The 55889-nt window shown below is 71.7% G+C and carries 57 protein-coding genes (1 of these 57 running past the window's edge); 26 read left to right on the forward strand and 31 right to left on the reverse strand.

Annotated elements, in window-relative coordinates:
• Nucleotides 1–25: 25 nt before the first annotated feature.
• The 3 genes from ABD287_RS05175 to ABD287_RS05185 all read right to left on the reverse strand — a co-directional run bounded on the left by ABD287_RS05175 (nt 26) and on the right by ABD287_RS05185 (nt 2797).
• On the reverse strand, nt 26–751 hold the full coding sequence (locus tag ABD287_RS05175) for a DUF4360 domain-containing protein (protein WP_344169035.1): 726 nt from the start codon (nt 749–751) through the stop codon (nt 26–28).
• Nucleotides 752–1053: 302 nt separating this feature from the next.
• Nucleotides 1054–1734: a DUF4360 domain-containing protein gene (locus tag ABD287_RS05180; RefSeq protein ID WP_344169038.1), complete on the reverse strand. Its 681-nt coding sequence runs from the start codon at nt 1732–1734 to the stop codon at nt 1054–1056.
• A 445-nt stretch (nt 1735–2179) separates the two neighbouring features.
• The gene (locus tag ABD287_RS05185) at nt 2180–2797 is read right to left on the reverse strand and encodes an HdeD family acid-resistance protein (protein ID WP_344169041.1); all 618 of its coding nucleotides are present in this window, start codon (nt 2795–2797) and stop codon (nt 2180–2182) included.
• Between the two features lie 187 nt (nt 2798–2984).
• Between ABD287_RS05185 and ABD287_RS05190 the strand changes: the two genes are divergently transcribed.
• Nucleotides 2985–6434: an SCO7613 C-terminal domain-containing membrane protein gene (locus tag ABD287_RS05190; RefSeq protein ID WP_344169044.1), complete on the forward strand. Its 3450-nt coding sequence runs from the start codon at nt 2985–2987 to the stop codon at nt 6432–6434.
• A gap of 114 nt (nt 6435–6548) precedes the next feature.
• On the forward strand, nt 6549–7676 hold the full coding sequence (locus ABD287_RS05195) for an FHA domain-containing protein (protein WP_344169047.1): 1128 nt from the start codon (nt 6549–6551) through the stop codon (nt 7674–7676).
• 69 nt (nt 7677–7745) lie between these two features.
• Here the strand turns inward: ABD287_RS05195 and rocD are convergent, their stop codons facing one another.
• Entirely contained in the window at nt 7746–8951 is a 1206-nt protein-coding gene (rocD, locus tag ABD287_RS05200) for an ornithine--oxo-acid transaminase (RefSeq protein ID WP_344169050.1), read from the reverse strand.
• Nucleotides 8948–9754, reverse strand: a complete 807-nt coding sequence (ddaH, locus tag ABD287_RS05205; protein ID WP_344169053.1) for a dimethylargininase — start codon at nt 9752–9754, stop codon at nt 8948–8950. Before ddaH ends, rocD begins: the two co-directional genes overlap by 4 nt.
• Before the next feature lie 290 nt (nt 9755–10044).
• On the opposite strand from ddaH, the gene ABD287_RS05210 reads away from it, so the two are divergent.
• Nucleotides 10045–10830, forward strand: a complete 786-nt coding sequence (locus tag ABD287_RS05210; RefSeq protein WP_344169056.1) for a hypothetical protein — start codon at nt 10045–10047, stop codon at nt 10828–10830.
• A gap of 33 nt (nt 10831–10863) precedes the next feature.
• Here the strand turns inward: ABD287_RS05210 and ABD287_RS05215 are convergent, their stop codons facing one another.
• Both ABD287_RS05215 and ABD287_RS05220 read right to left on the reverse strand, forming a co-directional pair.
• Nucleotides 10864–11313 (reverse strand): hypothetical protein, encoded by a 450-nt coding sequence (locus tag ABD287_RS05215; protein WP_344169059.1) that lies wholly within the window; start codon nt 11311–11313, stop codon nt 10864–10866.
• Nucleotides 11306–11659, reverse strand: coding sequence for a hypothetical protein (locus tag ABD287_RS05220; RefSeq protein ID WP_344169062.1), 354 nt, complete (start codon nt 11657–11659; stop codon nt 11306–11308). Before ABD287_RS05220 ends, ABD287_RS05215 begins: the two co-directional genes overlap by 8 nt.
• Before the next feature lie 94 nt (nt 11660–11753).
• Between ABD287_RS05220 and ABD287_RS05225 the strand changes: the two genes are divergently transcribed.
• From ABD287_RS05225 to ABD287_RS05240, 4 genes are read left to right on the forward strand one after another with little or no spacing between them, the layout of a single operon-like run.
• A complete protein-coding gene (locus ABD287_RS05225; RefSeq protein ID WP_344169065.1) occupies nt 11754–13103 on the forward strand; it encodes a hypothetical protein in 1350 nt (449 codons plus the stop codon).
• Between the two features lie 9 nt (nt 13104–13112).
• Nucleotides 13113–14393: a hypothetical protein gene (locus ABD287_RS05230; RefSeq protein ID WP_344169068.1), complete on the forward strand. Its 1281-nt coding sequence runs from the start codon at nt 13113–13115 to the stop codon at nt 14391–14393.
• Nucleotides 14390–15727 carry a CHAT domain-containing protein gene (locus ABD287_RS05235; protein ID WP_344169071.1) on the forward strand — a complete coding sequence of 446 codons (1338 nt, stop codon included), beginning with the start codon at nt 14390–14392 and terminating at the stop codon, nt 15725–15727. The genes ABD287_RS05230 and ABD287_RS05235 overlap by 4 nt, the downstream gene beginning before the upstream one ends.
• Nucleotides 15724–17100, forward strand: coding sequence for a hypothetical protein (locus tag ABD287_RS05240; protein WP_344169074.1), 1377 nt, complete (start codon nt 15724–15726; stop codon nt 17098–17100). The genes ABD287_RS05235 and ABD287_RS05240 overlap by 4 nt, the downstream gene beginning before the upstream one ends.
• 41 nt (nt 17101–17141) lie before the next feature.
• On the opposite strand, the gene ABD287_RS05245 is transcribed toward ABD287_RS05240, so the two are convergent.
• Complete coding sequence (locus ABD287_RS05245) at nt 17142–17792, reverse strand: GNAT family N-acetyltransferase (protein WP_344169077.1); 651 nt, start codon at nt 17790–17792, stop codon at nt 17142–17144.
• A gap of 75 nt (nt 17793–17867) precedes the next feature.
• Nucleotides 17868–18524 (reverse strand): response regulator transcription factor, encoded by a 657-nt coding sequence (locus tag ABD287_RS05250; protein WP_344169080.1) that lies wholly within the window; start codon nt 18522–18524, stop codon nt 17868–17870.
• Nucleotides 18525–18731: 207 nt separating this feature from the next.
• Here ABD287_RS05250 and ABD287_RS05255 point away from each other — a divergent pair, with 207 nt between their 5' ends.
• The 3 genes from ABD287_RS05255 (at nt 18732) to ABD287_RS05265 (ending at nt 21045) form a co-directional block, all read left to right on the forward strand.
• Nucleotides 18732–19427: a response regulator transcription factor gene (locus ABD287_RS05255; protein WP_344169083.1), complete on the forward strand. Its 696-nt coding sequence runs from the start codon at nt 18732–18734 to the stop codon at nt 19425–19427.
• Nucleotides 19428–19587: 160 nt separating this feature from the next.
• Nucleotides 19588–20115: an RICIN domain-containing protein gene (locus tag ABD287_RS05260; protein ID WP_344169087.1), complete on the forward strand. Its 528-nt coding sequence runs from the start codon at nt 19588–19590 to the stop codon at nt 20113–20115.
• Nucleotides 20116–20271: 156 nt separating this feature from the next.
• Nucleotides 20272–21045: a hydrolase gene (locus ABD287_RS05265; RefSeq protein ID WP_344169090.1), complete on the forward strand. Its 774-nt coding sequence runs from the start codon at nt 20272–20274 to the stop codon at nt 21043–21045.
• A 54-nt stretch (nt 21046–21099) separates the two neighbouring features.
• On the opposite strand, the gene ABD287_RS05270 is transcribed toward ABD287_RS05265, so the two are convergent.
• Entirely contained in the window at nt 21100–21846 is a 747-nt protein-coding gene (locus ABD287_RS05270; protein ID WP_344169092.1) for a S1 family peptidase, read from the reverse strand.
• Between the two features lie 195 nt (nt 21847–22041).
• On the opposite strand from ABD287_RS05270, the gene ABD287_RS05275 reads away from it, so the two are divergent.
• A complete protein-coding gene (locus ABD287_RS05275) occupies nt 22042–23532 on the forward strand; it encodes a S8 family serine peptidase (RefSeq protein ID WP_344169095.1) in 1491 nt (496 codons plus the stop codon).
• 65 nt (nt 23533–23597) lie between these two features.
• Here the strand turns inward: ABD287_RS05275 and ABD287_RS05280 are convergent, their stop codons facing one another.
• Entirely contained in the window at nt 23598–24164 is a 567-nt protein-coding gene (locus ABD287_RS05280; RefSeq protein ID WP_344169098.1) for a YceI family protein, read from the reverse strand.
• Nucleotides 24165–24277: 113 nt separating this feature from the next.
• Here ABD287_RS05280 and ABD287_RS05285 point away from each other — a divergent pair, with 113 nt between their 5' ends.
• Nucleotides 24278–24742 (forward strand): MarR family winged helix-turn-helix transcriptional regulator, encoded by a 465-nt coding sequence (locus ABD287_RS05285; protein ID WP_344169101.1) that lies wholly within the window; start codon nt 24278–24280, stop codon nt 24740–24742.
• A gap of 6 nt (nt 24743–24748) precedes the next feature.
• Here ABD287_RS05285 and ABD287_RS05290 read toward each other — a convergent pair whose 3' ends face one another.
• The 3 genes from ABD287_RS05290 to ABD287_RS05300 form a co-directional block, all read right to left on the reverse strand.
• Nucleotides 24749–26899 (reverse strand): ATP-binding protein, encoded by a 2151-nt coding sequence (locus ABD287_RS05290; RefSeq protein ID WP_344169104.1) that lies wholly within the window; start codon nt 26897–26899, stop codon nt 24749–24751.
• 118 nt (nt 26900–27017) lie between these two features.
• Nucleotides 27018–27677 carry an O-methyltransferase gene (locus ABD287_RS05295; RefSeq protein ID WP_344169107.1) on the reverse strand — a complete coding sequence of 220 codons (660 nt, stop codon included), beginning with the start codon at nt 27675–27677 and terminating at the stop codon, nt 27018–27020.
• A gap of 58 nt (nt 27678–27735) precedes the next feature.
• Nucleotides 27736–27975, reverse strand: a complete 240-nt coding sequence (locus tag ABD287_RS05300; protein ID WP_344169110.1) for a DUF7455 domain-containing protein — start codon at nt 27973–27975, stop codon at nt 27736–27738.
• Nucleotides 27976–28241: 266 nt separating this feature from the next.
• Here ABD287_RS05300 and ABD287_RS05305 point away from each other — a divergent pair, with 266 nt between their 5' ends.
• From ABD287_RS05305 to ABD287_RS05315, 3 genes are all read left to right on the forward strand, one after another.
• Nucleotides 28242–29933 carry a CBM96 family carbohydrate-binding protein gene (locus tag ABD287_RS05305; RefSeq protein WP_344169113.1) on the forward strand — a complete coding sequence of 564 codons (1692 nt, stop codon included), beginning with the start codon at nt 28242–28244 and terminating at the stop codon, nt 29931–29933.
• 201 nt (nt 29934–30134) lie between these two features.
• On the forward strand, nt 30135–32198 hold the full coding sequence (locus tag ABD287_RS05310) for a S8 family serine peptidase (RefSeq protein WP_344169116.1): 2064 nt from the start codon (nt 30135–30137) through the stop codon (nt 32196–32198).
• A 208-nt stretch (nt 32199–32406) separates the two neighbouring features.
• Entirely contained in the window at nt 32407–32820 is a 414-nt protein-coding gene (locus ABD287_RS05315; RefSeq protein ID WP_344169119.1) for a DUF1622 domain-containing protein, read from the forward strand.
• Nucleotides 32821–32845: 25 nt separating this feature from the next.
• Here the strand turns inward: ABD287_RS05315 and ABD287_RS05320 are convergent, their stop codons facing one another.
• The gene (locus tag ABD287_RS05320; protein WP_344169122.1) at nt 32846–33529 is read right to left on the reverse strand and encodes a hypothetical protein; all 684 of its coding nucleotides are present in this window, start codon (nt 33527–33529) and stop codon (nt 32846–32848) included.
• 363 nt (nt 33530–33892) lie between these two features.
• Here ABD287_RS05320 and ABD287_RS05325 point away from each other — a divergent pair, with 363 nt between their 5' ends.
• From ABD287_RS05325 to ABD287_RS05365, 9 genes are all read left to right on the forward strand, one after another.
• Nucleotides 33893–34282, forward strand: a complete 390-nt coding sequence (locus ABD287_RS05325) for a response regulator (protein WP_344169125.1) — start codon at nt 33893–33895, stop codon at nt 34280–34282.
• A gap of 99 nt (nt 34283–34381) precedes the next feature.
• On the forward strand, nt 34382–36775 hold the full coding sequence (locus tag ABD287_RS05330; protein WP_344169127.1) for a chemotaxis protein CheW: 2394 nt from the start codon (nt 34382–34384) through the stop codon (nt 36773–36775).
• On the forward strand, nt 36775–37215 hold the full coding sequence (locus tag ABD287_RS05335; RefSeq protein WP_344169129.1) for a chemotaxis protein CheW: 441 nt from the start codon (nt 36775–36777) through the stop codon (nt 37213–37215). The genes ABD287_RS05330 and ABD287_RS05335 overlap by 1 nt, the downstream gene beginning before the upstream one ends.
• Nucleotides 37216–37227: 12 nt before the next feature.
• Nucleotides 37228–38127: a hypothetical protein gene (locus tag ABD287_RS05340; RefSeq protein ID WP_344169131.1), complete on the forward strand. Its 900-nt coding sequence runs from the start codon at nt 37228–37230 to the stop codon at nt 38125–38127.
• A 91-nt stretch (nt 38128–38218) separates the two neighbouring features.
• Nucleotides 38219–39397, forward strand: a complete 1179-nt coding sequence (locus tag ABD287_RS05345) for a protein-glutamate methylesterase/protein-glutamine glutaminase (RefSeq protein ID WP_344169133.1) — start codon at nt 38219–38221, stop codon at nt 39395–39397.
• Nucleotides 39394–40242, forward strand: a complete 849-nt coding sequence (locus ABD287_RS05350; protein WP_344169136.1) for a CheR family methyltransferase — start codon at nt 39394–39396, stop codon at nt 40240–40242. Before ABD287_RS05345 ends, ABD287_RS05350 begins: the two co-directional genes overlap by 4 nt.
• Nucleotides 40243–40309: 67 nt before the next feature.
• The gene (locus ABD287_RS05355; RefSeq protein WP_344169139.1) at nt 40310–40789 is read left to right on the forward strand and encodes a chemotaxis protein CheX; all 480 of its coding nucleotides are present in this window, start codon (nt 40310–40312) and stop codon (nt 40787–40789) included.
• A gap of 8 nt (nt 40790–40797) precedes the next feature.
• The gene (locus tag ABD287_RS05360; RefSeq protein WP_344169142.1) at nt 40798–41160 is read left to right on the forward strand and encodes a response regulator; all 363 of its coding nucleotides are present in this window, start codon (nt 40798–40800) and stop codon (nt 41158–41160) included.
• A gap of 108 nt (nt 41161–41268) precedes the next feature.
• Complete coding sequence (locus ABD287_RS05365; protein WP_344169145.1) at nt 41269–41712, forward strand: hypothetical protein; 444 nt, start codon at nt 41269–41271, stop codon at nt 41710–41712.
• A 7-nt stretch (nt 41713–41719) separates the two neighbouring features.
• Here ABD287_RS05365 and ABD287_RS05370 read toward each other — a convergent pair whose 3' ends face one another.
• The 4 genes from ABD287_RS05370 to flhA form a co-directional block, all read right to left on the reverse strand.
• Complete coding sequence (locus ABD287_RS05370) at nt 41720–42553, reverse strand: phosphoribosylaminoimidazolesuccinocarboxamide synthase (protein ID WP_344169148.1); 834 nt, start codon at nt 42551–42553, stop codon at nt 41720–41722.
• 68 nt (nt 42554–42621) lie between these two features.
• Nucleotides 42622–42879, reverse strand: coding sequence for a hypothetical protein (locus ABD287_RS05375; RefSeq protein ID WP_344169151.1), 258 nt, complete (start codon nt 42877–42879; stop codon nt 42622–42624).
• Complete coding sequence (locus ABD287_RS05380; protein ID WP_344169154.1) at nt 42876–44366, reverse strand: hypothetical protein; 1491 nt, start codon at nt 44364–44366, stop codon at nt 42876–42878. The genes ABD287_RS05375 and ABD287_RS05380 overlap by 4 nt, the downstream gene beginning before the upstream one ends.
• The gene (gene flhA / locus ABD287_RS05385; protein WP_344169157.1) at nt 44344–46380 is read right to left on the reverse strand and encodes a flagellar biosynthesis protein FlhA; all 2037 of its coding nucleotides are present in this window, start codon (nt 46378–46380) and stop codon (nt 44344–44346) included. The genes ABD287_RS05380 and flhA overlap by 23 nt, the downstream gene beginning before the upstream one ends.
• A gap of 544 nt (nt 46381–46924) precedes the next feature.
• Between flhA and ABD287_RS05390 the strand changes: the two genes are divergently transcribed.
• A complete protein-coding gene (locus tag ABD287_RS05390; protein WP_344169160.1) occupies nt 46925–47449 on the forward strand; it encodes a pyridoxamine 5'-phosphate oxidase family protein in 525 nt (174 codons plus the stop codon).
• Here ABD287_RS05390 and ABD287_RS05395 read toward each other — a convergent pair.
• From ABD287_RS05395 to ABD287_RS05450, 12 genes are all read right to left on the reverse strand, one after another.
• Complete coding sequence (locus tag ABD287_RS05395; RefSeq protein ID WP_344169163.1) at nt 47430–47801, reverse strand: DUF2784 domain-containing protein; 372 nt, start codon at nt 47799–47801, stop codon at nt 47430–47432. The genes ABD287_RS05390 and ABD287_RS05395 overlap by 20 nt on opposite strands.
• Nucleotides 47802–47951: 150 nt before the next feature.
• Complete coding sequence (locus tag ABD287_RS05400) at nt 47952–49058, reverse strand: EscU/YscU/HrcU family type III secretion system export apparatus switch protein (protein WP_344169166.1); 1107 nt, start codon at nt 49056–49058, stop codon at nt 47952–47954.
• A 5-nt stretch (nt 49059–49063) separates the two neighbouring features.
• Entirely contained in the window at nt 49064–49828 is a 765-nt protein-coding gene (fliR, locus tag ABD287_RS05405; RefSeq protein ID WP_344169169.1) for a flagellar biosynthetic protein FliR, read from the reverse strand.
• 3 nt (nt 49829–49831) lie between these two features.
• Nucleotides 49832–50107 carry a flagellar biosynthesis protein FliQ gene (gene fliQ / locus ABD287_RS05410; RefSeq protein WP_344169172.1) on the reverse strand — a complete coding sequence of 92 codons (276 nt, stop codon included), beginning with the start codon at nt 50105–50107 and terminating at the stop codon, nt 49832–49834.
• Between the two features lie 20 nt (nt 50108–50127).
• Complete coding sequence (gene fliP, locus ABD287_RS05415) at nt 50128–50976, reverse strand: flagellar type III secretion system pore protein FliP (RefSeq protein WP_344169175.1); 849 nt, start codon at nt 50974–50976, stop codon at nt 50128–50130.
• Nucleotides 50976–51488 carry a FliO/MopB family protein gene (locus ABD287_RS05420; RefSeq protein WP_344169178.1) on the reverse strand — a complete coding sequence of 171 codons (513 nt, stop codon included), beginning with the start codon at nt 51486–51488 and terminating at the stop codon, nt 50976–50978. Before ABD287_RS05420 ends, fliP begins: the two co-directional genes overlap by 1 nt.
• Nucleotides 51489–51498: 10 nt before the next feature.
• On the reverse strand, nt 51499–52242 hold the full coding sequence (fliN, locus tag ABD287_RS05425) for a flagellar motor switch protein FliN (protein WP_344169181.1): 744 nt from the start codon (nt 52240–52242) through the stop codon (nt 51499–51501).
• Complete coding sequence (locus tag ABD287_RS05430) at nt 52239–53186, reverse strand: flagellar motor switch protein FliM (RefSeq protein WP_344169184.1); 948 nt, start codon at nt 53184–53186, stop codon at nt 52239–52241. Before ABD287_RS05430 ends, fliN begins: the two co-directional genes overlap by 4 nt.
• A 76-nt stretch (nt 53187–53262) precedes the next feature.
• Nucleotides 53263–53694, reverse strand: coding sequence for a flagellar basal body-associated FliL family protein (locus tag ABD287_RS05435; protein WP_344169187.1), 432 nt, complete (start codon nt 53692–53694; stop codon nt 53263–53265).
• Nucleotides 53695–53724: 30 nt separating this feature from the next.
• The gene (locus tag ABD287_RS05440; protein ID WP_344169189.1) at nt 53725–54639 is read right to left on the reverse strand and encodes a flagellar motor protein MotB; all 915 of its coding nucleotides are present in this window, start codon (nt 54637–54639) and stop codon (nt 53725–53727) included.
• Between the two features lie 4 nt (nt 54640–54643).
• Nucleotides 54644–55420, reverse strand: coding sequence for a flagellar motor protein (locus ABD287_RS05445; protein WP_344169192.1), 777 nt, complete (start codon nt 55418–55420; stop codon nt 54644–54646).
• Entirely contained in the window at nt 55420–55698 is a 279-nt protein-coding gene (locus tag ABD287_RS05450) for a flagellar FlbD family protein (protein ID WP_344169195.1), read from the reverse strand. The genes ABD287_RS05445 and ABD287_RS05450 overlap by 1 nt, the downstream gene beginning before the upstream one ends.
• A 180-nt stretch (nt 55699–55878) precedes the next feature.
• On the opposite strand from ABD287_RS05450, the gene ABD287_RS05455 reads away from it, so the two are divergent.
• Nucleotides 55879–55889 carry the beginning of an alpha/beta fold hydrolase gene (locus ABD287_RS05455; protein WP_344169198.1) on the forward strand. The gene runs 2869 nt beyond the window's last position, so the window shows 11 of its 2880 coding nt (coding positions 1–11); it begins with the start codon at nt 55879–55881; its stop codon lies beyond the right edge, outside the window.

A 55889-nucleotide genomic window follows, 5' to 3' on the forward strand; every position in this document is an offset into this window, starting at 1 on the left:
GATCAGCCTCTCCTCCAGCGACCGGTCAGCACTTCTTCCAGCGAATGTTGAAGCTGGTCGACTCGGTGACCTTGGAGGTGTCGATGGTGAGATAGCTGCGGGTGCGCTTGGCGGACGCGCCCTTGGCGATCCTCAGCCCGGACTTGATGTTGAGGTCCTGCTGCTCGCCACAGCGGGACCAGACCAGCTTGGCGTCCGCGATCGACCGCTTCGCCGTGAACTTGCTGCTACGCAACGTCACCCGGCTCTCGGTGCTCTGCCCGCCGCCTGTGCCGGCGAAGTACAGGGCCGACTGCAGATAGCCCTTGGTGTCGCTGGCGAGTTTGCCATGCCCGTAGTGGGTGACAGTGGTGACCGCGTAGCTGAAGCCCTGCGGCGCCTTGACCGCCACGACGAGCTGGCAGAAGCGCCGGATGTCGGCGCTCGGCGCCTTCGGTCCGACCTGGGCCGTGTACTTGCTGTACCGGAGGTAGATCGTGGTTTTGGCGGCGTTGACCCGGGCCTTCGTGGTGCCCCGGGGGCAGCCGGTCCCGCCGGCCGCCTTCAGCGCGATCGTCACGGCGCCCGGCGGCACGACGGCCGCCGTCGCGTTGGTTGTCGTGCTGGTCGCCGCGCCGTCGGCCGTCGCGGCAGAACCAGCGCCGGCTGCGACGTCGTTGACCGCGGCGTTGGCGCTCACGGTGAGCGCCGTCGCGGTGAGCGCGGTGGCGGCCGTGATGGCCATTATCGTGGTGGTTCGGGTGATTCGCATAGCTGTCTCCCCATTGCTGCGGCGTCGACAGGCGACGCCATTGGTGACCCAGCCTGGTTGGTGGTGACCGGGTGAGGGGCTGGGCCTCGATTGTTATGGGGCTCGGAAAATAATTCGCTTCTTGTAGTGGCGCTGTCGTCAGCGTCACTGGCATTCAAACACACAAATGTCAAATGCGCTGGGCGAGTCGGTCTTAGCGGCCGTCCGGCTGGTGGCTACCCAAAATGTGCGGGGGAGCAGCGCCGGCTTCCCGGCGCGGGCTCCCCCGCACGTCATGCTGTGCTGCTCCTAGCGAGAGGAGATCAGCAGGACCGCCACTGGAAGCTCCACTCGGTGGCGACGTCGACCTCCTGGGTGTCCAGCGTCATCAGGCTGGAGCTGTCCCGCGGAGCACGGCCCGAGTTGACAGCGACCATGGCGTTGTAGTTGAGCGCCCGGGTCGCGCCACACTCCGAGTAGCTCAGCGTGGGGCGCTTGTCGGTGAACGCGTACATGTCCGCGTAGGGGCCGGTGAGCTTGGTGCTGCCAACGGAGTTCTTCGACTCGCCGGCCCACTTGTAGGTGGTGGTCTGCGTGCCGTCAGCCTTACGGGCCAGGTCCGCGTAACCGCTGAAGATCGCCGTGACGACGGCGAACTGCCAGCCGCGCGGGAACGCGAGCTGCAGGGTGACGGCGCAGTTCTTGCGGACCAGGTTCTCCCAGACGGTGGTGCCGTTCGAGTTGTTGACCAGGCCGGCCTTGACCTCGAACTCATCGTGGATCATGGTCATGACCTTGCGGTCGTTGGACAGCGAGACTGTGGTGTTGTCACGGTTGCACCCGGTGCCACCGAACGCGACGTCCTTGATGTAGACCTGGGACGACGGCGGCCCGTCGAAGAAGGTCTCGGCGACCGGGGCGGCGGCGGCGGGAGCGGTCAGGCCGGAGACGGCCAGGCTGGCGGCGGCGACGAGCGCGCCGAAACCTACGAGCGAGCGCTTCATGAGTGTGTCCCCTCAATAGTAGTGCGCAATCGGCGAAGAAGAGCGGAGGCGCCGGTGAGGGCCGGCTGCGCTATTCCCGGGCGCCGATTCTGTTTGTTGGGATCCCGTGAGACGGGACCGTAGCAGACTTATCTACAAGCGTCAATAATACAATTCACGCTCCTTTGCATAAGAGCGTGTTATGGATCAGGAATGGCGTCGTGGTAGCGATGACGGCAGATCCGCAGGTCGGGTGCGGTGTGATGTGCGCCACGTCCGGTGTCGTTGGGCTCGGGTCGGGCGACCGAGAAGCTGAATGAATGGCTGGAAGGCGCCGTGCCGGTCAGCCATCCTGGCTAATCGGATGAGCCCCCGCAGGGGGCCCGGGGCGTCTGTGGGTGGCGTTCCGGTTACCTAAGGTATTGACAAACGTTGATCGAGCCCGGCTCGGCCACGGGCCAACGCGTCAGCAGGTCGGCGGACGGCCGGCGCGCGCGACCATCGCCGCCTGCACAGCGGCGATCCCGAGCAGGCTGGCGGCGCTCACCCAGGTGATCGCCGCCAGCGTCGCCTGCGGCCAGAAGGCCAGGGCGAGCCCGGCGGCGACGCCGACGGCGCCGGTGACCATCGCGCCCCGCAACGCCCAGCCGCCGCGGTGACCGGCGGCCGCGGACACGATGGCGCTGACGCCCCCGGCGAGCCAGGCGATCCCGATGACGACGGCGAGCAGCTCCACGGCGCCGACGAGGCCCCGGAGGCAGACCACTCCCACGACCAGGTGCAGCAGCCCTGACACGGCCGCGATGGCGCGCGCCGCCGCGCTGCCCTCGATGGGCAAGGTGGCCTCGACCAGATGAAGGACTCCGACCGTGACCAGCCAGACGCCAAGCAGCATTCCGAGGGTGGCCACGGTGCGCTCCGGCCACGCGGCGACAGAGGTCGCGACGGTCAGGGCGGCTGTCGCGGTGGCGGCTGACAACCGCTGGTGCTGGCGCAGGGTCTGAGCCTGGGCGCGGGTGGCGGCGTACGGGTCGGTCAGCGGCCACGCGTCCGGGAGGGTGACCATGGTTACTGAGCTGCGCATGCCCGCTCCCTCCGGCGTCAGCCGTGGCGTCGACGGCCCCTGCCTCCCGCGTCAATCTAGCTTGTGATATAAGCCATAAAGCAGGAAATCGGCGAAGATCGACAGCGCTATCTCGCGCCGCTCGACCAGGCCCACCTAAGTACAGATGCTCTGCCCCGGAGCCCGTTGACCAGGCGATGATCGGTGCGTGACGTACCCGTGTCCGTTCTGCGGCGCCCCCGCCAGCCTCGCCGCCGGCTGTCCCCGCTGCGGCCGGGGCCCCGATCCGGAGGCAGCCGAGGCGATCGCCATCGACGCCGCGCTCCCCGGCCTCCGCAACGCCCTGTCGACAGCGGCCGCCGCCCACGAGGCAGCCCAGATCCGGCTGGCGGAGGCCGAACAACGCCGCAGCGTGCTCGCCGCCGCCGTCGCGGCCAGGGAGTGGCAGGCGCGCTCCGCCGCCACGACCTCAGTGGCGCCGACAACCCCAGTGGCGATGCCCATGGACGGTGGGGTGACCCTGCCACCGGTCGACGTCGTCGGCGGGCCGGGCGCGGGCCGCCGGCAGGTCGCGGGTCGACCAGCGCCTGAGGTTTCCTCCGGCGCCGTCCAGACAGTCCTGTTCATCCTCGGCGGTCTGCTGCTGGGCGCCGCGGCCATCGTCTTCACCGCGGTCGCCTGGGCCCGGTATGGGGTGGGCGTCCGCGCGGCGATCCTGGCCATCGTCACCGCGCTGGTGCTCTCCATTCCGCCGTTGGCCCGCCGTCGGCGACTCACCGCCACCGCCGAGACGTTCGCCGCCGTCGGCCTCCTGCTGGTCGCGCTCGACGGGTACGCCGCCTGGCACGCCAACGTCGGCGGCGTCGCCGACCGGATCAGCGGGTCCTGGTACGCGGCCGGCGTCTGCGCTGTCACCGCCGGCGCCGGCGCCGGTTACGCGGCGCTCACCGGGCTCACCGGTCCCCGTATCGCGGCGCTCGTCGCCGCCCAACCGGTAGCCGTGTTGGTCGCCGCTGCCGTGGACCCCGGGCCGGCCGGTTGGGCTACCGCGTTCGCGCTCACCGCCCTCGGCGATGCGGCGGTGGCGACCTGGCGCCGGGGCGCGGTTGCTGTGGTCGCCCGCATCGGTCACGGTGTGGCCACTGTGCTGGGCCTGATGGCGGTCACCGGCGCCCTGGTCACCGTCTCGGGTCCCGGGTCTGCCGCTCGGACGGCCGGCGCCGCCTGGCTGGTCGCCGCCGCTGTGCTCGCTGGCGGTTACTGCGCCCGCACGCCCGCGCTTCGCACCGCCGCCGACGCGGCTGCGTTGATCATCGCGACGGTCGGGGCGGCGCGACTGGCCGACCGGTGCTGGCCCGGACACGGACTTGTGGTCGCCACCGGCGCCGCAGCGCTGGCCGCGGTCGTGGCGCTGGCCGCCCGGACGCTGCCGGCCCGGCCCCGGTTCGGTATCTGGCTGGGCGCTGCCGTCGGCGTCGGCGTGCTGACGGTGGTGGCGACATCCGGTGGGTTCGCCGCCGGCGTCTGGTCGATCGGGCAGACCTGGGCTGAAGCCACCCCCCGCGAACACTGGCGCTGGCAGCCGCTGGTCGCGGTGGCGCTGCTGACCGTGGCAGCCGTGCTGCTCGCCGCGCCGCCCGACCGGTCCCGGGCCCGAGCCCGGCGGCTACGTCTGGACGCGCTGGTGTGGCTCGCGGCAGTGGCCGTCCTCGTCGCAGGGTGGGCGGCGCCCCTGCCAGCCTGGGCGCTCCCGCTGCTCGACGCCGGGGCTGCCGTCGGAGCGCTGTTCGCCGCGGTCACCGCGGGAGCGGGCTACGCGGTCCTGGTCCGCACGGCTCCGGCCACCGCGCTCATCGTCTTCGCGCTGGCCGCCGGCTTCGGCCGTGCCTGGACCACATCAGTGGTTGCCGGGGCGCTCACCGTCGCCGGCATCGCGGTGGCGGCCACGGCCCGTGATCGCGGCCGGGCCGGCGCGGCGGTGGCTGGGCTGGCGCTGGCCGCCGGTCTGCTGGCGGCGCCGGGCGCGGTGGCGGCCGCCCTGGCCGCGGCCCGCGTCGAGCCGTGGTGGACCGGCCGGGCCGTCGTCGGCGCCGCGGTCCTGGCCATTGTCGGCGCCCGCGTGCTGTGTCGACACTGGACTGTCTACCAGCCACACCTGCGGACCGCCGCATTGATCATCGCCACGCTCCTGCCGCTGGCCGGCGTCGCCGAGACCGGACCGGACGCGCCTGCGGTCTACTCGGGGCTCGGCGTGCTGATGGTCGCCGCGGTTGTTGTCGCGTTCGCGGTGTGGCCGGTCCTGGCGGCGCCGTCGGCTGTGGTGAGCGCGTTGGCGTGGCTGGCCACTGTGGCCTCGGCGCTCGTCACCACGGTTCTCCTGCCGTACGGCTGGCTGACGGAGATCTGGGCTGGGCGGCCCACCGGGGTTGGCCTGTCGCCGTCGGCGACCGGGGCTGTCTGGGTCGGCCAGGCCGTTGCTGTGGCGCTTCTGGCCGCGGCGGTCGCCGTCGTCGTCGCTGGGGCGGGGCGTGGCCGTGCCGCGGCCGCCTGGGCCGCCGTCCCGATCGTCGTCGTGGCCGTGCCGATGGCGCTGGCCGCGGCCGGGGCGTGGTGGCCAGCGGTCCCCACGGCCTGCCTCGCGCTGGGGCTGGCGGCCATGCTCGCCGCGGTCCGGTGTCAGATCGGCGAGCGCGCTGTGCCGGCGGTTGCCGTCGGCATGGCCCTCACCGGCGCCGGCTTGGCCGGATCGCTGCCGGTGAAGGCCGCCACCATCGGCGCCCTTGCCCTGTTGCTGGTGGCCGCGGCGGTCGCCGCGACGTTCGGCCGCAGGCTGGGGGCCCGGGTGGCCGCGGCCCTGGTCGCCGGCGTCGCCGGTCTCCTGTTGGCTTTCACGGCGGCCCGGGCCGCCGACGCCGACTCCCGGGTGGCCGCGCTGGCGGTCCTGGGCGCCGCGGCGGTGGCGTTGGCCGTGGCCGCGGTGCTGCGCGGTCGGCGTCGGGCGGAGTCAGCGGCCGCCGAGGTGGTGGCCCACAGCGGCGCTGTGGTGGCGCTGCTGCTGACCGCCGGACACCCCCGGCACGCGGCTCTGGTCGCCACGCTGTGGGCGGCGGCGTTGGGGCTGCGGGGCCTCACGCCCGGCGAGACCCCGGTCCGGCGGCGCGGCTATGTCGCCGCCGGCCTGGGCGCTGCGCTGCTCGCCTGGTGGCTGCTGCTGGCCAGCCACAACGTCGCCGTCATGGAGGCGTACACCGTGCCGCTGGCCGCGGTGGCGCTGCTGCTCGGCTGGCTGGCCACCCGACGGGACCCGAGCCACCGGAGCTGGAGCGCCTACGGGCCCGGCCTGGCCGCCGGGCTGCTGCCCACCCTCGGGTCGGTGCTCGTCGGCGACGGGCAGCCGTGGCGTCGGCTCGCTCTCGGCGCCGCCGCGCTGGTGGCGGTGCTGCTGGGCAGCGTCTACCGACGGCAGGCCCCGGTCGTGCTGGGCGGGATCGTCCTGGCGCTGACCGCGCTGCACGAGCTGGTCCTGGTCTGGGACGACCTGCCACGGTGGATCCCGCTGGCCGTCGGCGGCCTGCTGCTCGTGGGCTTGGCGGTCACGCTGGAGCGGCGCCGCCGTGACCTGGCGGCGTTGCGCGCCGCCATCCGCCAGATGACCTGACCCGGTCCCGTTGACCGGCCGGGAGCGGGCGACCGACCCGGTCGGCAGGGCGATCCAGCGGACGGGGCCGGGTCACATTGGGGAAACCAGGGTCGAAGCGGGCATCATATGCGGGTGAGATTCGAAGTCAGCAAGGTGCTCGACGCCATCGAGAAGCGGCTGTCGACCGACCCGGCGCTCGCCCGCGGCGTGGTCGACCTGGCCGAGGTGGTCCGCTACGCCGACCTCGACGGCGGTCGTCCGGCCACGCTGCTGCGGCTGGGCCTGGTCGTCGACGCGCTCAGCCGGCGCCTGGCGGAGGAGAACGTGGTCGTCTACGTGGTCGTCGATCGGGCGTTGCTCTCCGACGCGGATCTGACCTCCAACGAACGGATGGTGATCCGGCGCTGGGCCGACGACGGCCTGGTCGAGGTGCTACCCGGCGCTGGCGACCGCACCCTGGAGGTGGCTGACCTCACCGGCCTGCCGGTGATCAGCCGACGCCCGTACGACGACCAGCGCGAGCGCCGCCCCTGGCTGGGCGAGCCCGGCCGGCTGCTGTGCCCCGGCTACGGTCCGGGCAACGCGACCATCGAACCGGCGGTGCCCGGCGGGCCGCAGCCACCGTCGCGGGCCACCGTCCGGGGCCAGGAGGTGCTGGCCCGCCTGTGGCGTTGCCCTGAGCCTGGGTGCGCGGCGTTCGGGCCGTCGCGGGCCGGGCGGCCCGGCGGCCAGCCGCCGCCCCGGTTGCGCGACGGCGTGCCGGTCTGTCCACGGCACGACGAGAAGCTGCTGGCGGCCGGTCCACGTCCGGCGGCTGAGGTGCTGGTGGCCAGGGTCGACGGGACGGTCCGGCAGCGGTTCGTCGTCTCCTCCGACCAGCCGGTGGTGGTCGGTCGCGCGCCCGACGGCCTGGACCAGGGGCCCGGGGTGCTCATGCTCGGTCCCTGGCTGGCGGAGGAGGCCCGGCGTTGGATCAGCCGCAGCCACGTCGTCCTGGAGATCCTCGGCGACGACCTGGTCGCCAGGGACGTCAGCACCAACGGCACCGTGGTGCGGGTCGGCGGCTCCAGGGCGGAGTCGGACCGGCTCATGCTGACCCGCGACCAGGTGCGGCTGCTCGGCGACGACGATGTCATCGAGCTGTATCCGGGGGTGCAGGTGGCCCGGGCCGGGCAGTGGTCCAGCGGTGGGGTCGCCAACCCTTCCTCGGTGATGGCTGACGCCCCGACCATGATGATCCAGCTGCCCGCGTCGGACTGAGCGGGACGGACAAGGCCCGTCGGGCGCCTCGCGGGCGTCGGACGGGCCCTGCCTGTCGCGGGTGGCGCGTCAGAGGATCGCGGCGAACTGCTCCAGCGTCCAGTCGATCTCGTCGGCGGTGATGACCAGCGGGGGGGCCAGGCGGATCGTCGAGCCGTGGGTGTCCTTGGCCAGCAGGCCGCGCTCCATGAGCTTCTTGCTGGCCTCGCGGCCGGTCATCCGGGCGGGGTCGATGTCCACGCCGGCCCACAGGCCCCGGCCGCGGATCTCGGTGACGCCGCTGCCGATGAGCTTGGCCAGGCCGGTGTGCAGGCGCTCGCCCAGCTCGGTGGCCCGGTTCTGGAACTCGCCGGTCTCCAGCAGCTTGATCACCTCGGTGGCGACGGCGCAGGCCAGCGGGTTGCCGCCGAAGGTGGAGCCGTGCTGGCCGGGCTTGAGCACCCCGAGGACGTCGGCGTTGGCGGCTACCGCCGACACCGGGATGATTCCGCCGCCGAGCGCCTTGCCGAGCAGGTACATGTCCGGGACGACGCCCTCGTGTTCGACCGCGAACGTCTTTCCGGTGCGGCCCAGTCCGGACTGGATCTCGTCGGAGATGTACAGCACCTTGTTGGTGGTGCACAGCTCGCGGACGCCCGGCAGGTAGTCGGCCGGCGGCACGAGCACGCCCGCCTCGCCCTGGATCGGCTCCAGCAGCACGGCGACGGTGTTCTCGGTGATCGCGTCGCGCAGCGCCGCAAGGTCGCCGTAGGGGACGATCGTGAAGCCCGGTGTGTACGGGCCGAAGTCGGCGCGGGCGTCCTCGTCGGTGGAGAACGAGATGATGGTGGTGGTGCGGCCGTGGAAGTTGTCGGCGGCCACGACGATGTTCGCCTGGTCCCTGGCGACGCCCTTGACCTGGTAGCCCCACTTGCGGGCGACCTTGATGCCGGTCTCGACGGCCTCCGCGCCGGTGTTCATCGGCAGGACGAGGTCCTTGCCGCACAGGTCGGCCAGCCGGTGGCAGAACTCGGCGAACTGGTCGTGGATGAACGCCCGCGAGGTGAGCGTGAGCCGGTCAAGTTGGGCGTGGGCGGCGGCGACGAGGGTCGGGTGCCGGTGGCCGAAGTTCAGCGACGAGTAACCGGCCAGGCAGTCCAGGTACCGCCTGCCGTCGATGTCGGTCACCCAGGCGCCCTCCGCGGACGCGATGACGACCGGAAGCGGGTGGTAGTTGTGCGCGGTCCAGCGCTCGGCGTCAGCGACCGCCTGCGGCGTCAGCGAGTGCTCAGTCATCCTCGAACCTCCAGCGTGCAGCACTTGGGGCCGCCTCCGGCCTTGGCCAGCTCGGAGACGTCGACGCCGATTGTGTCGTATCCGGCCGCGTCCAGTCTCGCCGCCAGCCCCACCGCGTGCTCCGGCAGCACGACGTGACGGCCGTCGCTGACCGCGTTGAGGCCGAGCACTGCCGCGTCGGCGGGGTCGGCGACGATGGCGTCGGGGAACATCCGACGCAGCACGGCGACGCTGCCGGGGGAGAACGCCTGCGGCAGGTACGCGACATTGTCGGGGCCGAGAACGCACAGCGCGGTGTCGAGGTGGTAGTAGCGGGGGTCGACCAGCCGTAGGGTCACCACCTGGCGTCCGAACGCCTCCTGCGCCTCGGCGTGCGCGGCGGGCTCGGTGCGGAATCCGGCGCCGGCCAGGATGACGTCCCCGGCCAGCAGCAGGTCGCCTTCGCCCTCGTTGACGGCGGCGGCGGGCAGCACCGGGAGGCCCGCCTGTTCGAGCCAGGCCGCGTAGGCTGCCGCCTCGTCGGCGCGTTCGGCGTCGCGGAACCGGGCGGCCAGCGCCAGGCCGTCGATGACGGTCGCGCCGTTGGCGGCGAAGACCATGTCCGGCAGGCCCTCGACCGGTTCGATCTCCTCGACCGTATGGCCCAGATCCAGAAGTGTCCCGCGCAGGCGCTCCCACTGCTTGAGGGCCAGTTTGGGGTCGCAACCGGCGGCCGGGTCCATCCACGGGTTGATCCGGTAGCTGACGTCGAAGAACGTCGGGCGACACATGAGGTAGCGGCGCGGGGTGGCGGTGAGGGGCATTCGGGCTCCGGTCGGTGACGGGGCTGGCGCGCGTTTCCGCAGCAGGGCCGGTGGGCCGGCAGGGGTTGGCTGCGGTGGCATCGATAAGGTTCGACGTTTGTCGCTCACCGTAGTCGTTCGGCGGTGTCGCGGCGAGGGCGCCGTCGGGTCATTTTCCCGCTGCGGCTCTCGTCACAACGGCCATTTCGGGGCCTACGGAGACATCGTCCGGTGGCTATTGTGGGCGCTCGTCCGGCCAGGTCGGCCGACGTGCGTTGAGGAGCGAGCTACCGATGATGAGATTGACGGCAATGTGGCGGACCGTGGCTGGCGCGGCGGCGGTGTCGACGCTGCTGCTGGGCGCCGGCGCGTGCGACAAGGCCGCGCCGCAGCCGGGCGCTGATCCGGCCGCCTCCGGCGCGGCCGGATCGGCGCAGTCGCCCAGGGACGCCCTCCTCGCCGCGGCGCCAAGCGCCACGGGCAAGTCCTACCGTTACGTGCAGAAGGACGTCAGCGGCGTCTTCGCCGGCGTGGTGGACCCGACTGCCGGGAGCGCGTCGATGGAGACCTCGGTTGCCGGCCCGGACGGCATCAAGATCACCTTGGCGTTCGCGTCGGCTGACGCGGCCTTCTGGACCAAGATCGGTTTCAGCAGGGACCTGCCGACCCTCAAGATCCCCAAGGGCTGGACGAAGGTCGACACCGCCAAGCTCAAGGACAAGACACTCGCCGTGAGCCTCAACGGCTCCGATCCCACCAACGCCAAGGCGATCTTCTCGCTCGCCGACGCCGTGACCGGCTCCGCGGGCGCCTACCAGGGCACCGCCGACCTGTCGAAGCTGCCAGCCGGGACCGTTCTGACCGCCGAGGAGCTCACCGCGTTGGGTGAGCTGGCCAAGACCGTGCCGTTCTCCGCCACCGTGGACGTCGAGGGCCGGCTCAGCAACCTCACCCTGAAGATGCCCGCGGCGGGCAAGGTCAAGGCCGACGACAAGACGATCACCTACAGCGCGTACGGCACGGCGACGCTGCCCGCCATGCCGGTCGACGGCAAGCCCGCCCCGGCCTCCGTCTACCAGATCCTCAACGCCGGCTGACCGGCCGCGCCCACTGGCGAAGCTCGCGGAGGGTCAGCGGGCGCGGCGTAGCCACCAGAGGCCGAGCACCGGCAGGACCAGGGGGACGTAGCCGTAGCCCTGGCCGAAAGCCGACCAGACCGTGGCGTCGGGGAAGGCGTGCCGCCAGAGCAGGCTCGCCGTGCCGACGGCGAGCACGCCGACCAGCTCCACCGTGCAGCAGACCAGCGCCAGTCGGCGTCCGCCCGGCCCGCCCCGGGCCAACCCGACGGCGGCCACCAGGTAGATCGCGGCGGCCAGCGCGGACAGGCTGTAGGCCAGCGGCGCCGCGCCGAACTTGGTGGCGATCTGCACACCGGCCCGTGCCCCCGCGGCCACCGCGAAGACGCCGTACACGTAGACGAGCGCCCGACCTGGCCCGGCCCCGGTGCGGCCCGGGCCAGCGGCCGCGGCTGCCGGACCGCTCGCGCCGCCCGGCTCAGGCTCGTGGCCGGGCTCAGCCATGGACCTGCTGCAATCGCAGTACCAGCACCGGCAGGATGAGCGCCGCGCCGCCGATGATCGCCGAACCCCAGCGGGTCGGCTCCATCCGGGCCAGGACCACGGCCGTGGGCATGAGCGCGAACGCCGTGAGTCCGTAGCCGGCGAAGGTGGCCGCCTCCTCAGGCCGGTCGCCGCCGATGACCGCGGCGATCGTCGTCACGGTCAGCGCCAGCACGAGCGCCTGGACGATCACCGCGCCGAGTTGGAGGACGCGGCCGGCCGGTCGGTCGAGCAGCGTCGACAGGCCGCCGGCAGCGGCCAACACCAGAGCGCCGATGATCACTGCGTTGGCGAGCGCGGAATTCACCGGGTCACTGTAACGACGGGCGAACCGGCCCGCGGTCGACGGCACGCGTGTGACGATCAGATGACACTGTCACGCCGCATCGGGGGAGGCCGCCGTGGTGGTCGGACCGTTCGAACAGCTCAGTTTGCCCGACGGCGGCGCCGCGCCGTTGTACCTGCTGCGTTATGACGCCAGCGGTGGGCTGTCCAGCCCGCAGACCGCCCAGCGACTACGGGAGGACGCCGCGGCCGGGGCCACGGACGTCTTCCTGTTCTCACACGGCTGGAACAACGTTTTCGGGCAGGCGCTCACCCGCTACCGGAGCTTCATCGCCGGCTACCTGGCCCAGCGCGTCGAGCTGGGCCTGCCGACGCCGTCGCCGTACCGGCCGCTGCTGGTGGGGCTGGTGTGGCCCTCGGCGAGCTTCCTCAGGCCAGGCGAGGAGGGTCCGCAGATCGCCGCCGCCGGCCCGGACGACCCGGCCGCGCTCGCCGACGCCTTCCACACTGAGCGAATGCTCCAGTTCGTCACCGAGGACCTGGACGCCCGGGGGGCCGCCGAGCTGAGCGAGCTGGTCGACGGGACGCAGCGGCTGCCGGAGCCGCAGGCCCGTCGCGCGGTGGAGATCGTCCGGGATGCCTTCGCCGCCGGCGGGGATGAGGCCGGGGCGGTCGCCGCGCCGACCGTCGCCGGCCTGTTGGACTCCTGGGCCCGCCTCGACGGGGTCGACAAACCGGTCGCCGAGGCCGAGACCTTCGGCACGGCGGCCGTTGGCGCTGCGACGGCCGGAGCGGCCACCGCGCAACTCCAGCCTGATGCCGCTGGAATAGGCTTCTTCGACCCACGCACGATTCTGCGCACGGCGACGGTGTGGAAGATGAAGGGCCGCGCCGGCGCTGTCGGCGCGCACGGCGTCGCTCCGCTGGTGTCCGATCTCCTCAACGGCTCCAGCGCCAGGCTGCACCTCATCGGACATTCGTTCGGCGCCCGGCTGCTGCTGTCGGCGCTGACGGCCGCCCAGGTGAGCCGCCCGGCCCGGTCGATGCTGCTGTTACAGGCCGCGATCAACCGCTGGTGCTTCGCCGGCGACGTCGCCGGAACCGGGCGCGCCGGCGGCTACCGGCCCACCCTGGCCCGGGTGGAGCAGCCGGTCCTGGCCACCCTGACCAGCCACGACGACGCCCTGCGGAAGGTCTTCCACCTCGTCATGCGCGGCGACCACCTGGGAGAGCCGGACATCGCCGCGTTCGGCGACGAGGAACGGTACGGCGCGCTCGGCGGCTACGGCCCGGCCGGCGCCGCGGGCGCGGTAACCCTGCCGATCCTGGACCCCGGTCAGCCGTACGCGCTGCCGCCGGACGCTGAGGTGGTGGCCATCGACGGCTCGCGCACGCTCGGCGGTCACGGCGACGTGAGCAACCCGTCCACCTGGTGGCTGCTGCACCAGCTCACCCGGCCGGTGTGAGCGGACGCCATGGAGCCGCAGGCCCGCCTGAGGGTGACCGTCGCCGCCGCTGGCGAGCGCCCGATCGGCTGCGAGCTCGTCGATCTGAGCCGGCAGCGGTCGCTGTGGACGATGCGGTTCGCCCCGGCTGACTTCGGGATCGGGCCGGAGATGAGCCCGTACGGGATGCTGCGGGTGCCCGGCGAGCTGCGTCGGGAGATCGTCGCCGCGGTGACCAGGCAGCTGCCGGGGATGTCCGCGCTGTGGCTGCATCTGGTCGCCCCGTACGGGTGGCTGTCGGCGGCGCCGTGGGAGAGCGTGCTGGCCCCGCGACTGGGCATCCCGGTGCTGCGGCTGCCCCGGCCGTTGCCGGCGGCGGCTGCCCCGGCGGCCCGGTGGACGGTCGCCGTCGTGGCCAACGCCCCCGCCGGCGCCATCTGGCCGACCGGTTACCTGCCTGCGTTCGCGCGGGCGCTGACCACCGCGGTGCGGATGCCCGCCCAGGTGGACGTGTTCGCCGACGCCGCGACAGCCGACGCGCTGTCCCGTGGCAGGACCACTCCCGCGTTGGTGGTGCACGAGCCGCCGGCGATGGCGGTCGACGGGACCGCCGCCGACCGGTGGAGCCGTTGGTTGACCGGCCGGCTCGCCGGCACCGGCGTGCGGGTGCTGTACGTGATCGGCGACGGCGCGCTGGACGGCGTCCGGTCCCTGACAGCGGTGGCCGCCGACCCTGGCGGCAGGTACCGGCTGGGCCGGGCCGGCTACCTGTCCGGTGGGGACATCCGCCGGCTGGCCGACCGGCTGGGCGCCCCCGCGGTGGGGATCGGCTCGCCGCCGGGCAACGACTCCGACCTGGCCACCCGGCTGTTGGCGGACGCGGTGGGGTCCGCCCAGTGTGGTCCGACCGCCTATGTCGACATCGCCGACGACCGGGAGGGGCGGGGGATGGCGGCCGCGCAGGCGTTCCTGGCGAACCCGCCGGGCTCGACGGCCCTGCCGATCGCGCCGGCGTTGTTCGTGTACGTGCAACCGACCCTGCTGGCGGCCGCGCTCGGCGCGGCCGCCGCCGGTGGTCTGTCCCCGGGCGATCAGGTGGAGCAGCCGTACGCCGCGCGCGGCGAGCAGATCCCCGGTTGGGTGGCCGCGTCCGCGCGGTACCTCGACTTCGCCTTGGTGGACCGGGCCGTCAAGGGCGGGGCGGAGGCGGTGGCGATGACCCGCGGCGCGTACGAGCATGGTCAGAGCCGGGGGTTGAGTTTCGTCCACGAGCTGGTGGCGGCGCAGGGCGAACAGGACGGCCAGCGGTGAGCCCGCCCCGGACGGTCGTGTCGTTGGAGCCGCTGGGCGCCGAGGCGGTGATGAAACTCGCCGAGGCGCCGACGAACATCCCCGGCCTGGGCGACAACATGGTGGTCGATCTGTCCGCCCCGGTCGGCCCGGGGGTGCTGGCCCGGGGCGCGGAGCTGCATCGCCGGCTCTGCGCGCACCCCCCGATCCGCGACGGCCTCGGCGCCATGTCCGCCACCCCGCTGGGCGCCGGGGCGGCCCCGCTGTACTTCCGGGTCGTCGCTGCCGCCGCCGACGCCCTGCCGTGGGAGGAGCTGTACGCCGACGACCACGGCTTCCTCGCCCTGGACCCCCGCTGGCCGGTGGCCCGCATCGCCCGCCGGGCCCGGCCGGTGGTGGAGCGGGTCTTCGCCGGGGAGCTGACCCTCGTCGCGGTGCTGTCGGCCGCCGGGCGTTCCGGGCTTGCCCAGGCCAGGGCGTTGCTCGAAGCGGTGTCCAGCCAGGACGGCCGGGCCGTCGGCGCCCGACTGGTGGTGATCAGCGCCGAGGACGCGGTGCTGAAGGCGGTCGCCGCCGCAGCGCTGCCGTACGCGCAGTCCCAGCCGATGGCCAACGACGCCGCCGGCCTGGCCCGGCAGATCGCCGCCGCGAACCCGGACGTGCTGCACCTGCTCGCCCATGGTGGGCAGGTGATGCCCGGGGTGTCCACGTTGGTCTTCGCGGACGCCGCCGACCTGCTGTCCGAGGCGCCGGCCGGTTCGGTGTCGTTGCAGTTGGCGAACATCATCCAGGGATTGCTCGGCGCCGACCCGTGGCTGGTGGTGCTGGCCGCCTGCGAGAGCGCCGCCGCCACCGACACGGCTGGCATGGTCACCGGCGGGGCGCTGGCGCACGAGATCGCCCTCGGCGGCGTGCCAGCGGTGCTGGGGATGCGTCGGCTGGTCGACGTCACTGCCGCTGACCGTTGCGTCCAGGCGCTCTACCCGGCGGTGCTCGCGGACGTGCGGGCAGCGGCTGAGGCCACCGACCACGACGGGGAGATCATCGACTGGGCCGGGGCGCTCACCGGCGCCCGGGCGGCGCTGGCCGGCGCCGATCCCGCCCAGCTGGACGGCTGGGCCGACCCGGTCCTTTATGTGGGGTGTGAGGAGTTCCGGGTCCGTGCCGCGCGGCTGCCCGGCGATGCTCTGAGCTATGCCGACCTGCTCGGCGAGCGCGACGCGTTGCAGCGCTACCTGTCCAGCGTGGACGGCATCGACCCGACCGTAGCGGCCAAGGTACGCCGGCGCGTCGCGGACCTCGACGCCGAACTGGCCCGCGTCCTCGCCGCGGCCCCGCTGGCAGCGGCGCCATGACCGAGCGGCTGCCCGCCGAGGTGACCCTCAACGCCTGGGCGGACGCCCCGGTCGGCGGGGCGCTCGCCGCCGACGCTGTCCGCTGGGGGGCCCGCGCCGGCCTGCCCCGGTCCCAGCAGGCGCTGCCGATCGCGCCGCTGGTCGACGAGGCCGACTGGGCGCACCCCGATGTCGGCTACGGGGTCCTGCTGCCGGACCGCGACGATGTCGACCCGGTGGTCCGTGCCGCGGGCGGGGACGCCCCCGAGCCGGTGCGCCGGCTCATCGCCGGCCGGCCGGGCACGGTGGCGCTGCGTTGGCGGCCGGACCTGCCGTCGCATCTGCTCCGCCGCTATCTGCCCGACGGGCGGGCCCAGGACCCGGTCATCGGACTCAGCCGGTTCGGCGTCGGGCCGGGCCGGCTGCCCAGGCACGTGCTCATCGTCGGCGGTCCGGACCAGATCCCGTGGTCGACCCAGTACGCCCTCGGCGTCCGGCACGCGGTCGGGCGACTGCCGCTGCCGGCGGATCAGATCGGCTCCTACGTGGACGCGTTGTTGGCGGGTTGGCCGGACGCGTCGGCACGGCTGGCGGCCCCGCTGGTCTGGTCGGTCGACGCCGGCGACATCACCACGCTCATGCGCCAGGCCGTCGCCGGGCCGTTGGCTGCGGCGTTGAGGGACCCGTCGTTGCCGGACGCGGTGGAGCTGACCGGTCCGGCGGCCACCAGCAAGGAGTTGCTGACGGCCCTGCTCGATCAGCGTCCGGCGCTGTTGGTCACCTCCAGCCACGGTCGGACGGCGCCGCTGGAGGATCCGACGCTGCTGGCCGCCGGACTCGGGCTTCCGGTGGCCGCCGACCATGTGACGGCCCCGTTGTCGGAGTTGACGGCGGCGGTTCCGGCCGGGACGATCTGGCACGCCGCCGCCTGCTGCTCCGCCGGCAGCGACGCCACCAGCGCGTTCGCCGGACTGCTGAGCCCGGGCGGGGCGGCCCACCGGGTGGTCGGCGCCGTCGCGGGTCTCGGCGACACGGTCGCGCCGGCGGCGACGGCGTTGCTGAGCCGCCCCGACCCGGTACGGGCGATCGTGGGTCACGTCGAGCCGACGTTCGACTGGACGCTTCAGGTCGCCGAGACCGGGCAGTCGCTCGGGCACGAGCTGGTGGCGGCGTTCTCCACCCAGCTGCACCACGGGCGGCCGCTGGGGCTGGCCCTTGCCGGCTACTGGGCCGGTGTCGGGCAACTGCACACGGACTGGGCCACCGCCCGGGACGCGCTCGCCCCCGGTGATGTGGCGGCGCAGGCGCGGCTGACCCGGCTTCAGCTCACCGCCCGGGACCGGCAGGCGTTGGTGCTCCTGGGAGATCCGACGGTGACGCTCGCCCCCGGCTGAGCGCGGCGTCTGAGCGGCGGTGGCGGTCGCGGGCCCGTCGGTCAACGTAGGTTGCGGAACACCCAGCCCTGGTCGGGGAAACCGGCCGCGACGGCCACCCGCGCCGACGCCTCGTTGGCGGCGTCGTTCAGGTACAGCGGGATGGCGTCCTCGTCGAGGATGCGTCGGGCGGCCTGGGCGACCAGGGCCCGGCCCAACCCGCGGCCCTGGGCGGCGGCAGCGGTCACCACTGCGATCTCGTGTCCGTGCCGGGAGTGTCGTTTGATGCCGACGCCGGCCTGGTGCTCGCCGGTGGTCGGGTCGCGGCTGACCAGCACCTCCCCGCCGAAGACTTTCAGCCAGGGTGGGGCGTCGTCGGCGGGCGTCCACTCGCCCAGCTCCGGCAGTTCGGCGGGGCGTTCGCACCATCGGAACACCGCGGGCGTGAGGTGTTGCTGTGGGAATCCCAGGAGGGCGGGCAGGTAGATGGCGAGGTGTTCGGGGCCGCCGCGGGCGAGCCGACGCACGTCGGCGGTGATGTCCGGGGCCACGGACAGGATTTCGCCGGCCGGGCTGGCGACGCTCACCGCGGCGCAGACGACGCCGTCCCAGCCGGGCTCGCTGCGTCGGGACGACCCCACGACCTGGAACTGACGGCCGGTCGGCCACTGGCCGAGCCATGCGGCGAGGTGATGCAGCAGCCGTCGGTCCACCGGCGTCCCCCCAGCTCGCGTCGTCCCCGAACGTCGACGGTACCGCTCGGCGGCGGCGGGCGACCGGCTCTCGGGTCAGGCGGCTGGCGGCAGCAGCCCGTGGCGCGCCGCCACGATGACCGCCTGCGCCCGGTTCTGGACCTGGAGCTTGGTGTATATGCGGGAGACGTAGGTCTTGACGGTGCGTCGGCTGACGTCGAGCGCGTCGGCGATCGACTCCAGGGTCTCTCCGTCGGGCAGCCGGGCGAGGACCTGCTGTTCGCGGGCGCTGAGCGCGGGCAGGCTGGAGCGGCGGGCCCGGGGCAGCAGGGCCGCGCCGGGGGCGCGGAAGCGGGCCGGCTCCTGGGACGCCTGCCGGATCACGGCGGCGAGCGTCGGCAGCGGCGCGGCGCGGCTGACCAGCGCGGACAGGCCGGCGCTGGCGGCCCGGGCGAGCAGGTCCTCGTCTGGCTCCATGGTGATCAGCACCAGGCCGACATCGGGGAAGCTCACCCGCAGTTGCTGGGCGGCGTTCAGCGCGCCCTTCTCGGCGCCGATGGTCACGACGCTGGGGCGCAGCGCCGCGATGAGCCCGCGCCCGTCCTCGACGGTCGCCGCCTGGCCGACCAGCGAGATGCCGGCGCTGCGCTGGGCCAGGTAGGCCAGCCCGAGCCGGGCGATCTCGTGCTGGTCGATGACGACCAGCCGGATGCGGAGGCCGGCTTCGCGGACTGACGGTGACGGTTCGGACATGCCTCACCGATCGGCAGCGCGGCCTCGGAGCCGGGTACGCCGGGGGAGTGATCCGGGAGCGATCGGGTTGTCGGGTCGGCACGGCTACGTCCGGGTGTTGGGATGTGTCGCGTCGGCGGCCGAGATGCTTCCACTGGCACGTATGAAAGAAATTTCCCTTTATAGTGGCTTTCGGGGTGATAGCCGTCGAGTGGGAGCGAGGCACGGATGAGCCGGTTGCTGGTGGTCGAGGACGACCCCGACATCTCCCTGGCACTCAAGCTGCTGTTCACCCGGTCCGGTTACGAGGTCCACCACGCCAAGGACGGCCGCGCCGGGCTGCGTGACGCCTACGCCGAGCACCCGGACCTGATCGTCCTGGACGTCGGCCTTCCCGAGATGGACGGCTGGCAGGTCCTCGAACGCCTGCGTGACATCAGCGACGTGCCGGTGCTCGTCCTCACCGCCCACGGCCAGGAGACCGACAAGGTCCGCGGGCTGCGCAGCGGCGCCGACGACTACCTCACCAAGCCGTTCGCCAACGCTGAGCTGCTCGCCCGGGTCGAGGCCCTGCTGCGCCGCTCCACCAGCTCGACCTCGTGGGCGTCACAGGTCTACGACGACGGCGTTCTGCACCTGGACCCCACCTCCCGGCGGGTCTTCGTCACCGGCAACGAGGTGCGGCTCACCCCCACCGAGTTCCGGCTGCTCAACACCCTCGTCCGCCACGCCGGCGCGGTCCTGTCGCCCAACCAGCTGCTCTCCCAGGCGTGGGACGACCCCACCGGGATCGGCCAGGAACGGGTTAAGTTCGCCGTCCTGCGGCTGCGGCGCAAACTCGGCTGGACCGACCCGGACGAGTCCCCGGTCGAGTCCGTCCGGGGCTTCGGCTACCGCTACCGCCGTCCGCCCGGCGCCTCCTGATTCCGGGTGCCCTTAAGTGCCCTGCCGCGCCCTTTAGGGCCAACCTCCCGCTCGTCCGGCATCTGGCCGCGGACCGCCGAATGGCCCGACCGCCACCGGGTAGGCCGTTTCGGTCGCGCCGCTTCGAGCGCGCACAGGGACAAGACGCAGGAGGAGAAGAATGCGACTCACCACCCGACTAGCGATCACCGTGGCGGCCGTCGGAGCGGGGATGGCGCTCACCGCAGCGCCGTCGTCGGCAGCGCCCGGCAGCGGAACCGGAGTAGAACGAGCGACGGCGGCCTACGAGCTGAGGGCCCGGCACAGTGGCCGGTGCCTCGACGTGTTCGGGGCCTCGGCGGCCAACGGCGCCGACGCGATCCAATGGACCTGCCACCAGGGGGCCAACCAGCACTGGCGCATGGTGCCCGCTGGCGGCGGGTGGCACGAGATCCGTGCCCTGCACAGCAACAAGTGCCTCGACGTCCTGGCCGCCTCCACCACCAACGGGGCGGACGTCGTCCAATGGGCCTGCCACGGCGGGGCGAACCAGCGCTGGCTGCTGGTGTCGACAGCCACCGGTATGGAGATCCGCGCCCGGCACAGCGGCAAGTGCCTCGACGTGTTCGGGGCCTCGATGGCCAACGGCGCGGACGTCATCCAGTGGACCTGCAACGGCGGCGCGAACCAGCGGTGGCAGCGCGTCTGACCGACTGCCTGACGCCCTGATCCGAGGAGCGCCGCCGCCGGTGTGCGGCGGCGCCCGGGCGTAAGCACCGATCCTGCACCCGAGCGACACCGACGCGCACAGCCCAGAGCCGGCATCGTGGTGGACGTTGACATCAGACCGGCTAAGGGAGTCACCGTGGGGCTAGAGCGCGACTACGAGGTTGTTCCGCTGATCGACCTCGCCGCCGACGCTCATGTGCATACCGGATTCTCGGTTGGACGTGACAGCGTGGGCGCCATCGTGACGGCCGCCGAGAGGGTTGGCATCGAACAGCTGACCTTCGGCGACATCGTCACGCCCCGGGCCAACTGGCTGCCGGTCTACCAGAAGTCGATCCAGCGTGCCCAGCAGCGCACCGACATCGACCTGCGGATCGCGGTCGAGGTCGAGATCGCCCGTGCCGACGGCTGGCTGGATTTCCCCACCGACCTCGGCGGCCTCGACGTCCTCTCCGTCGGCGCGTCCCGGCTGCCGCTGCCGTCCGGGCCGGCCGAGCCGCGGCGGGTCAATGACCTGCTCCGCAGCGGAGCGCTCAGCCGCGCCGATCTGGTCGAGCTGGCCGTCGCCGCCACCACCAGGGCCGTCGAACGCGCCAGCCGTTACGCTCCCGCCCAGCTCGCCCGGCCCCTCAACGCCCTGTGGCAGCTCGGCGTCGAGGAGGCGGAGCTGGACGACGACGTGTTCGCCCCGCTGGTCGACGCGTGCCGGTGCACCGGCGCCGCCGTCGAGGTCAGCGAGTCGTGGCGGACGCCCTCACCGCGTCTGGCTGGCCTGTTCGCCGCCGCCGGGGTGCCGTTGCTGGCCGCCAGCGACGCCCGCGACGTGGCCCAGCTCGGTCACTGGCGGTACGTCGCCCGGGTCCTGTCCGGCCTGGCGATCACCGCGACCCAGCCGGCCGCCGCAGCCTGATCTCTGGCCGCGACGGCCGGGCCCGGGGTGCGCTTCGCCTGGGCCCCGGTGAGGTCAGGACCGGGGCAGGTCGGTGACGTTCTGCTTGACCCAGTCCAGGTGGGCGGGCACGCTCACGTAGACGCTGGGCTTGCGGGCACAGACGCTCTCGCCGCGGCTGGTGACGCCGATCAGCTCCCAGCGGCCGTCCACCTGCTTGATCTGGGGGCCACCGGAGTCGCCGAAGCAGGCGCCCTGGTTGCCGCCCGGGTTGTCGGTGCAGATCTCCCGCTGGCGGTCGGGGTTGCCGCCGCTGTAGTTGCACCGGCTCGGGTCGACGATCGACGTGTCCAGCTCCTTGAGCTGCCGGCTGCCGCCGCCGCCGCTCGCGGTCGTCGCGCCCCATCCCAACAGCCGGCTCTTGGTGCCGATGGGGCCGTGTTCGGCCGCGATGGGGATCGGTGTGGTCTTGGCGGCCGTGCGCAGCTGCCCCAGGGCGATGTCCAGGGTGCCCTTGACCCAACGGGTGACCTGCACCATCTCGCCGCCGCCACTGTGGTCGTTGCTGGCCAGCCGGACGCTGGCGCCGCTGCCGCTGACGCAGTGCTTGGCGGTCACGATCCAGGTTGGGGAGATGAGCGCCGCGCCGCAGCTGTGTCGGCCGCCGCTCTGGATGCTCCCGGTGAAGGGCCACTGTTCGGTGGTGACCTTGCCGCCGACGATCCGGGTCTGCTCCTCGACGGGCGAGGCGAAGGCTGCGGTGGGAATGGCGGAGGCGCCGGCGACCGCGACGACGGCCGCGAGGCGTACGAGTGTTCTCACGATGACTCCTAGCCGGGGGGGGTGCAGGCATCCATCGAACAGCGGGAGACCGATGCCTGAAGGTAGGAGCCAATGTAGTTCATATAGAGATTCATCGATAGAGTTTCGCCGCCGCAACCTGGTCTCTACGACGGGTGGCGCGGAGCCCTGAAACTATGCATTGACATCAATCGATACATCACCCACCGTATGACCATGCCGACACGTCTCTCAGGTTGGGTCTCCTCCGTGGTGGCGGGTGTCCTCGTGGCCGCGGGCGCGCCCGCCGCCGCGGCGCCGCCCGCCACCCCCGACATCCGGTACCGACCGCACGCCAAACCGGCCGCCGCCCCCATCGGTCCCGACGACAGCCGCACCGCGATCCGGGTGAAGTTCGCCGAGGGCGCCCCCATCAGCCTGCGCAACGGCGTCCTGCGCGGGCCGCACGGCCACATCCCGGCGCCTGGCGTCCCGCACCGCCTGTTCCCGCAGTCCCCGGCGGAGCTGGCCGCGTTGACCGACCGGGCGCAGCGGGCCTCCGGGTTGGCGCTCGCCGACCTGAACCAGTACTACGAGATCGTCCTGCACCGCGGCGTGGACCCGGCAGCGGCGCTGGCGGACCTGCTGGCGCGCGACATCGTCGAGATCGCGTACCCGACGCCGCTGCCCGTACGGCGCGACGCCGGCGCGCCGCCGCCCGGCGTCACGGCGTACGCGCCGAGTTTCGTGGACCGGCAGCGGTACCGGCAGTCGACGCAGGTCAACGGCATCGATGTCGACCACGCGCAGACGGTGCCGGGCGGGACGGGCCGCAACGTGCGGGTCCTCGACATCGAGGGCGGCTGGGTCCGCGACCACGAGGACCTGTCCTCGCTGGTCCCGGCGGAGGTGCTCGTCCCGCAGGGCGTGCCGGCCTTCAGCGACTTCGACCACGGCACGGCGACGATCGGAACGCTGATCGGCGACGCCAACGCCGGCGGCGTCACCGGGCTGGTCCCCGAGGCCACCCCGCGCCTGACCAACGACACCATGACCGGCGGCAGGGTCAACCGGGCCGGCGCGATCACCACCGCCGCCGCGGCCCTGCGGCCCGGCGACGTGATGCTGCTGGAGATGCAGATGCGCGGGTGCGGCGGCGGTTTCGTGGCGGTCGAGTGGGAACCGGCGGTCTACGACGCCATCCGCGCCGCGACGGCGACCGGCATCGTCGTCATCGAGCCGGCGGGCAACGGCAACCAGAACCTGGACGCCGCCTGCAACGGCAGCCCGTTCCCCCGGGGAAAGCCGGACTCCGGCGCGATCGTCGTCGGCGCGGGCGGCGCCGGGCCGGCCCAGGGCTGCTCCGCGGCGCGGAGCAAACTCGGCTTCTCCAGCTACGGCACGCGGGTCGACCTGCAGGGCTGGGGCGAGTGCGTGGTCACCACCGGCTACGGCGACCTCCATCGTGGCCCCGCCCAGCAGGAGTACACCGCACGGTTCAACGGCACGTCCAGCGCGTCGCCGATCGTGGCCGGCGCCGCGGCCGCGCTGTCGAGTATCGCCCGGGAACGCGGCCGGACCCTGACGCCGGCGCAGGTGCGTGACATCCTCGTCCGCACCGGGTCGCCGCAGACCGGCGGTGGCAAGATCGGCCCGCTGCCGAACCTGCGCGCGGCGATCGCCGCCCTCGACAGCCTCCCGGCCGGCGCGGCGCCCACCCGACGCTAGCGCCGGCAGGCCCGGCCCGACCGCACCCTTCGGGGCGGCCGGGCCGGGCCCCCGCGCCGGACGGGTCAGCCGTTCTTGATGGCCGACACCTCGAACTCCAATGTGATCTTGTCGCTGACCAGCACGCCGCCGGTCTCGAGGGCCGCGTTCCAGGTGACGCCGTAGTCGCGACGGTTGATGACGACCGAGCCCTCGAACCCGACGCGCAGGTTGCCGTACGGGTCGGTGGCGACGCCCTCGTGCTGGAACGGAATCGTGATCGACTTCGTGACGCCCTTGATGGTCAGATCGCCGGTCAGCGCGAACGCGTCCGCGGCGGTCTGGGCGAAGTCCGTGGAGCGGAAGGTGATCTGCGGGAACTGCTCCATGTCGAGGAAGTCGTTGCCTCGCAGGTGCTCGTCGCGCTGGGCGTTGCGGGTGTCGATGCTGGCGGCCTCGATCGTCACGTCGACGGCGGTGGCGGCCGGGTTGGCGCCGTCGAAGCGCACGGCGCCGGCGAAGTCGTTGAACGCGCCGCGCACCTTGGTCACCATCGCGTGCCGGGCGACGAAGCCGATCCGGGTGTGCGCGGGGTCGATGGTGTAGGCGCCGGTGAGGGCGGCGAAGTCGACGCCGGTGGTGGTGGTGGTCATGTGGGACTCCCTGTGGCTGGAAGATGATGTGTCATTCAGGTGATTCCGACAGTACATGACGCATCATGCGTCGTCAAGGATGACGTGTCATTCATTGCTGGTAGGCTGACAGCATGAGCGAGCCCCCCTGGCTGTCCGACGCCGAACAGCGCGCCTGGCGCGCCTACCTGCGCATGAACAACCGCCTCACCGCCGCGCTCGGCCGCCAGTTGCAGGCAGGCTCGCAGCTCTCCATCGCCGACTACGAGGTCCTCGTCTACCTCACCGACACCCCCGACGGACGCCGCCGGCCCTACGAGCTCCAACAGGACCTCGACTGGGAGCAGAGCCGTCTGTCCCACCACCTCGGCCGGATGCAGAAGCGCGGACTCGTCTGCCGGCAGGAGTGCCCCTCCGACGGGCGAGGCGCCGTCATCACCATCACTGACGCGGGAAGGCAGGCGATCGCCGCGGCGGCGCCGGGGCACGCCGCCGCCGTCCGGCGGCTCTTCTTCGACGCCCTCGACGCCCACCAGGTCGCGTCGCTCGGGCAGCTCGCCGACCAGGTGCTCGACCGCCTGGCGAACGACGACCGCTGACGGCGCTCAGCTCGAGGATGACGCCGGGTGCTCGGCGGGAGGGTGTTCCGGGGCGGGTGTCCGGACATCGGCACGCCGGTCGGAGTCGCGTTCGGTCCAGGCCGGCGAACCGGCCGCCGGGTTGACGGCGCCAGCCGTGGACGCCGCAGCGGACGCGCGGCCGTCGAGCGGGACCGTGCCGAGGGCGGCGGTGGGCGCCAGCCGGACCACCAGCCGGGCGCCGGTCGGCTCGGCGTCCTCGTACCAGATCGTGCCGCCGTTGAGCTCGACCAGGTGTCGGACGATGAAGAGCCCGAGCCCGGAGCCGGTCCTGCGGCCGTCAGCGCCGCGGGAGTGGGCGATCCGGTCGAACAGCCGGGCACGGTCCTCCGGCGGCACACCCGGGCCGTGGTCGCGGACGGTGAGCACGACGCCGTCGGCGCGCACGTCGGTGGCGAGCTCGAACGGCGGCGCCCCGTAGCTGACGGCGTTGTTGACCAGATTCTTGATCACCTGGTTGAGGTGCGCCCGGTCCACCAGCGCGCACAGGTTCGGGTCGACCCGGGTGTCGAGGGCGACGCCGGCCGGCAGGGTGGCGGCGACGGCGTCGACGACCTCGCTGATCGGCACGGCGGCGCGTCGGGCGCTGACGACCCCCGCGTCCAGCCGGAACAGCAGCAGCATGTCGTTGATCATGTTGGTGAGGCGGCGGGTGTTGCGGTCGATCTTGGATGCGAGGTCCTGGCGGATGCCTTCGTCGAGCTGGTCCCACTCGGTGTTGAGCAGCTCGGAGAGGCTGGAGACCGAGCTGAGCGGCTGGGACACCTCGTGCGACATGATCGACATGAGGTCGCCCTTGAAGTGCGCCGCCTCGGCCAGCTCCTCGTGCCGCAGCTGGAGCTGCTGGTTGGCGGCCTCCAGCTGGGCGGCGTGCCGGGCGAGCGACTCCTCGGCCTGCCGGTGGTCGGTGATATCGACATAGGTGCCGACGTACGCGCGCGGTCGGGACCGGTCGTCGAGCACCGGGGAGGTCATCGCCAGCACCGGCACCTGGGCGCCGTCGGGGCGGACGATGTGCCTGGTCTGGTTGGCGCCCGGGGTCCGGGGAGTCTGGTCCTCCCACGGATAGGGCGGACGTTGCCCGATGAGCTGGTCCCGTTCGCGGCCGAGGAGCCGGCAGCCGCTGGGATTGACATCGATGACTTTCAGGTCGCGGTCGTGGACGAGGACCGCCTCGCTCATCGAGCGCAGCAGGGTGCCGCTGAAGTCCCGCTCGGCTGAGAGCGCCTCGACGAGGGTGCGTTGCTGGTCGTCGGCCCGGTCCAGGACGCGGGCGGTGCCGCCGAGGACCACCATGAGCACGAGCACGAACGCGGCGGTGGCCAGGGAGATGGTGAGCGCCGGCTCACCCCAGCCGGCCTGGATCACGGCCCCGCTGACGACGGCGACGCCGACCGGCAGGAGCAACAGGGCGGGTCCGACCCGGCGGGACAGGGTGGCGCCGGGCCCGCCGCTGCGCAGGGGGCGTAGCAGGCCGTGTGCTGGGTGGGCCCAGATGATGCCGACGGTGAACATTAGAATGCTGACGGCGGTGAGCGGCGTCATGGTGATGAGGGCGCCGAGCGCCGGGACGCTGGTCTCGCCGATCACGTACGCCAGCAGGGTGACGCCGGCGATGGTGGCCGCGGCCGGCGCGAACGTGTGCGGCCACATGGCGTCCGGGTCACGGGCGTTGACCAGCGGCGGGATGACCAGCGCCAGCCCGACGAGCGCGATGGCGCAGCCGGACGCGGCGGACATCGGCTTGGGTTCGGGGGCGCCGGTGACGGCGGCTTCGCGGATCAGTCCTGCCAACGCCGACGGCCGGGCCGGGCCGAGGTGTTCCAGGATGCCGAGGGTCCCGACGAGGGCGACGCCGGCCCCCAGCGCGATGACCACGGCTCGTCGCAGCCGTCCGGGGGCGCCTAGGGCGAGCAGCAGGGCGATGCCGGCGACGAACACGGCGACGGCGGCCTCCGGGGGCGGCGTGCCCAGCTCGGCGAGGGCGCGGTACCGCCGGCCCGTGCCCTCGCCGCTGCGCCACAAAGCGAGGGCGCCGCCGGTGAGCGCGAGCACGATGAGTCCCGAGAGCAGCGACAACCAGGTCGTTGGCTGGCGGACCCCGGGGAAGCGGCGCACCTGTGACCTCCACGAAAAAGCGCGGAGCCCCAGACTATCCGCCAATTAACCCAATAGTCGGATTTAACAACAGAACCGATATTTGCTCTGGTGTTCTGGAGTAACTGATGACGCCTGCTCAGCGTTTGCGCGCCAACGTGAGTCCATCGGCGAACAGCAGCATGACCGACTCGACCCGCTCGTCACCCGAGACCTTGTCGTTGAACGCCGCCAACGCCCGGGTGTCCTCGTCCCCGGCGTCCGGATCCAACACCCGGCCGCTCCACAGCACGTTGTCGACCACGATGAGGCCGCCGACGCGCAACCGTGGCACCAGCAGATCCCAGTAGCGGCCGTAGCTGGGCTTGTCGGCGTCGATGAAGGCGAAGTCGAAGGTCGGCTCGGCCGGCGTCGCGGCGAGGGTCTCGGCCGCCGGTCCGATCCGCAGCTCGATCCGGTCGTCGACGCCCGCCCTGGCCCAGAACTCCCGGGCGATGGCGGTGAACTCCTCGGAGACATCCAGGCACAGCATCCGGCCATCAGCCGGCAGGGCCCGCGCCACCGCCAACGAGCTGAGGCCGGTGAACGTGCCCACCTCCACAGCCTGACGGGCGCCGCAGAGCCGGGCCAGCATTCCGAGCAGCGTCGACTGCTCCGCTGACACCTGCATCACCGCCTCGTCGGGCAGGGCCGCCCGGGTGCGCTCCACCAGCGCGGCCACGAGATCGTCGGGCGCGGTGGTGTGGGCCACCGTGTACTCACGCAGATCAACGGGCAGGTAGCTGTACGAAGAAGCCATGCCGACAACCCTAACGGGCGGCCGGCATGGCTTCCAGACCCTGCGGGGGCGGCAGGCGTCAGCCCGACGCGGTGCGGTCGGCGCCCTGCCAGACGAAACCGTTCTCGATGATCACCCGCTCGGCTGCGCGCAGGATGTCCTCGGTGTGGCGGTTCGCGTGGTGTCCGCAGAACACCAGCTCCCCACCTCCGTGGGGGAGCGTGAAGGTCAGCTTCGCCGCCGCCGCGCAGCGGTCACAGCGTTCGCTCATCTCCGGCACGACGTGGAGCCGGGGCGGTGGCAGCAGCGTCGACGACATGGTGGCCTCCTTGGTGGCGTAGCGGCGACTGGCGCCTCAACCGTTCCCGATCGGCCCCGCGAGCTCGTCGCTGAGCAGATCACGGCCTCGCGTCGGTGGCGACTGGGGTCGTGACCGGGTGCCAGCCGGTTGCGTCCGGTTCGATGTCGACCACTCGGTGACTGCGCACCCGAACCGCAACGCACGGAAACCCTTGTCGATCCCTGGCCTGGACAACCTCGAATGAGTCCGCACCTCCCGCGGAGTCGAGGCAAGGAGATCACATAGTGACCCAGCGAACCACCACCCGGTTCAACGGATACCGCCGTGGCGTCGTACGCGTCCTGGCCCCAGCGCTCGCCACGGCGACCGCGCTGAGTGGAACTGTCCTCAGCGGATCGGCCGCCAGCGCCGACGACATGACATACACCACCCGCGTTCTCAAGGTCACGGCCTCGGACGACGCCTACACCGCCAGCACCGCCGCCACGACCAACACCGGGTCGTGGACCAAGCTGGTCACCGGCCGGGCGGGCACGGCGTCCTATCTGTCCTACCTGAAGTTTCCGGTCGGGACGCTGGCCAGCGGCGCGAGCGTCACCAACGCCTCGCTGACGCTGACCCGCGACGTTGAGAAGCTCCCGACCAGCCTCAAGGTCAAGAAGGTGGCGAGCACCTCGTGGACCGAGGGCTCGTTGACGCACGCCAACCGGGCCGTTCTCGGCGCCGACGTGGCCACCGTCCAGCCGGCTGCGACCGCGGCGACCGTCACCTTCAACCTCACCAGCGCGGTGCGGGCCGGTGGCACGCATGCCTTCGCCGTCACCAATCCCGGCGCCGGCCTGGCCCGGTTCCGGTCGTCGGAGCTGGCCACCGGCAAGCCGACGCTGACCGTGACGGTCCGTGAGCCGGTGGCGCCGCGTCCGCCGAAGCCGACCCCGACCACCGCGCCGACCACCGCCCCGACCACCGCGCCGACGACGGCGCCGACCACCGCGCCGCCGACAACTACCGCGCCCACTCCGACGCCGACCAAGCGTGAGTGCGCTGTGGACGCCATGCTGGTTCCCAGCTGTGGCGTGCTGTGGGGCGCGGCCGCGGGCGGCTTCGCCAGCACCCCGCGTGACCAGGCCCTACGCGAGTGGGAGGCCAAGTCCGGCCGCACCGCGTCGGTCTACCACACGTACCACCGGGGCGACGAGATGTTCCCGACCAAGGCGGAGATCGCCATGGCGAACGAGGCCGGCAAGCCGCGCCTGCTGTTCACCAACTGGAAGGTAAACTACGGCGGCAAGTGGGCCGACGTCGCTGCTGGCAAGTACGACGCCCGCATCGACGCGCTCTCGGCGTACATCAAGGCGAACTACCGCGACAAGTTCTTCATGACCATGCACCACGAGCCCGAGAACGACGTCGTCGCGACCGCCGGCTCGGGCATGACCGCCAAGGACTTCGCGGCGATGTTCCGGCACACCGTCAAGCGGATGCGCGCCAACGGCGTCGACAACGCGGTGTTCGTGGTGGCCTACATGGGCATCGAGAAGTTCTACAACCAGTCGTGGTGGTACGACCTGTACCCGGGCGACGACGTTGTCGACTGGATCGGTCTGGACGCCTATGTCGCCTCCAAGCCCGGTGGCTACCACTACGGCACCCTCACCGACCTGGTCAACCGCACCACCGACCCGGCCAAGTTCCCCGGCTTCTACAACTGGCACCAGAAGTTCCACGCCAGCAAGCCGTTGATGCTGTCGGAGTGGGGCGTGCACGAGTACGCCGAGGACCCGGCCCAGAAGGCCAAGATCCTGTCGTCGGTCCTCGCTGAGCTGGGCAAGTTCCCGGCCATCAAGGGCATGCTGTGGTTCGACACCGAGAAGGACCAGAACGGCTCGGACATCCGCATCGACAGCTCCGGCGCGGCGCTGACCGAGTTCCGCAAGATCGCCGCAGACCCGCGGTTCGTGGTGCGCGTCCGCTGACGCGTCACCGCTGAGCGACTCTCTGGGGCCGGGCCCCGCGTTGACTGATCATCCGTCGGCGCGGGGCCCGAGCCGTGCCCGCCGCCCGGCCGACACGGAAAAACACGCGCTGGTTCCCTCAGGCCGCCGTCGTCAACGCCGATCAGCCTCGCACGGCCGCATGGAAGCGGTCGACGTAGCAACGGCCAGGAAGGCAGTGTCATGCGGCGTGCGCACCTGCGAGCAGTGACCATCACGGCGGCGTGCGCCGCCGCGATCCCGTCCGCCCTCCTGGCGGTGGCGTCGCCAGCAGGCGCCGTCCCCGTCAGCGTCCCGCCGCCGAGCGTGATCGCCGCCCCGGTGGCCGACCCCGCGCCGGCCCCGGCCGAGCCGGGAGCGCTCATCGTCGGGCTGAGGCCCGGCGCCGACGCCACCGCGCCGGCCCGCCGCTTGGAGCACGTCCACCACATCGACGTCGTGGACGCCGAGCGGGTCAGCCCGACCACGGCCACGGTCGAGGTCTCCGCCGCCGACGCGGCCGGGGCGATCGTCGCGCTGCGCGCCGACCCGGCCGTCCGTTACGTGGAGCGTGACAAGCGCGCCAAGGTCGCAGCCGTCACCGCCAACGACCACTTCCGCTCCCAGCAGTGGGCCCTGGACCGGATCGCCGTCCCGGGCGCCTGGCAGCGCACCACCGGCTCGGCCGAGGTGACGGTGGCGGTCATCGACACCGGCGTCAGCGCGCACCCCGACCTGCCGGTCGGCCGCATCGTCGCCGGTCACGACTTCGTCAACGACGACGCGAACGCCGCCGATGACCACGGTCACGGCACCCAGGTCGCCACGACCATCGCCGGCGCCGGCAACGACGCCGGCGGCGGCTACCACGGCGGGGCGGCCGGGGTGTGCTGGAGCTGCAAGATCATGCCGATCAAGGTGTTGGCCAGCGACGGGTACGGCTGGTATAGCGACATCGCCGCCGGTATCCGGTGGGCGGCCGACCACGACGCCGATGTCATCAACCTGTCCCTCGGCGGCCCGTCCACCGACGCACTGCTCAACGAGGCCGTCGCCTACGCGGTCGCCCACGACGTGCTCGTGCTCGCCGCGGCCGGCAACGACGGCGTCAGCTCGCGGCAGTACCCGGCGGCGATCGCCGGCGTGCTGTCGGTCGGCGCGTCGACCAGCGCCGACGCCCGCTACTCATGGTCCAACTACGGCAGCTCCTGGGTCGACGTCGCCGCGCCCGGCTGCGTCATCACCGGCGGCCGGTTCAGCTCCTGGTACTCGTTCTGCGGCACCTCCGCGGCCACCCCGGTCGTCGCCGGCGTGGCGGCGCTGGCCCTGGCAGCCGATCCTGGGTCCACCGCGGCCGAGCTGGCCGCCGCGATCACCGCGACCGCCGACCCGCTGGCGTCGGCGTGGACGGCCCATGGCCGGGTCAACGCCCTGGACGTGGTCCAGACGGTGGCCTCGGCCGGCGCCCCGGTGATCACCCCGGGTGGCGTCGTCGCCCAGTCCCTGGTGCGCGGCTCGATCAACGTGACCGCTGAGGCCACCGACGACGACGGTGTGGCGAGCATGTCGCTGCTGGTGAACGGGGTGGTCTCCAGCACCGTCGCCGGCGCCGGTCCGTACGGGTTCGGGCTGTCGACGGTCGGGATGCCCCGGAACACCGCGCTGACTCTGGTGGCCACCGACAACCTGGGCACGGTCGGGGTGGCTGCGCTGCCGCTGCTGGTCGACAACGTCGTGCCGGCGCTGTCGGTCAGCTCGCCGGTCGCGAACGGCTACGCGCGTTCGACGGTGCGGGTCCACACCAGCGCCTCGGACCTCAGCGGCGTCAGCCGGGTCTCGCTCTACGTCAACGGCGCGCTGGTGTCCACCGACACCGCGGCCCCGTTCGCGCCGGGCTGGTACTCGGGCCGCTACAGCGGGCGGGTGCTGTTGACCGTCAAGGCGTGGGACGCCGCCGGCAACGTCAAGGCGCACAGCCGGTACGTCACGGTTGACAACGCCGCCCCGGCGGTGGGGTTCCGGTCCGCTCCGCGCTCCGGCGCCCGGGTCTCGCGCACCGTCACCGTCACCGCCAACGCGGGCGACCGGTACGGCATCGCCCGGGTCGACCTGCTGGTCAACGGCCGGGTCGTGGCCCGCGACTACACCAGCGGCTACGCCATGCGGGTCAACACCGACCGGTTCGGACGGAAGCTGACGGTGGCGTTGCGGGCGGTTGACCGCGCCGGCAACTCCCGGATCACCAGCTCCCGCGCCTGGCGTTCCTGACCTGGCCGCTCCGGCCGGACCCGCCCGGTTTGACCGGCGTCGGGACGGGAACCCGGTCGGCGACTGAGGTCAGCGGCCAGCTACCGGGCGACGGGGCGTGCCGCCGTCGGCGCCGGGAGGACCTGATAGAGCACAAGGACGACCATCTCATCGCGACCGGCGACCGGGTGGTGGCGACAGCGGCCGCCGGGGCTGGGACCCCGCGCCGGTGGAGCTGACGCTGGCCTCAGCGGTCGACTGGCTGGTGACGGCGGTCGAGGCGGCTGGCGCGCTGGTCATCGTCGTGGGGACCGCGGCGGCGCTGGGCCGGTTCCTCGTCGTCGTGGTCCGGTCCCGGCGCACCGACGCCTTCACAGCTGTGCGGCTGCGGCTGGGCCGGTACCTGGCGTTGGCTCTGGAGTTCCAGCTCGCCGCTGACCTGTTGCGTACCGCTGTGGGCCCCACCATGCAGGAGATCGTCGAGCTGGCGGCGATCGCGACGATCCGGACCGCCCTCAACTACTTCCTCAGCCGGGAGATCTCCCGGGAGCGGGCTGAGCTGGCTGATCACCCGGTCGGGGGACTGACGCCCGACCCGATCGACGACCTGCCCGCGGACCGGGGGAGCGGCGCCGCCCGCTGACCGCCGACGCGAACCGCGCCGGGCGTCAGCTGGTCGATGGCGCTGGCGCTGGCGATCCAGGGGGAGCGGGCGACGGCGAGGCTGTCGGGCTGACGCTGGGCGTGGGCGGGCTGGTCGGGGTGGCGCTGGGCGAGGCTGTCGGGCCCGGGTTGGGCGAGGGGAGATCGCGATCGGTCGGGACCTCGTCCGTCGGGGGCCTGGTCGGCGTCGGCACGCCGACGCCGCCGGGCAGTGAACGGTCGGGCCCCGGCGGCGCCGCGTCGCCGCCCGCTCTGGCGGCGGCGGTCGCGGGGCGGATGAGCGCCGCCGAGGACCGGGTCTGGGGCGGCGTAGCCACCGCGCCGCCGCTGCCGGCGGGCGCCCGGGCGCTGCCACTGTCGGCAGCGTCGCCGGTCGGCTCGACGACCACCGGGGGCGCCGGCGGCTCGCCCTGGGCCTGGACGACGGTCGACTGACCGGGCCGGACGGTGTCGAACGTGGGGCCGAGCCCGGCGGCGGCCAGGAGGCACAGCGCGCCTAGCCCGGCGCCGGAGAGAGCGAGGCGACGACTGCGTCGCCGGCTGCGCGCGGCGGCCTCGGCGAGATCGTCCTGGTCGGTGTCGAGCAGCGCGTCGATAGTCACCATTCGGGAATCGCCGGCGTCCGGCGGGGCCGGAACGGCGATGTCGATGGCGGCGCGAGTGGGGCTGCCCGCTGCCTGAGATGACATGGAGTCACTAAAGCACGAAGGGCCTCGATAATCGAGATCCATAAATGGTTCAGGTGTTCTGAGCTGGCAATAAGTCGTGCAAATCGCCGCTCGGGCGGGATGGTCGCGTCTGGATTTAGCCCTGAATTGCCTACGCTGAGTGACTGATCCACTATGGACTGACTAGCCGAGAGTGCCGGATCAGAAATTTATTGATAATTACTATCTAGGGCATATATGCGGAGATATTGCGATGGAAGGTAGAACCAGCGCCAACCGAAGGTTCAAGCGCGAGTAACATTCGCAACTGAAGCCGACTGTGAGTGACCGATGTAGTGGGTGGCAACCTACGCCGCTCGCCAAACCGACGCCGAGGGGGCCGCCGTGTCCGCGCCAACACTTCCGCAACACCCCACGGTCCTCGTCTTCGACGACGAGGACGATCTTCGTGACGTGATGTGCCGGATGCTGGAGCGCCGTGGGTTCACGACGCTCTCAGCCGGCGATGTCGATGACGCCGTCGCGGTCTGCAAGGACCACGAGGGCGAGATCCATGTTCTGCTCGCCGACCTCGGCATGCCGGACGCCATCGGCGTCGGCGTCGCCCGGCAGTCCCGCGAGGTCCGGCCCGACCTGCGGGTGCTCTACGTCTCCGGCCTGCCTAAGGAGGCGGCCGTGCGGCAGGGGCTGCTCGACGACGCCGACACCGTCCTGCAGAAGCCCTTCACCACCGACAGCCTGGTCTCGGCCGTCCGGAACGCGCTCGACGAGTGACCCCGGCGACTGGCGGGCGATCGCCCCAAGTCGCCTCCGCCGCCGGCCGAGATGGCGTTGGCTTAGTGGGTCCGGCGCCCACGGGGACAGGAGGCACAGGTGGAGGATTTCGGCGAGATCGTCCAGGAGTTCCTCGTGGAGAGCCACGAGAACCTGGACCAGCTCGACAGCGACCTGGTGACGCTCGAACGTGATCCACAGTCACGCGAGCTCCTGTCCAGCATCTTCCGCACCATCCACACCATCAAGGGCACCAGCGGCTTCCTGGCCTTCGGCCGGCTGGAGACACTGGCCCACGCCGGGGAGTCCCTGCTCTCGCGGCTGCGCGACGGCGTCCAGCCGGTCACCCAGGAGACCATCAGCACGCTGCTGGCGATGCTCGACGGCGTCCGGGCGTTGCTGGCCACCATCGAGGAGACCGGCGCCGAGGGGGACGTCCCCGTCGAGGAGATCATCGCGCGGGTCAATCGGCAGATCGCCGCCGCCAAGCCGGCCGCCGCCAAGCCGGCCGCCGCCAAGCCCAGCGCCGGCAAGGCATCCCGCGGGAAGGCCGTCAAGACCAGCCGCAAGGCCGTCAAGACCACCGCCCCGGCCGAAACCGCCCCCGCGGAGGCCAGCGCCGCGGCGCCCCACGATGCCGCGGAGCCCGACGCCCGCCGGCCGATCGGGGAGCTGCTCGTCGAGGGCGGCGGGGCAGTCGACACTGACGTCAACTGGGCGTTGCAGAAGCAGAATGCCGGCGACGAGCGTCCGCTGGGGTCGATCCTGCTCGACGAGGGCAAGACCAACACCGGCGCGGTCAACGAGGCGCTCGCTGCCCAGGGCAGGCGCGCGGTCGCCGACAGCAGCATCCGCGTCGACGTCGACCTGCTCGACGCGCTCATGAACCTCGTCGGCGAGCTGGTCCTGGTCCGCAACCAGCTGGTGCGGGCCGCCGATGAGGCGGACGACCCGGTGATCGTGCGCACCACCCAGCGGCTCAACCTCATCACTAGCGAGCTGCAAGAGGGCATTATGAAAACCCGGATGCAGCCCATCGAGCAGCTGTGGATGAAGCTGCCCCGGGTCGTGCGGGACCTCAGCAACGCCTGCGGCAAGCAGGTCAAGGTCCGGATGGTCGGCGCCGAGACCGAGCTGGACCGCAGCCTGCTGGAGGCGGTCAAGGACCCGCTGACCCACCTGGTGCGCAACGCCGTCGACCACGGCATCGAGGACTTGTCGCAGCGGGCCGCCGCGGGCAAACCCGCCGAAGGCGTCCTGACCCTGCGCGCCTACCACGAGAGCGGACACGTCACCGTCGAGGTCACCGACGATGGCTCCGGGATCAACGTGGAGAAGGTGCGGGCCAAGGCCGTCGAGCGTGGGGTCGTCGGCGCCGACGAGGCGGCCCGGATGGAGCCACGCGAGGTGATGATGCAGGTTTTCCAGCCGGGCTTCTCGACCGCCGACCAGGTGACCAACGTCTCCGGCCGCGGCGTCGGGATGGACGTGGTCAAGACCAACATCGAGCGGATCGGCGGAGCGATCGATGTCGAGTCGACCCTGGGCGAGGGCACCACCTGGCGGCTCACCATCCCGCTGACCCTGGCGATCATCCAGGCGTTGACCATCGAGAGCGGCGGCGAGCGGTACGTCGTGCCGCAGGTCGCCGTGCACGAGCTGGTCTACATCGACGGCGCCCAGACCCGGATCGAGTACGTCTCCGGGGCCCCGGTGTACCGGCTGCGCGGCAAGCTGCTGCCGCTGGTGCGCCTGGACACCGCGCTCGGGCGTCCGACCTCCTCGGGCGACGAGGGCGTCTACATCGTGGTGCTCCAGGGCGACGGCCGCCGGTTCGGCGTCGTGGTCGACCGGGTGCTCAACACCGAGGAGGTCGTCGTCAAGGCGTTGACCGCCCGCTTCAAGGAGCTGGGCGTCTACGCGGGAGCGACGATCCTCGGCGACGGCAAGGTCGCGCTGATCCTGGATGTCGCGTCGCTGGCGCGCCGGTCCCGGCTGTCGCCCGCCTCCGAGCGGGCGGTCGAGGCCGAGGAGCCCGCGACGCCGGTCGGCGGGGCCGTCGACCGGCTGCTCATCACCACGGTCGGCGCCCGGCGGGTGGCGATCCCGCTGGACACGGTGACCAGGCTGGAGGAGTTCGCGGCGGACAAGCTGGAGTGGGTCGGCAACCGCGAGGTGGTCCAGTACCGGGGTCGCATCCTGCCGCTGGTCCGGCTCTCGGCCCTGCTGGGCGTGGGCATGGCCGAGCAGGGCGAGGCGGTCTCGGCGGTCGTCTACACCCAGGCCGGGCGCAGCGTGGCCCTGGTGGTCGACACGATCGTCGACATCGTGGAGAGCTCGGCCGACGAGCGGGGCGAGCTGGACGACGACGGGCTCATCGGCTCGACGGTGGTGGCCCAACGGGTCACCGAGCTGCTGGACGTACGTCGGGCGATCCTGGCCGCCGACCCGCACTTCTACACCGAGTCCGACAGCGCTCTCGTGGAGGCCTGATGGCGACGCGTCAGTACGCCACCTTCGAGGTGGAGGGCGCCCTGTTCGGGATCGGGGTCGAGCACGTCCAGGAGGTGCTGTCGTTCTCCGAGTACACGACGGTGCCGCTGGCCCCGGCAACCATCGGGGGCCTGTTCAACCTGCGCGGCCAGGTGATCGCCGCCGTTGACCTGCGGGTCCGGCTCGGCCTGCCCAGGCACGCCATGGACGGCCCGGTCATGAACGTCATCCTGCGCGGCGACGAGGAGCCGGTGAGCCTGTTGGTGGACCGGATCGGCGAGGTGATCGAGCTGGACGCCGACCAGTTCGAGCCGCCGCCGGACACGTTGGCCGGCCCGGCCCGGGAACTGGTGCTGGGCACGTTCAAGGTGGGCGACCGCCTGATGCTGGCGCTGGACGTCGACGCCGCGGTCGACACCAACGCCCCCACCGCGGCCTGAACGGGTCGGCCGATGTACAGCCTGGTGAGCGCGTCCGTCCTCGGCTTCGACCTGACCCGACTGCCCGGCGGCGAGGCGGTCGCCGAGGTGCTGCTGCGGGCGTTGACCCTGCGCGCTGACGACCTGCCGGTGCTGGCCGCGCAGTTGCCGGCCGCGGATGACCGGGCCGGGCTGTGGGCGGACGTGCAGCGGGCGGCGTCGCAGGTCCCTACGGTGCGTGACGTGGGCGTGGGGGAACTGACCATCGGCACGCTCGCCGGCATCCGCCGGGCCCCGATCGGCACCGTCGACGGGTTGTTGACCTGCCTGCGGCACGACATTCTGTCGTGGACCTGGATCGGTGCGGGCAGAACGGCAAGGCAGGCCCCGGACGCCGCGGCGGCCACCTCGGTGCTCTGCGACGCGGCCGTCGCCGGCTACCTGCGCGACCTGCTGTCGGTCGACGCCCGCCGCCGCCTGGCCGCCCCGTGGGTGCGGGCCAGGCGCAAGCTCGCCGACCCGCCGCCGGTGGACCTGGGCCCGCACCACGGCGCGGTCGACGGCCTGCTGGGCCAGGTGCGGGCGATGCCGCCGTCAGCGGCCCGACGGCTGTCGCGGGCGGTGGACGAGTACCGCCGCAGCGACCCCAACGGGTGGGCGGCGTCGGTGCACTCCGCCTCGTGGGCCGCCTACCTGTCCGACCGGGTGCGCACCGCCGCGGCCGCGCAGCTGCTGCTGGTGCAGGCGCTGGACACCAGCGCGGTGTCGGCGCACGACCGGGCCGCCGGCGTCTGGAACCTGCTCAGCGGCGCCGCCCAGGCGCTGGTGGTGCGGGATCTGCTGGACACCCAGGCGGCGCACCGCCTGGTGGCCCCGGTGCTGTCGGTGTTCGGCCCGGCCTGGCTGCCCGAGCCCCGCGACAACCGGATGTGACGGCGCCGAGGCGGCAGGCGATTTGCGTCAGTCGGCGGACCGGTCAGCCGATAGAACGGCGACGCTCACGCTGCCATGGAAGGCGGATTTGATGGTTTCGGTGCTCGTGGTCGATGACTCGGTAGTCGTCCGACGGCTCATCCAGGACGCGTTGTCGGGCCTCCCCGACATCACCGTGGTCGGCACCGCGGCGAACGGCCGCCTCGCCGTCGAGCGGGTCGAGCAACTGCGCCCCGACGTGGTGACGATGGACATCGAGATGCCGGTGATGAACGGGATCGACGCCGTCCGGGAGCTGCGCCGCCGCCACCAGCGCGTCCCAGTGATCATGTTCAGCACGTTGACCGCCGCGGGCGCCACCGCGACCCTGGACGCCCTCGCCGCCGGCGCCTCGGACTACGTCACCAAGCCCTCCAACACCGGTAGCGTCGTCGCCTCAATCGAGGCCGTCCGGGAGCAGCTGGTGCCGCGAATCCGGGCCCTGTGCGCCCGCCGGACAGCGGGCTCCGGCCGCCCCGCCCCGGGCGCCCCGCGCCCGGCGGGCAGTCCACCGTCGCCCGCCCGGCCCGGCATCTCGGCCGCGATGCGGACCCGTCCGCAGGTCGACCCGCGCCCGGCGCCGCCACGGGCCCCCACAGCCACGCCACGCCCCGTGCCCACCGGCCGGATCGACGTGCTCGCTGTCGGCTGCTCCACCGGCGGACCGGAGGCTCTGGCCGCGGTCCTCGGCGCGCTCCCGGGCGCCCTGGCTGTGCCGGTGGTCGTCGTCCAGCACATGCCGCCGCTGTTCACCAAAATGTTCGCCGACCGCCTGGACCGCACCCTGCCGCTGTCGGTCCACGAGGCCAGCGACGGCCGGCCGCTGCTGCCCGGGCATGTCTACATCGCTCCCGGCGACCGGCATCTGACCGTCGTCCGTTCGGGGGTGGAGGTGGTCACCAGGCTCACCGGCTCACCGCCGGAGAACTCGTGCCGGCCCGCGGTAGACGTGCTGTTCCGCTCCGTCGCCCAGGCGTACGGCCGGTCGGCGCTCGCGGCCGTCCTCACCGGAATGGGGCACGACGGCCGGGAAGGGGCCCGGACGATGCGGGCCGCCGGGGCGGCGATCGTGGCCCAGGACGAGCCGACCTCGGTGGTGTGGGGGATGCCCGGCGCGGTGGTCGGCGCGGCGCTCGCCGACGTTGTCCTGCCGATCGACCGGATCGGTCCGCATCTGGCCGCGCGCGCGGCCGGCGGTCGGGCGCCGTCCCGGATCGCGGTGTCCCGATGACGACGTTGGCGCCCACCGAGTTCGCGTACGTTGCCGACCTGCTGCGCCGTGAGTCGTCGATCGTGTTGGGTCCGGGCAAGGAGTACCTGGTGTTGGCGCGGTTGCTGCCGCTGGCTCGCGAGGCCGGGGTGGCGACGGTGGGTGACCTGTTGGTCAGGGTCCGGCAACGCAACGACCGCGCCTCGATCCAGTCGATCATCGACGCGCTGACCACGAACGAGACGTCCTGGTTCCGCGACCAGGCGCCGTACCAGGCCCTCACCAGCCATGTGCTGCCCAAGCTTGTCGCTGAGCGCGGCCACCACCGGCACCTGCGGGTCTGGTCGGCCGCCTGTTCCAGCGGACAGGAGACCTACAGCCTGGCGATCACGATGCAGGAGTTTCTGCCGGCCGGCTGGACGTACGAGATCTTCGCCAGCGACATCTCGGCCGACATGATCGAGCGGTCGCAGGGCGGGAAGTACAGCCAGATCGAGGTCAGCCGGGGGTTGCCGGCGCGGATGCTGGTCGACTACTTCGAGCGCGAGGGCGCACACTGGCGGGTCGCCGCGAAGCTGCGTCGCAACATCAGTTTCCAGCGGCTGAACCTGGCCGGGCCGCCGCCGCCGATGGCCCCGTTCGACCTGGTGTTTCTTCGCAACGTTCTCATCTACTTCGACATGGGTGTGAAGCGGACGGTGTTGCAGAACATCGGCCGGCTCATGCGTCCGGACGCGTACCTGTTCCTCGGCGCCGCGGAGTCGACCATCGGCATCGACGACAGCTTCGAGCGAGCCCCGGCTGGTTCGACGTTCGCCTACCAGCTTCGCAGGTCGACGCCGACGAACGGCAGCGGAGTGAGGTAGGAGAGCTTGGCTCGGCGTCGGAGCGCACGAATACCTGATCAAGCCACGTACCGAACGGAGCAGCGTAATGTCTGACTCGCCGGGTTTCGTCGAGCCCAACGACATTGACCTCAAGGAGATGGTCGACCAGGTCTGGGAGTCCTACCTGGACCCGGATGGCTCGGCCCCGTTGCTCATGACCGGCGCCGGACCGGACCGCTTCGACGCTCAGGCGTCGGTGTCGATCACCGGCAGTTGGCACGGGCACGTCGTCTTCGCCTGTAGCGTCCCGGCAGCGAAGCTGGCTGCCGCGACGTTCCTGGCGATACCGCCGGAAGAGGTCACCGAGGACGACCTCGCCGATACGCTCGGTGAGCTGGCCAACATCGTCGGCGGCAACGTCAAGAGCATGCTGCCGACCGGTTGCTTCGTGTCGCTGCCGCACGTCCTGTTGGCGCCCGGAGCGTTGTCCAAGTGGCCCGGCGTGGTCAGGGTCTGCGATCTGGTCGGTGAGTGGCAGGGGGAGCCGGTTTCGGTCTCCATGTGGCAGGAGAAGCGGGAAGGTTAGGGACGACAATGAAGATCCTCATCGCGGACGACAGCCGGGTCATGCGCCAGATCGTCACCCGCACGCTGCGTCAGGCCGGATTCGGCGACCACGACCTGGTCGAGGCCGCGGACGGCAGGCAGGCCTACGAGATGGTCGTCAACGAGCATCCCGATCTGGTGATCTCAGACTGGAACATGCCGGAGCTGACCGGCGTCGAGGTGCTCCAGCGGCTGCGCGCCACCGGCGACAGGGTGCGCTTCGGCTTCGTCACCTCCGAGTGCACTCCGGAGATGCAGGAGCAAGCGGAAGCCGCGGGGGCCGAGTTCTTCATCGTCAAGCCGTTCACCGCCGAGCGGTTCGGCGAGGTCTTCGCCCCGATCCTCGGGTGAGCGGTTCGGCGCGCCGCCAACTGGCTCTGGCCATGGGTTAGGCCTGGTTTGAGCGGGTATATCCCTGGTATGACGGTGACCCTGCCAGGCCTCCTGCCGGTGCGAGCCATGATCGAAGACCTGATGGGTCGCCAGGTGGACGTCACCCCGGGCGACCCGTTCAAGACCGACGACCTGCCGTCGTCGGTGGTGGCTCTCTACGCCGACGACATGAAGAAGCTGGTAGCCGTCATCGGGCTGGATCTGCCGCTGGCCGCCTACGCCGGCGCCGCCCTAGGCCTGATGCCCGTCGGCGGCGCCGAGGACGCCGTCACCGACAGGAAGCTGTCGCCGGCCCTGCTGGAGAACGTCAGCGAGCTGTGCAACATCCTCGCCGGGCTCCTCAACCGCGAGGGCGGACCGCACGTCAGGCTGCACCAGGTCGTCGCCCCGGGCGACAGCCTCCCCAACGACGCCGCCGCCTACCTGTTGGCGGTGGGGCGCCGGCTCGACGTCAACGTCACGATCTCCCGCTACGGCGGCGGCCGGTTGGCGATCGCGCTGGCCGAGTAGCCGCCGGTCAGCTCCAGCTACGGCCGGTCAACCGCTCGTAGACCTCGATGTAGCGCGCCCTGGTCGCCGCGATGACCTCCTCGGGGACGACCGGCGCCGGCGGCGTGCGGTCCCAACCGGCGTTTGTCGCCCAGTCCCGGACGATCTGCTTGTCGAACGAAGGCTGCGGACCGCCCGGCGCCCAACCCTCCGTCGGCCAGAACCGGGACGAGTCCGACGTCAACACCTCGTCGCCGAGGGTGAGCGTGCCGTCGGGCCCCCAGCCCAGCTCCAGCTTCGTGTCCGCCACGATGACGCCCCGTGCGGCGGCGATCTGCACGCCCCGGCGGTAGACGTCCAACGTGATCTCACGCAACCGCTCCGCCGTCTGCGCTCCGACCTGCGCGGCGACCTGCGCGAACGTGATCGCCTCGTCGTGGTCCCCAACGGCGGCCTTGGTCGTGGGGGTGAAGATCGGCTCGGGCAGCCGCGAGCCGTCGACCAGCCCCGGCGGCAGCGCCACCCCGCACACCGACTGCGTCCGCCGGTACTCGGCCAGGCCGGACCCGGTCAGGTAGCCACGGGCGACGCACTCCACCGGAACCATCCGCAGCCGTCGGCAGCGGATGGCCCGGCCGGCGAACTCCGCGGGCACCTCGGTGGCCGAGACGACGTGGTTCGGGACGAGGTCGGCGAGCTGCTCGAACCACCACAGCGACAGCTGCGTCAGCAGCCGACCCTTGTCCGGGATCGGGGTGGGGAGCACCACGTCGTAGATCGAGAGGCGGTCGGAGGCGACCAGGACGAGGTCGTCGCCGTCGGCGTACACGTCCCGCACCTTGCCCGAATGCAGCAGCTCCACGACCCGTCCCTCCGACGCCGGCAACGCGGCTGAACCTACCGTCCGGCGGTCGGCGCGCTGATCACGGGTCAGTTGGGCTCAGCCAGCGCGTCCTCGTCGGCGGACTGGTCCGTGGCGCGTCGGCCCGGGACGGCCCGGTCGGCCTCCGGCCGGTGTCCGTATCCGGCGGTGACGAAGCGCAGCGCCGTCAGCATGATCATCGAGACCGGGACAGCGATCAGGAACGTGATCAACGCGGTGTCGACCTCCTGTTGCCCGGTGGCGACCATGAAGAAGGCTGGCGAGGCCAACGCCAGAGCGAGCCAGAGCGCGGCAGGGCGAATCATGAGTCCTCCTCGGGGGTGGCGCCGCGGCGGCGGCGACGGCGGGGCTTGGGGGCGGCGCCGACCCGGTCGGCCAGCAGGGCCGCCCAGGCGTGACTGGTGGCCGGCGCCCCGTCGAGCAGGGCGACCGGCAGGCCGAGACCGAGCACGCTCGCCGGGTCGGCGGTGGTGGCTAACCCGTACGCGGCCAGCGCGTCCACCTCGCCCATCGACGTCAGGTGGGCGGCGGTGTCGGCGGACTTGCGGGTGGCGTCGATGACCGCCCAGACGTCGGAGGCGTCCAGGGCTGTGCAGATCTTGCTGGCCCAGCCCCCGGGACGTCCGGTGAGCGGCACGTCGACCACGACGATGTGCGGGCTGTCCGCCGCCCGCAGGCTCTGCGCCTTCTTCGCGGCCTGGCCCGCGTCGGCGATCCGCCGGGAGGCGTGCAGCCCGGTGCCGACCAGGCTGTCGGCCACCACATACATCCGGCTCGGGCCGATCCGTAGCCGCTCGGCGATGTCGCGGGCCGCCGACATCGCCGCCGGGAGCTCGCCCAGCAGCACCAGGACATCGCCCGGGGCGGTCGGTAGGCCCGGCGCCGGCGGGATCGTCGCCAGCGACTGAAGAGCGGCCGGGTAGAGCTCGGCGGCGGTGCTGTGTCGGGCCATCGCCGCCGGCACGCCGAGCTGTTCCAGGAGGCCGGCGCAGGGCGCGGCGCCGTCCGCTGCCGGAGTCGGGGTCGGAGCAGCGACCGGGGCGGCAGCTGGAGCCGGGCCGGGGTCAGGCGCCGGGCGCGGGGTCGGGGTGGGGTCAGGAAGGTCGGTGATCGTGGCAGTGGGCTGGTCCGACGCGCCGGACCCGTCCGCCGGCGCCGTGAGGTCGTCCTTGAGGCCGCCGCGCAGTCCGGCAAGCACCTCGGCGAAACCGGGATTGGCGGTGGAGACCAGGCCGGCCCGCGCCGGCGGTCCGACGGTCTCGCCGGGCTGGGCCGACTTCGTGGTGGGCTCGGCCGGAGGGGCGCTCGGAGCGTCCGCGCTCGCGGCTCCTCCGGACGTCGTCAGGTTCGCCGGCCAACCGGTCCCGCCCATGGTGTTGGCCGGTCGCCAACCGGCGGTCGGGGGCGTCGGAAGACCCGCTGGCCGGGCCGGCGCGGGCGGCTCAGCCGGACCCGGCGCGGTGGCCGGCGTGGGCGGCTTGTCCGGGGTCGGCAGCCGACGGAAGCGGTCCTGGCTCGCCTCGACAAGCGCGAGCAGGCCGTCGGAGGGACCGTCGGACCCGCCCACAGCGCCAGCGCCCGGGCCACTGGGACCGGCGGGCCGGGCCTTGACGTCGGCGGTGTCGTCGATCTCGATGGAGATCTCGTAGTGCTCCCGGGTGAAGAACCCGCCGAGTCCGCCGCGACGCACCTTGTCAGCTGAGATGATCCGGGCGGCCGGGCCGTACTCCTCGCGCACCTGCGCCAGCAGCGGCTCGATCGCCGGACCCTCAAGCAGCACCCGCGTAGGCACCGCCGACCACCCCAATCGTCTCGATCTGCGCGGTCGCCCCGGACAGCTCCGAGTACGACAGCACGGCCTCGTCCCGGGCCCCGGCGCGCAGCAGTCGCCGCAGCGCCGGCCGCAGCTGCGGCGAGCAGGCCAGCACCGGGGCGATCCCCTGCTCCTCGGCCGCGGTCGACAGCCGGGTGACGTCGGCGACGAGCGCCTCCGCGTGCTGGCTGTCGATGGCGAGGAACGTGCCGCCCTCGCCCGGGCGCAGCGCCTCCAGTAACGCGTGTTCCAGTTGCGGGTCGATCGTGATGACGGCCAGCGATCCCCGCACCGAGTGCTGGGAGGCGATCGCCGGGCCGAGCGCGGCCCGAGCCGACTCGACCAACCCATCGTGCTCCGGCGAGAGCTTCGCGCGCAGCGAGAGCGCCTCAAAAATCCGAACAAGATCCCGGATCGGCACGTTCTCGTCCAGCAGCGACTGGAGCACCTTCTGCACCTGACCGAGGCTGAGCAGGGACGGGGTGAGCTCCTCGACGACCACCGGGTGCGAGCGCTTGACCATCTCGACCAGCGCCCGGACGTCCTCGCGGCCCAGCAGCCGGCTGGCGTTGGCCCGGACGACCTCGGCCAGGTGCGTGATGATCACTGACGCCCGGTCGACCACCGTCGCGCCGGTCATCTCGGCCTGGTGGTGCAGCTCAGCCGGAACCCACTTGCCGGCCAGCCCGAAGACCGGCTCGACGCCGGCGCGGCCGGGCAGGCCGTTGAGGCCGTCGCCGATCGCCAGGACGGTGCCGGGCGGGGCATGCCCGTTGGCGGTGTCGATGCCGCTGATCCGGATGGCGTAGCCGGACAGGGGCAGGTCCAGGTCGTCGCGGGTACGCACCGGCGGCATGACGATGCCCAACTCCAGCGCCATCTTGCGACGCAGGGCGCGGACCCGGTCGAGCAGGTCGCCGCTGGTCGGGTCGACCAGGTCGACCAGGTCGGGCGCCAACGCCAGCTCCAGCGGGTCGACGCGCATCTCGCCGATGAGGCTCTCTGGCGAGTCCGGGGACGGTCGGTCCGCAGCCTCGTCCTCGACAGGCGCCGGGGCCGGGGGCTTGATCCGCTGGGCAGCGAACAGGATGCCGCCGCCGACCAGCAGGAACGGGAACATCGGCAGGCCGGGAATGAGCATGAGCGCCAGGGCGGCGCCACCGCCGATCTGAAGCGCGATCTTGTGCCGGCCGAGCTGGGCGGTGACGCTGGAGCCCAGGTCGCCTTCGTCGGCGGAGCGGGTCACGATGAGGCCGGTGGCCACCGACATGAGCAGCGCGGGGATCTGGGAGACCAGGCCGTCGCCGACGGTCAGCAGCGAGTAGGTCTCGATCGCCTCCTGCGGCGAGAGGCCCTTCTGCAGCATGCCGACGGCGAAACCGCCGATGAGGTTGATCGCGGTGATGATGATGGCGGCGATCGCGTCGCCCTTGACGAACTTGCTGGCGCCGTCCATCGCGCCGTAGAAGTCGGCCTCGGAGGAGACCTCGATCCGGCGGCGCTTGGCCTCGGCGTCGTCGATGAGGCCGGCGTTGAGGTCGGCGTCGATCGCCATCTGCTTACCGGGCATCGCGTCGAGGGTGAACCGGGCGCCGACCTCGGCGACCCGCTCGGCGCCCTTGGTGACAACGACGATCTGCACGATGATCAGGATCAGGAAGATGACGAGGCCGACGACGAGCGAGCCACCGACGACGAAGTGCCCGAACGCGTCGATCACCTTGCCGGCGAAGCCGTCGGTGAGCACGAGTCGGGTGGCGCTGATGTTGAGCGCCAGCCGGAACAGGGTGGCGACCAGCAGCAGTCCGGGAAAGACCGAGAAGTCCAGCGGCTTCTGCACGAACATGCTGACCAGCAGGATCAGCAGCGCGCCGGTGATGTTGAGGGCGATGAGGATGTCGAGCAGGAAGCTCGGCAACGGCACCACCATCATGACGATGATCATGATGACGCCGACCGGCACGACATACTGGCTCAGACGCTTGGTGTCCACCAGCACCTTTCCGTAGCTGTCCCCGGGCTGATCCGTGCCCGTGGTTCGCGCCGTCCTGGCATGAGTCATCATCGGCCGATGGCCGGTGACGATGAGCGTTCCGTGGTGCCCCGTCCCGCGGGCATCCGACGGCCGGCCCCGATGACGCGGGCTGACCGGCGGCAGCTGACTCCCGCGGCGTCAGTTCAGAATCCACGTACGGCGGAACAGACCGGGATCGTCCCGGTTGCGAACCAGGTGCGGCCTCGCTGGCTGGTCAGGCGAGACACGGTTCAGCGCCCTGGCCCCCGCCACGAGGACGGCTGGGCGCTGATGCGCCGGCAGTGGAAGTATCCGGACGGGCGAATCGAAACGGACCGATTTCGCCGGCGCCCCATCGGCGTCTCATGCTGGTCGGACCTACTGGCGACCGTCGGGTGGCGCCTGCTGCGCCTCAGCGCCGACGGCATCGCCAACGACCCGGCCCACGCCAGCGGACACGTCGGCGCATCACGATGGCGCCGCGTTCGGCGTCGAGCACGGAGGGGCTGATTACAGTGAGTTGATGCGCGAAACGCCCCAGGAACTCGCCGAGCTCCAGGCCCTGCTCGACGTATCGCTGTCCCGCTCCACCGCCCACCTCCGGTCGATCTTCACCGACCGGACGATGACAGCCGAGCAGCTCACTGAGATCCTCGGCGGCATGTGCACCCTCGCCCTGTCCACCGTGACGGCCAGCGGCGAGCCGCGGATCAGCGGCGTGGACGGGCATTTCCTGCACGGCAGGTGGGTCTTCGGCACGGCGCGCACCGCCGCCAAGGCACGCCACCTCGCCGCCCGGCCCGCCGCCAGCGTCGCGCACCTGCGCGGCGAGGATCTCGGTGTGTTCACGCACGGGACGGTCGAGACCCTCAACCCGGCGAACGGCGAGCCGGCCGCGGACTGGCCGGACCTGCTCGCCTACCTCAAGGACTTCTACGGCGACGACCTGTTCGACTGGGACACCGAGGTCGTCTACTACCGACTGCGGCCACACTGGATGACGGTCTACGCCCCCGATGTCGCGAAACTCATGGTCGAGTCCGGGTAGCACGCCGCCGTCGCCACGCCAGCCCGGCCCAGGAGCCGACGACCAGGACGCCCACCGCCAGTTGTGCCGCGGCGGCGTGTCGTCGCGGGTACACCACGCCCTCGATGTAGTGGTCGATGAAGCCGCCTGGCGGCAACGCCGCCTCCCCGCCCCGCGCCCGGGCCCAGTTCTCCAGCCGGGTGAGCGGGCAGTCCCAGCCGACCAGCACGATACCCAGCGCCCACGCCGCTGCTGCCAGATGCGGCCAGAACAGCCGGGGCCACCGCCAGGTCAGAAAACCGCCGACGGTGACGTAGGCCAGGAAGCCGAAATGCGCAGTCATCGCGGCGTCGGCAAGTAGCCGGTACACCATGTCGCGGCCTCCCCGGGCGCCGCTGCCCGCAGGTCGGGACCGTCTGCGCTGCCCGCAGCTCGGGACCGTCTGCCGGGCTCGGCTACCCGCCGTCCCGGCTACCCGTCGACGGTTGGGCGAAACGGCCCGGCGCCGCCCCGGGTGCCCGCCCTACGCGGGAACGAGCGCGGGGTCGATATTGCTGGGCGTCGGGGCCTTGTGCGTGCCGGCGGCCGAGCCCTTGGCCTTGAGGCTCATGACGAACGCGAGCACCTTGGCGACCGCGCCGTAGAACTGCGGCGGGATCTCCTGCCCGATCTCGCAGTTGGCGTGCAGCGCCCGCGCCAGCGGCACGTCCTGGACCATCGGGATCCGGTGCTCGGCGGCCTTCTCGCGGATCTTGGTGGCGATGTTGCCGGCGCCCTTGGCGAGCAGCTTCGGGGCGCCGTTCTCCGGGTCGTACCGCAGCGCCACCGCGACGTGCGTCGGGTTGACCAGGACGACGTCGGCCTTGGCCAGGTCGGACATCATCCGGTTGCGGGCCATGGCGAGCTGACGCGAGCGGATCTGGCCCTTGAGCTGCGGGTCGCCGTCGCTCTTCTTGTGCTCGTCCTTGACTTCCTGCTTGGTCATCCGCAGTTGCTTGTTGGTGCGCTTCTTGACGACGAAGAAGTCGGCGGCCGCCATCACCAAACCCGCCACCGCGGCGGACTGGATGAGGGTGACGATCGCCTTGGTGATCGTCCCGAGCAGGCTGGCCAGCGGAAGCGAGCCGGAGTACATGAGCAGCGGCAGCAGGTCCTTGACCGTGTAGTACAGCACGATGCCCAGGACGATCGTCTTGATCAGCGCCTTGGCGCCTTCCCACCACGCCTGGGGGCCGAACTTCTGCTTCGCGCCCTTCCACGGGTTGAGCCGGCTGAACTTCGGCATGAACAGCTTGGAGGCCACCCGGATGCCGCCCTGGGCGGCGAAGCCGCCGACGCCCAGGACCATCAGCGCCGCGGCGAGCGGCCCGACCGCCACGGCGACGGCGAGCAGCGCCTCTTTCATGAGCGTGCCGGTGACGGTGAGGGTGGGGTTCTCGATGACCGCCGGGATCTTGGTGAAGATCTCGGTGGCCTTCTCCAGGCCCTTTTCCATGGTCATCGGGACGAGGATGCTGGCGGCCAGCATGCCGATCCAGGCGCCCAGGTCGGGCGTCTTGCCGATCTGGCCTTCCTGGCGGGCTTTCTTGAGTTTCTGGGGTGTTGGCTCCTCGGTCTTCTCGCCGGCCACCTACCTCACCCCCCGGCGATTCCGACGACCGCCTTGGTCGCCGTCTCGATGAGGCCGTCGAGGGCGCGCGGCAGCACCGCGATCGCCGTCCCGGCTAGGCTCAGAGTGAGGAAGATCTTGGCGGGGAAGCCGAGGCCGAAGGCGTTGAGCGCCGGGGCGACCCGGTTGAGCAGCCCGAGCGCGACGTCGGCCAGGAACAGCACCGCGATGAGCGGACCGGCGATCTGCACCGCGGACATGAACATCTCCCCGATGCCCTCGGAGAGGAGCCGGCCGAGTTTGTCCAGCGACAGCGTGCCGGTCAGCGGCAGCGTCTTGTACGAGTTGAGGAAGCCGCGCAGCACCATCTGGTGCCCGTCGCTGGCGAACAGCAGGGTGACCGCGATGAGGTTGTAGAACCGGCCGAACACCGAGGTGGACGTCTGAGACAGCGGGTCGAAGGCGAACGCCAGCGAGAAACCGCCGAACAGGTCGATCATGTCGCCGGCGGCCTGCACGGCGGCGAAGAACAGCGCCGTGATGAAGCCCAGCGCCGCGCCGACGACGACCTGCTCGGCGGAGCTGACCAGGATCGCGTCGACCTCGGCGGCCGGCACGTTCTTGGCCAGCGTCGGCGTCATCGGCAGGGCCAGCGCCAGCGCCAGCAGGGCTTTCACCGGCGCGGGAATGATCCTGGTGTTGAACGGCGGCGAGATGACCAGCCAGGCCGAGGCCCGCATGGTGCCCAGCAGCAGGGCCAGCAGCGTGGCGGTCGAGAAGTCCAGCGCCACAGATCAGCCGCTTCCGAGCAGCGTCGGGATCTGGTCGAACAGCTGCTGCGTGAAGGCGATCATCTCGTGCAGCATCCAGTTGCCGCTGACCAGCAGGGCGATGCCGACGCCGACGGCCTTGGGCACGAACGACAGGGTCGCTTCCTGGATCTGGGTGACGGACTGGAACAGCGATACGGCGAAGCCGATCAGCAGCGCGGTGAGCAGGATCGGCGCGCACAGCTTGGCCGCGATGGTCATGGCCTGTAGGCCCAGCGTAATGATCATGTTGTCGGTCATCGGGTTCCCCTCGGGTGGCGTCAATAGCTGGACACGAGGGCGGTGACGATGAGTCCCCACCCGTTGACCATCACGAACAGCAGCAGTTTGAACGGCAACGACACGGTCACCGGCGGGAGCATCATCATGCCCAGCGACATCAGTGACGCCGAGACCACCATGTCGATCACCAGGAACGGAATGAAGATGACGAAGCCGATGATGAACGCCGACCGCAGCTCGGAGATCACGAACGCCGGGATGAGCGTGGTCAGCTCGACGTCCTCGGGCTTGCCCGGCCGGGGCCGGTCGGCCACCTTGGTCAGCAGCGCGATCTCGTCCTCACGAGTCTGCTTGAGCATGAACTCGCGCAGCGGCTCGATGCCGGTCTTGAACGCCTGCGCCTGGGTCACCTCGCCTTTGAGATAGGGCTGGACGCCCTTGTCGTTCATCTCCGACAGCACCGGGCCCATGATGAACAGGCTCAGGAACAGCGCGAGCCCGGCCAGCACCTGGTTGGGCGGGACGGTGGTCAGTCCCAGCGCGTTACGGGTGATGCCCAGCACCACGAAGATCTTGGTGAACGCGGTGCACATGAGCAGCAGCGCCGGCGCCACCGACAGCACGGTCAGTCCGAGCAGGATCACGATGGAGCTGGACGGCTTGCGGACCTTGCCGCCGGGGGCGGCCGGGTCGCCCGTGCCGCCGATGTCGATGGAGATCCCGCCGTCGTCGATCGTCGCCGGGTCGCCGGGGGCCGCGAGCGCGGCCGGTGCGGCGGCGGCCGCGGCGAGCGCGGCAGGTGCGGCGGCCGCCGGGGCGGCCGATCCGATGAGGACGATCAGGGCCAGGCCGATGCTGGCGAGCAGCGCCTTGAGCGCCTGGCCCATCAACGACGGACCGTCCGCTCGCGCAGCACGCTGACAGCCTGTCGCCAGGTGCCGGGGGACAGGACCGATCCGGCCAGCGGGCCGGCGAGCGCGGTGTCGCCGTTGCCGTTGGTCATTGCGGCTCCTCCGTGGTGTCCGTTGACGAGTCCGTTGAGCGGGTCGTGTCCGTTGAGCCGGGGGAGCTCGTCGCCGCCGATGCGGGCGACCGGGATGACGGTGGTGAGCGGGATCTGTTCCCGCTGCTCGGCCGGGGCCGTGTCGGCGGTCAACGCCGCCAGGTCGGCCTCGCCGAGCAAGGTCACCTGGTTGTCGGTGACCCCGATGATGAGGGCCTGGTCGAGAACCTTGACGACGGCGACCGAGGCGGAGCGGCTGAGTTGGGCCCGGGTGAGCACCGTCAGCGCCCCGACGCCACGCGAGCGCAGCGGACGCTTAGCCATTTTTGCCATGGCCCACATGAGGCCGAAGACCACGAGCAGCGAGAAGATGACCTGAAAAGTCAGTCCCAGCACCTAGCCGCCCTTACCGCTCGCCGCCGTTGGGCGCGATGATCTCGGTGACCCGTAGCCCGAAGTTCTCGTCGACGACGACGACCTCGCCGCGGGCGATGAGGCGTCCGTTGACCAGCAGGTCGGCCGGGCTGCCGGCCGCGCGGTCCAGCTCGACGACGGCGCCGGGGGTGAGCGACAGCAGTTCCCGCACGCTCATCCGGGTGCGGCCCAGCTCGGCCGACACCTCCATCTCGACGTCGTGGAGCAGGTCCAGGCCGCGTCCGATGACCGGGGCGGGCCGGCTGGGCCCCGCGGTCTCCTCCGCGGCGGCGCCGGGCCAGACGTCCAGCCGCAGCGCGATCGCGGCCCGGGTCTGGCCGTCCTCGGTGAGCGGGATGATGATGGCGTCGTTCTTCGAGACCAGGCCGGAGAGGGCGACCTCGGGCTCCATGAGCTGGCCGGGGTCGACGACGACCGGGCCGAACGCGCCCGCGGCGGCCTCCAGTGCCGGGCGCAGCGCGGCGGTCAGGTCCAGTTCGCCGAGCGGGCTGCTGCTGAGCGCGTCGACGAGGTCCTGACCGGCGACGATGGCGATCTCGCCGCTGACCGTGCCGGTGAACCGGGCGGTGACCGCCTGGCCCGCCGGGGCCGGCTGCGGGACCTCGGTGGTGGGCTCGCCCTGGACGAGCGGCGCGCTGACGGGCAGGACGGACAGGGCGGCGTCGGCCGCGTCGCGGGCCTGGCCCAGCCGGGAGTCGAGTGTGGTGGTGGTCATGCGAGGCTCTCCTTCGGCGGCGGAACGACCAGGCAGGCGAGGCGCGAGCCCTGGTTGCCGGGAACGGCGTGGGCGAACGTCGTGTCGTTGACGGTGACCGCCAGCGGCACCGAGGCGGGGTGGCTGAGCGGGACCACGTCGCCGACGCTGAGGTTGACGATGTCGTTGGCGCGCATCGTGATCGGCGTGAACCGGACGGCGACCTCGATCGGGGCGCTGGCCATGCCGAAGGTCAGGTTGCGCCGGGACAGGTCCCGGGCGGCCTGCTCGGCGGCGCTCAGCTCGCCTTCGGCGTTGTCGGCCTGCAACACCGGCAGGATCGTGGTGAAGGGCAGGCAGATGGTGCTGAGGGTCTCGATCTCACCGATCTTCACCTCCAGGGTGGCCACGACCACGGCGTCGCCGGGCGAGAGCGTCCGCAGGAACTGCGGGTTGTACTCGATCGTGGTGACCTTAGGGTTGATCTCCACCACCTGCTCGAAGCTGTAGCGCAGCTCGTCGAGCATCTTCTTGAGCAGGTCCTTCATCAGCGGCAACTCGACGTCGGTGAGCTGCCGCTCGGCCTGCTCGCCGCCCGGCCCGCCCAGCATGTGGTCGATGCTGCCCAGGGCCGTGGTCAGCGGCATCTCCATGAGCATCGAGCCCGGCAGCGGGTCGAGCGAGACCACGGACATGAGGGTCGGGTTCCCGACCTGGCCCAGGTACTCGTCGTATGTCACCTGCTCAATAGAAACCAGACTCAGTTGCGAAACCGCGCGGAGTCTGGTTGTCAGCAGGGTGCCACAGCTGCGGGCGTATGTCTCGAAGGCGATCTGCAGCATCCGCACGTGCTCGCGGGACAGCTTGATCGGCCTGCGGAAGTCGTACGGCTGGGGGCCGGCGCTACGCCGTGCCATCCGACCGGGCGCCCGCTCTGGCGAGGTGGTGGACGAAGAATTGGTCACGGTGTACCCATCGGCGCACCGCGGGGCAGCCTGAGCGCTGAACCCCGCGGCACCCGATTAGCACCTGTCCGGCTTCCTACTGCATGACGAACTCGCGGAAGTAGATGTCATAAACATCGCCTTCGTACGCCTTTTTAACGGTTTGAACCAGATCCTTCTTGGCCTTCGCCCGCCCGGCGCCGGTGGACAGGTTCGCCATCTTCAGCTCGCCGAAGTGGGCGATGGTCAGGTCCAGCGCCTTGCTGCCATCCGGCTCGGTCTCGGCGTCCAGCTTCGTCTGGAGCGCGATCGACACCTTGAGGAAGTGGCCGTCGGCCAGGTTGATGGTGACCGGGTCCATGACCACGACCGGGCCAGGCTCCGGCGCCACCTCGGCCTCGGCCGACCCGGCGAACAGGAAGAAGTAGGCGCCGCCACCCCCGCCGAGCAGCAGCACGGCGAGGACGATCATGATCAGCATCTTCTTCGAGGACTTCTTCTCCGGCTCCGCCGGCTTGCTGTCGCTCATCTTGGCCTCGTCACTCGGGTGGTGGTGGGTTCAGGACGCGCTGGCGGCAGCCGGCAACAGGGCCCGCTGGTCCGCTGGCAGGGTGGACAGGACGACAACGTCGACCCGGCGGTTCAGGGTCACCGACCGTGGATCGGACGGCGGAATCAGCGGACGGGTGCCGGCGAAACCGGCCGCCAGCAGCCGGCTCTCGACGATGCCCAGCTGGCTGAGCTGGCGCACGACGATCGAGGCACGGGCGGTGGACAGCTCCCACGCGCTCGGGTAGACCCGGGTCGGCACCTTGAGCTGGTTGGTGTGCCCGTCTACCTCGATCTTGTTCGGCAAGTTCTTGAGCTGCGGGGCGATAGCGCGCAGGATCGTCTGCCCGCCGGGACGCAGGTCGGCCCGGTCACCGGCGAAGACCACCTCGCTGCTGACCACGCTGACCACCAGGCCGCGCTCGTCGATGGTGAACCGGACCTGGTTCTCCAGCTTCGCCTTGCGTAGCGCCGCCTTGATCCGCTTCTCGATCTCTCTGAGGTCCCGGACCTCCTTGGCCGCCGCGTTCGCGTCAGCCAGCGCCTTGCTGCGGGCCGCCGCCGACAGGGCGGCCTTGGCCGCCTCCTCCTCGGCCTTGGACTGCTTCTTGACCACCGGGGTGGTGAGACCCGGGTCGCCGCCGGAACGGATCGGCGGGATGACCTGGGCCTGCGCCTGGGTGCCCTGCAACGGCGAAGGCTGCCCGGACAACGCGGCCGACTGCATACCGAACCCCTGCGCCAGACTGTCGGCCAGCTGGGAGAACTTCTTCTGGTCGACCGAGCTCATCGAGAACAGCACCACGAACAGCACGAACAGCAGCGTCAGCATGTCGGCGTAGGAGACCAGCCAACGCTCGTGGTTGGCGTGTTCTTCCTCGTGGCCGCCGCCACGTTTCTTCTTCTTCCCGGATCCGCTGCTCATGGCGTCACGCCGCCTTCTTCTCGACGGCCGGCTCACTTCCCGGCGGGAGCAGGCTGCGCAGCTTCTGCGCGACCAGACGCGGGTTGGAGCCGGACTGGATCGCCAGCACGCCCTCGACGACCATCTCCATCTGGTCGCACTCGACCTCGGAGAGCCGCTTCAGCCGGGCCGCCAACGGCAGGAAGATCAGGTTCGAGGACATGACGCCCCAGAGCGTGGCCACGAAGGCCGCCGCGATGGCGTGGCCGAGGGTCTCCGGTTTGTCGAGGTTCTCCAACACGTGGACCAGACCCATGACGGTGCCGACGATGCCGATCGTGGGGGCGTAGCCACCCATCGCCTCGAACATCTTGGCCGCCTGCTTGTCGACCTTGCGTTTGGCGTCGATCTCCGAGTGCAGGATGTCGCCGAGCTCCTCGGGGTCGGTGCCGTCGATGGCCATCTCCAGCCCGCGGCGCAGGAAGGGGTGCTCGACCTGCTTGGCCGCGTCCTCCAGCGCCAGCAGACCCTCACGCCGGGCCCGCTCGGCTAGCTTCACCACCGAGTCGACCACTGCGGCGGGCGGCGGGATCTTGGGCAGGAACGCCTGCTTGAGCGCCGCGCCGAGGCCCATGGTGTCCTTGAGCACGCCGCCGGCCATGGTCGCCATGATCGAGCCGCCGAAGACCAGCAGCATGGCGGGGAACAGGATGATCGAGGCGGCGGTGCCGCCCTCCAACGCCTGCACCACGAAGACGATGACGAGCGCGGCGATGATGCCGATAAGGCTGGCCGGATCCATCAGCGATCCCTCCGATGCAAAGGAACGACCTTGGCTGACGACATAGCGTCGTCGTGCCCGGCCTGGTCGACGTCTTGGCTCTCCATCCGCTGCGCTGACGCGATCAGCGACGCGCGGTACTCTCGGACCAGCGCGATGAACTCAGGGACCGACTCAGCGATCACGTACTTGGTGCCGTCCACGAGGGTGATCACCGTGTCCGGGGTGCAATCGGCGCGCTCGACCAGATCCGGGTTCAGGGCGAACTCCGGTCCGTTGAGGCGCGTTACGAGTATCACGGCAGCATCCGTCCCTGGGTGGTTACGTACGGCGGCACGGCCGCGGTCTCGCGGCCGTGTCAGTCCCGGGCCTTCCGTGGCCCGTTGAATCACCTATCGACACCTCCCCAGCCCTGTTAAGAAGTACGGCGTGGCGCGGCTCCCCACGGCGCGCCGAGCCCGGGCCGTAGCGTGAACGTCATGGGACATCG

The sequence above is a fragment of the Pilimelia columellifera subsp. columellifera genome (genome assembly GCF_039532605.1).
Classification (GTDB): domain Bacteria; phylum Actinomycetota; class Actinomycetes; order Mycobacteriales; family Micromonosporaceae; genus Pilimelia; species Pilimelia columellifera.

What these genes read in the sequence shown, in the direction of transcription:
- ABD287_RS05215 (WP_344169059.1), bottom strand. Translation starts at nt 11,313, where the DNA reads ATGGCTGAGCCCGGCCACGAGCCTGAGCCGGGCGGCGCGAGCGGTCCG.
- ABD287_RS05280 (WP_344169098.1), bottom strand. Translation starts at nt 24,164, where the DNA reads ATGACCACCACCACCACCGGCGTCGACTTCGCCGCCCTCACCGGCGCC.
- ABD287_RS05210 (WP_344169056.1), top strand. Translation starts at nt 10,045, where the DNA reads ATGTGGCGGACCGTGGCTGGCGCGGCGGCGGTGTCGACGCTGCTGCTG.
- fliP (WP_344169175.1), bottom strand. Translation starts at nt 50,976, where the DNA reads ATGGGCCAGGCGCTCAAGGCGCTGCTCGCCAGCATCGGCCTGGCCCTG.
- ABD287_RS05340 (WP_344169131.1), top strand. Translation starts at nt 37,228, where the DNA reads ATGTACAGCCTGGTGAGCGCGTCCGTCCTCGGCTTCGACCTGACCCGA.
- ABD287_RS05180 (WP_344169038.1), bottom strand. Translation starts at nt 1,734, where the DNA reads ATGAAGCGCTCGCTCGTAGGTTTCGGCGCGCTCGTCGCCGCCGCCAGC.
- ABD287_RS05275 (WP_344169095.1), top strand. Translation starts at nt 22,042, where the DNA reads ATGCCGACACGTCTCTCAGGTTGGGTCTCCTCCGTGGTGGCGGGTGTC.
- ABD287_RS05185 (WP_344169041.1), bottom strand. Translation starts at nt 2,797, where the DNA reads ATGCGCAGCTCAGTAACCATGGTCACCCTCCCGGACGCGTGGCCGCTG.
- ABD287_RS05240 (WP_344169074.1), top strand. Translation starts at nt 15,724, where the DNA reads ATGACCGAGCGGCTGCCCGCCGAGGTGACCCTCAACGCCTGGGCGGAC.
- ABD287_RS05260 (WP_344169087.1), top strand. Translation starts at nt 19,588, where the DNA reads ATGCGACTCACCACCCGACTAGCGATCACCGTGGCGGCCGTCGGAGCG.
- ABD287_RS05355 (WP_344169139.1), top strand. Translation starts at nt 40,310, where the DNA reads ATGTCTGACTCGCCGGGTTTCGTCGAGCCCAACGACATTGACCTCAAG.
- ABD287_RS05350 (WP_344169136.1), top strand. Translation starts at nt 39,394, where the DNA reads ATGACGACGTTGGCGCCCACCGAGTTCGCGTACGTTGCCGACCTGCTG.
- ABD287_RS05255 (WP_344169083.1), top strand. Translation starts at nt 18,732, where the DNA reads ATGAGCCGGTTGCTGGTGGTCGAGGACGACCCCGACATCTCCCTGGCA.
- ABD287_RS05230 (WP_344169068.1), top strand. Translation starts at nt 13,113, where the DNA reads ATGGAGCCGCAGGCCCGCCTGAGGGTGACCGTCGCCGCCGCTGGCGAG.
- ABD287_RS05285 (WP_344169101.1), top strand. Translation starts at nt 24,278, where the DNA reads ATGAGCGAGCCCCCCTGGCTGTCCGACGCCGAACAGCGCGCCTGGCGC.
- ABD287_RS05390 (WP_344169160.1), top strand. Translation starts at nt 46,925, where the DNA reads ATGCGCGAAACGCCCCAGGAACTCGCCGAGCTCCAGGCCCTGCTCGAC.
- ABD287_RS05375 (WP_344169151.1), bottom strand. Translation starts at nt 42,879, where the DNA reads ATGATTCGCCCTGCCGCGCTCTGGCTCGCTCTGGCGTTGGCCTCGCCA.
- ABD287_RS05445 (WP_344169192.1), bottom strand. Translation starts at nt 55,420, where the DNA reads ATGGATCCGGCCAGCCTTATCGGCATCATCGCCGCGCTCGTCATCGTC.
- ABD287_RS05335 (WP_344169129.1), top strand. Translation starts at nt 36,775, where the DNA reads ATGGCGACGCGTCAGTACGCCACCTTCGAGGTGGAGGGCGCCCTGTTC.
- ABD287_RS05300 (WP_344169110.1), bottom strand. Translation starts at nt 27,975, where the DNA reads ATGTCGTCGACGCTGCTGCCACCGCCCCGGCTCCACGTCGTGCCGGAG.
- ABD287_RS05345 (WP_344169133.1), top strand. Translation starts at nt 38,219, where the DNA reads ATGGTTTCGGTGCTCGTGGTCGATGACTCGGTAGTCGTCCGACGGCTC.
- ABD287_RS05320 (WP_344169122.1), bottom strand. Translation starts at nt 33,529, where the DNA reads ATGTCATCTCAGGCAGCGGGCAGCCCCACTCGCGCCGCCATCGACATC.
- ABD287_RS05250 (WP_344169080.1), bottom strand. Translation starts at nt 18,524, where the DNA reads ATGTCCGAACCGTCACCGTCAGTCCGCGAAGCCGGCCTCCGCATCCGG.
- ABD287_RS05435 (WP_344169187.1), bottom strand. Translation starts at nt 53,694, where the DNA reads ATGAGCGACAGCAAGCCGGCGGAGCCGGAGAAGAAGTCCTCGAAGAAG.
- rocD (WP_344169050.1), bottom strand. Translation starts at nt 8,951, where the DNA reads ATGACTGAGCACTCGCTGACGCCGCAGGCGGTCGCTGACGCCGAGCGC.
- ABD287_RS05310 (WP_344169116.1), top strand. Translation starts at nt 30,135, where the DNA reads ATGCGGCGTGCGCACCTGCGAGCAGTGACCATCACGGCGGCGTGCGCC.
- ABD287_RS05440 (WP_344169189.1), bottom strand. Translation starts at nt 54,639, where the DNA reads ATGAGCAGCGGATCCGGGAAGAAGAAGAAACGTGGCGGCGGCCACGAG.
- ABD287_RS05365 (WP_344169145.1), top strand. Translation starts at nt 41,269, where the DNA reads ATGATCGAAGACCTGATGGGTCGCCAGGTGGACGTCACCCCGGGCGAC.
- ddaH (WP_344169053.1), bottom strand. Translation starts at nt 9,754, where the DNA reads ATGCCCCTCACCGCCACCCCGCGCCGCTACCTCATGTGTCGCCCGACG.
- ABD287_RS05360 (WP_344169142.1), top strand. Translation starts at nt 40,798, where the DNA reads ATGAAGATCCTCATCGCGGACGACAGCCGGGTCATGCGCCAGATCGTC.
- fliQ (WP_344169172.1), bottom strand. Translation starts at nt 50,107, where the DNA reads ATGACCGACAACATGATCATTACGCTGGGCCTACAGGCCATGACCATC.
- ABD287_RS05395 (WP_344169163.1), bottom strand. Translation starts at nt 47,801, where the DNA reads ATGGTGTACCGGCTACTTGCCGACGCCGCGATGACTGCGCATTTCGGC.
- ABD287_RS05295 (WP_344169107.1), bottom strand. Translation starts at nt 27,677, where the DNA reads ATGGCTTCTTCGTACAGCTACCTGCCCGTTGATCTGCGTGAGTACACG.
- fliN (WP_344169181.1), bottom strand. Translation starts at nt 52,242, where the DNA reads ATGACCACCACCACACTCGACTCCCGGCTGGGCCAGGCCCGCGACGCG.
- ABD287_RS05175 (WP_344169035.1), bottom strand. Translation starts at nt 751, where the DNA reads ATGCGAATCACCCGAACCACCACGATAATGGCCATCACGGCCGCCACC.